The 57,671-nt window shown below is 59.3% G+C and carries 46 protein-coding genes (2 of these 46 cut by a window edge); 23 read left to right on the top strand and 23 right to left on the bottom strand.

What is annotated here, in order from left to right; all coding sequences use genetic code 11:
* Window positions 1-622, top strand: the end of a protein-coding gene (locus E4O98_RS10765; protein ID WP_223018492.1) for a TolC family protein. The gene continues 857 nt to the left of window position 1, outside the view; only the last 622 of its 1,479 coding nucleotides appear in the window; its start codon lies beyond the left edge, outside the window; its stop codon occupies window positions 620-622.
* On the top strand, window positions 612-1,865 hold the full coding sequence (locus tag E4O98_RS10760) for an HlyD family efflux transporter periplasmic adaptor subunit (protein WP_248134954.1): 1,254 nt from the start codon (window positions 612-614) through the stop codon (window positions 1,863-1,865). Before E4O98_RS10765 ends, E4O98_RS10760 begins: the two co-directional genes overlap by 11 nt.
* Window positions 1,866-2,033: 168 nt before the next feature.
* Here the strand turns inward: E4O98_RS10760 and E4O98_RS10755 are convergent, their stop codons facing one another.
* On the bottom strand, window positions 2,034-3,428 hold the full coding sequence (locus E4O98_RS10755; protein WP_032880601.1) for an FAD/NAD(P)-binding protein: 1,395 nt from the start codon (window positions 3,426-3,428) through the stop codon (window positions 2,034-2,036).
* 22 nt (window positions 3,429-3,450) lie between these two features.
* The gene (locus tag E4O98_RS10750; RefSeq protein WP_032880600.1) at window positions 3,451-4,014 is read right to left on the bottom strand and encodes an XRE family transcriptional regulator; all 564 of its coding nucleotides are present in this window, start codon (window positions 4,012-4,014) and stop codon (window positions 3,451-3,453) included.
* A 92-nt stretch (window positions 4,015-4,106) separates the two neighbouring features.
* Here E4O98_RS10750 and E4O98_RS10745 point away from each other — a divergent pair, with 92 nt between their 5' ends.
* The 8 genes from E4O98_RS10745 to E4O98_RS10710 all read left to right on the top strand — a co-directional run bounded on the left by E4O98_RS10745 (window position 4,107) and on the right by E4O98_RS10710 (window position 12,182).
* Complete coding sequence (locus E4O98_RS10745; RefSeq protein ID WP_103734484.1) at window positions 4,107-5,036, top strand: DMT family transporter; 930 nt, start codon at window positions 4,107-4,109, stop codon at window positions 5,034-5,036.
* Window positions 5,037-5,240: 204 nt separating this feature from the next.
* Window positions 5,241-8,162 carry a monovalent cation/H+ antiporter subunit A gene (locus tag E4O98_RS10740; protein ID WP_078821677.1) on the top strand — a complete coding sequence of 974 codons (2,922 nt, stop codon included), beginning with the start codon at window positions 5,241-5,243 and terminating at the stop codon, window positions 8,160-8,162.
* Window positions 8,162-8,506, top strand: a complete 345-nt coding sequence (locus tag E4O98_RS10735; protein ID WP_005789164.1) for a Na+/H+ antiporter subunit C — start codon at window positions 8,162-8,164, stop codon at window positions 8,504-8,506. The genes E4O98_RS10740 and E4O98_RS10735 overlap by 1 nt, the downstream gene beginning before the upstream one ends.
* Complete coding sequence (locus tag E4O98_RS10730) at window positions 8,503-10,185, top strand: monovalent cation/H+ antiporter subunit D (protein ID WP_032880595.1); 1,683 nt, start codon at window positions 8,503-8,505, stop codon at window positions 10,183-10,185. Before E4O98_RS10735 ends, E4O98_RS10730 begins: the two co-directional genes overlap by 4 nt.
* Window positions 10,182-10,670: a Na+/H+ antiporter subunit E gene (locus tag E4O98_RS10725; protein WP_032880593.1), complete on the top strand. Its 489-nt coding sequence runs from the start codon at window positions 10,182-10,184 to the stop codon at window positions 10,668-10,670. Before E4O98_RS10730 ends, E4O98_RS10725 begins: the two co-directional genes overlap by 4 nt.
* A complete protein-coding gene (locus E4O98_RS10720; RefSeq protein WP_032880591.1) occupies window positions 10,667-10,945 on the top strand; it encodes a K+/H+ antiporter subunit F in 279 nt (92 codons plus the stop codon). The genes E4O98_RS10725 and E4O98_RS10720 overlap by 4 nt, the downstream gene beginning before the upstream one ends.
* On the top strand, window positions 10,942-11,280 hold the full coding sequence (locus tag E4O98_RS10715) for a Na+/H+ antiporter subunit G (RefSeq protein ID WP_005789173.1): 339 nt from the start codon (window positions 10,942-10,944) through the stop codon (window positions 11,278-11,280). Before E4O98_RS10720 ends, E4O98_RS10715 begins: the two co-directional genes overlap by 4 nt.
* 575 nt (window positions 11,281-11,855) lie before the next feature.
* Entirely contained in the window at window positions 11,856-12,182 is a 327-nt protein-coding gene (locus E4O98_RS10710; protein WP_248134952.1) for a DUF6124 family protein, read from the top strand.
* Between the two features lie 134 nt (window positions 12,183-12,316).
* On the opposite strand, the gene E4O98_RS10705 is transcribed toward E4O98_RS10710, so the two are convergent.
* The 6 genes from E4O98_RS10705 to E4O98_RS10680 all read right to left on the bottom strand — a co-directional run bounded on the left by E4O98_RS10705 (window position 12,317) and on the right by E4O98_RS10680 (window position 19,515).
* Window positions 12,317-14,035 (bottom strand): ADP-ribosylglycohydrolase family protein, encoded by a 1,719-nt coding sequence (locus tag E4O98_RS10705; RefSeq protein ID WP_282445107.1) that lies wholly within the window; start codon window positions 14,033-14,035, stop codon window positions 12,317-12,319.
* The gene (locus tag E4O98_RS10700) at window positions 14,032-14,694 is read right to left on the bottom strand and encodes a DarT ssDNA thymidine ADP-ribosyltransferase family protein (protein WP_248134950.1); all 663 of its coding nucleotides are present in this window, start codon (window positions 14,692-14,694) and stop codon (window positions 14,032-14,034) included. Before E4O98_RS10700 ends, E4O98_RS10705 begins: the two co-directional genes overlap by 4 nt.
* Window positions 14,691-15,677 (bottom strand): 3'-5' exonuclease, encoded by a 987-nt coding sequence (locus E4O98_RS10695; protein WP_248134949.1) that lies wholly within the window; start codon window positions 15,675-15,677, stop codon window positions 14,691-14,693. Before E4O98_RS10695 ends, E4O98_RS10700 begins: the two co-directional genes overlap by 4 nt.
* A 53-nt stretch (window positions 15,678-15,730) precedes the next feature.
* Entirely contained in the window at window positions 15,731-16,093 is a 363-nt protein-coding gene (locus E4O98_RS10690; protein WP_248134947.1) for a hypothetical protein, read from the bottom strand.
* A 319-nt stretch (window positions 16,094-16,412) separates the two neighbouring features.
* On the bottom strand, window positions 16,413-17,795 hold the full coding sequence (cysS, locus tag E4O98_RS10685) for a cysteine--tRNA ligase (protein WP_148853521.1): 1,383 nt from the start codon (window positions 17,793-17,795) through the stop codon (window positions 16,413-16,415).
* Window positions 17,796-17,814: 19 nt separating this feature from the next.
* Complete coding sequence (locus E4O98_RS10680; protein WP_005789177.1) at window positions 17,815-19,515, bottom strand: glutamine--tRNA ligase/YqeY domain fusion protein; 1,701 nt, start codon at window positions 19,513-19,515, stop codon at window positions 17,815-17,817.
* Window positions 19,516-19,776: 261 nt separating this feature from the next.
* Here E4O98_RS10680 and E4O98_RS10675 point away from each other — a divergent pair, with 261 nt between their 5' ends.
* Window positions 19,777-20,280: a peptidylprolyl isomerase gene (locus E4O98_RS10675; RefSeq protein ID WP_005789179.1), complete on the top strand. Its 504-nt coding sequence runs from the start codon at window positions 19,777-19,779 to the stop codon at window positions 20,278-20,280.
* A complete protein-coding gene (lpxH, locus tag E4O98_RS10670) occupies window positions 20,277-21,026 on the top strand; it encodes a UDP-2,3-diacylglucosamine diphosphatase (protein WP_103734479.1) in 750 nt (249 codons plus the stop codon). Before E4O98_RS10675 ends, lpxH begins: the two co-directional genes overlap by 4 nt.
* A gap of 133 nt (window positions 21,027-21,159) precedes the next feature.
* Here lpxH and E4O98_RS10665 read toward each other — a convergent pair whose 3' ends face one another.
* From E4O98_RS10665 to E4O98_RS10635, 7 genes are all read right to left on the bottom strand, one after another.
* Entirely contained in the window at window positions 21,160-22,689 is a 1,530-nt protein-coding gene (locus E4O98_RS10665; protein ID WP_032880582.1) for a DHA2 family efflux MFS transporter permease subunit, read from the bottom strand.
* Window positions 22,689-23,888, bottom strand: coding sequence for an HlyD family efflux transporter periplasmic adaptor subunit (locus E4O98_RS10660; protein ID WP_032880580.1), 1,200 nt, complete (start codon window positions 23,886-23,888; stop codon window positions 22,689-22,691). The genes E4O98_RS10665 and E4O98_RS10660 overlap by 1 nt, the downstream gene beginning before the upstream one ends.
* 15 nt (window positions 23,889-23,903) lie before the next feature.
* A complete protein-coding gene (locus E4O98_RS10655; RefSeq protein ID WP_248130101.1) occupies window positions 23,904-25,355 on the bottom strand; it encodes an efflux transporter outer membrane subunit in 1,452 nt (483 codons plus the stop codon).
* Window positions 25,352-25,825, bottom strand: coding sequence for a MarR family transcriptional regulator (locus E4O98_RS10650; protein WP_248134945.1), 474 nt, complete (start codon window positions 25,823-25,825; stop codon window positions 25,352-25,354). Before E4O98_RS10650 ends, E4O98_RS10655 begins: the two co-directional genes overlap by 4 nt.
* Window positions 25,826-26,014: 189 nt before the next feature.
* Complete coding sequence (locus tag E4O98_RS10645; RefSeq protein WP_248134943.1) at window positions 26,015-29,701, bottom strand: translocation/assembly module TamB domain-containing protein; 3,687 nt, start codon at window positions 29,699-29,701, stop codon at window positions 26,015-26,017.
* Window positions 29,701-31,428, bottom strand: coding sequence for an autotransporter assembly complex family protein (locus E4O98_RS10640; RefSeq protein ID WP_103734475.1), 1,728 nt, complete (start codon window positions 31,426-31,428; stop codon window positions 29,701-29,703). The genes E4O98_RS10645 and E4O98_RS10640 overlap by 1 nt, the downstream gene beginning before the upstream one ends.
* A 64-nt stretch (window positions 31,429-31,492) precedes the next feature.
* Window positions 31,493-32,143, bottom strand: coding sequence for a GNAT family N-acetyltransferase (locus tag E4O98_RS10635; RefSeq protein ID WP_005789194.1), 651 nt, complete (start codon window positions 32,141-32,143; stop codon window positions 31,493-31,495).
* 168 nt (window positions 32,144-32,311) lie between these two features.
* Between E4O98_RS10635 and xthA the strand changes: the two genes are divergently transcribed.
* Window positions 32,312-33,124 carry an exodeoxyribonuclease III gene (xthA, locus tag E4O98_RS10630; RefSeq protein ID WP_032880573.1) on the top strand — a complete coding sequence of 271 codons (813 nt, stop codon included), beginning with the start codon at window positions 32,312-32,314 and terminating at the stop codon, window positions 33,122-33,124.
* Between the two features lie 153 nt (window positions 33,125-33,277).
* A complete protein-coding gene (locus E4O98_RS10625; RefSeq protein WP_248134941.1) occupies window positions 33,278-34,609 on the top strand; it encodes a phosphate ABC transporter substrate-binding/OmpA family protein in 1,332 nt (443 codons plus the stop codon).
* 119 nt (window positions 34,610-34,728) lie between these two features.
* Here the strand turns inward: E4O98_RS10625 and E4O98_RS10620 are convergent, their stop codons facing one another.
* The gene (locus tag E4O98_RS10620) at window positions 34,729-35,958 is read right to left on the bottom strand and encodes an acyl-CoA dehydrogenase (RefSeq protein ID WP_005789200.1); all 1,230 of its coding nucleotides are present in this window, start codon (window positions 35,956-35,958) and stop codon (window positions 34,729-34,731) included.
* Between the two features lie 150 nt (window positions 35,959-36,108).
* Between E4O98_RS10620 and E4O98_RS10615 the strand changes: the two genes are divergently transcribed.
* From E4O98_RS10615 to E4O98_RS10605, 3 genes are all read left to right on the top strand, one after another.
* The gene (locus E4O98_RS10615; protein ID WP_032880570.1) at window positions 36,109-37,044 is read left to right on the top strand and encodes a LysR family transcriptional regulator; all 936 of its coding nucleotides are present in this window, start codon (window positions 36,109-36,111) and stop codon (window positions 37,042-37,044) included.
* Window positions 37,045-37,159: 115 nt separating this feature from the next.
* Window positions 37,160-37,552 carry a MerR family DNA-binding transcriptional regulator gene (locus E4O98_RS10610; protein WP_005789203.1) on the top strand — a complete coding sequence of 131 codons (393 nt, stop codon included), beginning with the start codon at window positions 37,160-37,162 and terminating at the stop codon, window positions 37,550-37,552.
* Window positions 37,553-37,568: 16 nt separating this feature from the next.
* Window positions 37,569-38,468 carry a hydroxymethylglutaryl-CoA lyase gene (locus E4O98_RS10605; protein WP_148853527.1) on the top strand — a complete coding sequence of 300 codons (900 nt, stop codon included), beginning with the start codon at window positions 37,569-37,571 and terminating at the stop codon, window positions 38,466-38,468.
* Window positions 38,469-39,016: 548 nt separating this feature from the next.
* Here E4O98_RS10605 and E4O98_RS10600 read toward each other — a convergent pair.
* Entirely contained in the window at window positions 39,017-43,732 is a 4,716-nt protein-coding gene (locus E4O98_RS10600) for a DUF6543 domain-containing protein (protein ID WP_248134939.1), read from the bottom strand.
* Window positions 43,733-43,831: 99 nt separating this feature from the next.
* Window positions 43,832-45,469 (bottom strand): AMP-binding protein, encoded by a 1,638-nt coding sequence (locus E4O98_RS10595; protein ID WP_248134937.1) that lies wholly within the window; start codon window positions 45,467-45,469, stop codon window positions 43,832-43,834.
* A 151-nt stretch (window positions 45,470-45,620) separates the two neighbouring features.
* Here E4O98_RS10595 and E4O98_RS10590 point away from each other — a divergent pair, with 151 nt between their 5' ends.
* The 4 genes from E4O98_RS10590 to E4O98_RS10575 are packed head-to-tail and all read left to right on the top strand — an operon-like array spanning window position 45,621 to window position 51,147.
* Window positions 45,621-46,784, top strand: coding sequence for an isovaleryl-CoA dehydrogenase (locus E4O98_RS10590; protein ID WP_005789212.1), 1,164 nt, complete (start codon window positions 45,621-45,623; stop codon window positions 46,782-46,784).
* 11 nt (window positions 46,785-46,795) lie between these two features.
* A complete protein-coding gene (locus tag E4O98_RS10585) occupies window positions 46,796-48,403 on the top strand; it encodes a carboxyl transferase domain-containing protein (protein ID WP_216091728.1) in 1,608 nt (535 codons plus the stop codon).
* A 15-nt stretch (window positions 48,404-48,418) separates the two neighbouring features.
* Window positions 48,419-49,225: a gamma-carboxygeranoyl-CoA hydratase gene (locus E4O98_RS10580; RefSeq protein ID WP_032880565.1), complete on the top strand. Its 807-nt coding sequence runs from the start codon at window positions 48,419-48,421 to the stop codon at window positions 49,223-49,225.
* Window positions 49,222-51,147, top strand: coding sequence for an acetyl/propionyl/methylcrotonyl-CoA carboxylase subunit alpha (locus tag E4O98_RS10575; protein WP_248134935.1), 1,926 nt, complete (start codon window positions 49,222-49,224; stop codon window positions 51,145-51,147). Before E4O98_RS10580 ends, E4O98_RS10575 begins: the two co-directional genes overlap by 4 nt.
* Here the strand turns inward: E4O98_RS10575 and E4O98_RS10570 are convergent.
* A complete protein-coding gene (locus E4O98_RS10570) occupies window positions 51,144-51,779 on the bottom strand; it encodes a S24 family peptidase (RefSeq protein WP_032880563.1) in 636 nt (211 codons plus the stop codon). The two genes, E4O98_RS10575 and E4O98_RS10570, sit on opposite strands and share 4 nt — an antisense overlap.
* Before the next feature lie 130 nt (window positions 51,780-51,909).
* Here E4O98_RS10570 and E4O98_RS10565 point away from each other — a divergent pair, with 130 nt between their 5' ends.
* Window positions 51,910-52,260, top strand: a complete 351-nt coding sequence (locus tag E4O98_RS10565; RefSeq protein WP_248134933.1) for a DUF3077 domain-containing protein — start codon at window positions 51,910-51,912, stop codon at window positions 52,258-52,260.
* Window positions 52,261-52,723: 463 nt separating this feature from the next.
* Window positions 52,724-53,875 (top strand): M14-type cytosolic carboxypeptidase, encoded by a 1,152-nt coding sequence (locus E4O98_RS10560; RefSeq protein ID WP_248134931.1) that lies wholly within the window; start codon window positions 52,724-52,726, stop codon window positions 53,873-53,875.
* 51 nt (window positions 53,876-53,926) lie between these two features.
* Here E4O98_RS10560 and E4O98_RS10555 read toward each other — a convergent pair whose 3' ends face one another.
* The 4 genes from E4O98_RS10555 to E4O98_RS10540 all read right to left on the bottom strand — a co-directional run.
* Window positions 53,927-54,466 carry a cytochrome b gene (locus tag E4O98_RS10555; RefSeq protein ID WP_078821698.1) on the bottom strand — a complete coding sequence of 180 codons (540 nt, stop codon included), beginning with the start codon at window positions 54,464-54,466 and terminating at the stop codon, window positions 53,927-53,929.
* Entirely contained in the window at window positions 54,463-55,545 is a 1,083-nt protein-coding gene (locus tag E4O98_RS10550; protein ID WP_216091731.1) for a catalase family peroxidase, read from the bottom strand. The genes E4O98_RS10555 and E4O98_RS10550 overlap by 4 nt, the downstream gene beginning before the upstream one ends.
* 118 nt (window positions 55,546-55,663) lie before the next feature.
* Window positions 55,664-56,428: an enoyl-CoA hydratase-related protein gene (locus E4O98_RS10545; protein WP_223018482.1), complete on the bottom strand. Its 765-nt coding sequence runs from the start codon at window positions 56,426-56,428 to the stop codon at window positions 55,664-55,666.
* 42 nt (window positions 56,429-56,470) lie between these two features.
* Window positions 56,471-57,671, bottom strand: the 3' portion of a protein-coding gene (locus tag E4O98_RS10540; protein ID WP_228308598.1) for a hypothetical protein. Its footprint extends 86 nt past the window's final position; only the last 1,201 of its 1,287 coding nucleotides appear in the window; its start codon lies beyond the right edge, outside the window; it ends in the stop codon at window positions 56,471-56,473.

Below are 57,671 nucleotides of genomic sequence, written 5' to 3'. Positions count from 1 at the left end.
CATGGAAATTGACCAACGCCAAGCCTTCAACCTGGCGCAAAACCAGCAACCGGAATACCTCGCCGCCCTGCTCGGTAGCCAACAGGCCGACCTCAACCTGGTGATCGCCAAGGACTCCGGGCGCTGGCAAGTGGACCTGGTCGCCGGCGCCAACCAGGTGCGCGCCGCCACCGACAACAACAACGGCCATGACAATAACCGTACCTGGGACAGCTACGCCGGGGTGCAGGTGCAGATCCCCATTGGCGACATCAGCACGCGCCAGGCCGAAGTACGTGCGCGAGTGAACGTCGAGGACCAGGAAATCCGCATTACCGATGCGCGCCAGGAGCTGGAGCGCAACGTCAACAACGTGGTGCGTGACCTCGGCACCCGCTGGCGCCAATATGAAATTTCCAAGCGTGCCGTGGAGTTGTCACGGCGCAAGATCGAAATCGAACGGGAAAAACTCAGTGCCGGACGCTCCACCAACTTCCAGGTGTTGAGCTTCGAAACCGACCTTCGCAACGCCGAAAATGCCCAGCTCAACGCGCTGATCGCTTATTTGAACGCCCAGACTCAACTCGACCTGACCCTGGGCATGACGCTGGAAAGTTGGGAAATCGCCCTCAATGACTACTAATCAAAAACGCTTGCTCGCCGTTGCCCTAATCGTGTTGTTAGCCGGCGCGGCCATCGGTCTGCTCAGCCAGCGCAGCGGTGCCGAGCAGGCCAGCACCGCCGAGCAGTGGCTGGAGGTAAAACCCGACCCGCTGGTGCACCAGATCGGCCTGGTGGGCAAGATCGAGCCCGACACTACCGTCACCCTGACGGCGCCGTTCGACGGCAACGTGTTGGCCAACCTGGTCGAACAAGGCCAGCGCGTCGAGGCCGGCCAGGTGCTGTTGCGCATGGACCCGGCGACTCTTGAAGTGCAACTGCGCGATGCCCTCTCCGCCCAGCTCAAGGCCCGGCGCACTGTGCAGGAAATGCAGGACTGGGACAGCAGCCCCGCCGTCAGCCGCGCTCGTCGTAGTTTACGCACCGCCGAAATGACCGCCGGCAATACCCAGCGCAAACTTACCGAGAGTGAAAACCTGTTCAAACGCGGCATCATTCCGCGCAACGAACTGGACGATCTCAAGCAGCAAACCCAACAGCAGCAACTCGACCTGGCAGCGGCACGCAGCGAACTGCAACAGGCCCAGGACCAAGGCAGAGGCGAATACCGACAGATTGCCGAAATGGAGCTGACCAATGCCACGGTGAAATACGAAGCCTTGCAAAAACTCCTTGAAGGCAAGGAGGTCAAGGCACCGTTCTCCGGCATCGTAGTGCCCGCGCCCGGCAGCAGCAACACCGCCCAAGGGGGTGGCAACAACAACGCGCCGGTGCAGGCCGGCAGCAAGGTCAGCCAGGGCCAAGTGCTGTTTGGCCTGGCCAATATCGAGCGGCTGAAAATCGTCGCCAAGGTCTCCGAGCTGGACATCAACCAGTTGCACCAGGGCCAGGCGGTGGAAGTAATGGGCGATGGCTTCGACGGCGAACGGCTGACCGGCTCGGTCAGCGTGGTCAGTGGCTTGGCCATCGCCAGCGACAACCAGGGCAGCGCACAATTTCCGGTGACCCTGTCGATCCCCGCGCTGACGCCGCAGCAGTTGCAACGGGTGCGTCTGGGCATGAGTGCGCGGTTGACGATTGTCACTTATAACAATGACCAGGCGATCGTGATTCCCAGCCAGGCGATCCAGGCGGACATGACGGTGGAGTATCGGGCGGCGATGGATAAACCGGTGCAGCGGGTGAAAGTGACCACTGGGCAATCGACGCCCCAGGGCGTTGAGGTATTCGGACTCAAGCCAGGCTTTGTGAAAACCTCAAGATAAGCGCAGATCAACCTGTGGGAGGGGGCTTGCTCCCGATAGCAGTGCATCAGCCACAAATGTATTTACTGACACGCCCTCATCGGGAGCAAGCCCCCTCCCACATTTGATTTTCGTTGCTTTGAGCATTGACGTTCACTTCGCGGATCAGGGCTTGCTCACCTCCCCCATTTAGATCTGTGTGAGCTTGGTTGCCAGTGCCTTGGCCTGGAGCGCCACATCCGTCACCGCCGTACTCTCCCACCACATGCCCCGCAACGGCGGCCCCATGGCAAACAGTCGCTGGCTGGCATGGCCCTGGGCATCCAGCACCGCGCCGGCTGCATCCGCCGCAATCCCCAACGCCAAAGGCCCAGGCCGGATCAACCCACGCTTGAGCAGTTGTTGCGGCAATGGCCGGGCGACACGACGCCAGTCGTACTCGATGCCGCTGGAGTTGATCAGCGCCGCTCCCGAAACCTGTGTGACCTCCTGCCCGCCACGATAGCGCACCGCAATGGCAACGCCCTCATCCGACGGCACCAAACCCTTGAACGACGCTGCGCGAATCCGCAGCCGCTCTTCTGCCTGCAAGCGCGTCACCAACTGCGCACTCAACGGTGGCGAGCGGTGGTGATGGCTTTCCCACCACGGCCGCACATGTCGCACGAACTGGCGCTTCTGAGGCTCACTGGCCTGACTCCACAAGCGTGCGATGTGCCCGCGCACGGTGTCCAACGGCGCCTGCCAGTCGATGCCTTGCGCCAGCGCGAACTGACATTGGCGTCGCACCTCACGCAGCAATTGCCGAGGGCTGCGCAGGTTGTAATCGGCGGCCAGGAAGTCATCCCAACTTGGCGGCTGTCTGCGCACATGGGGCAACAGGCCGTGGCGCGAAAAGATCTCGATGGGACCGCGATGCCCGGCCTGTTCCAGCGACACCACAGCATCGACCATGGTCAACCCGGAGCCGATGATCAGTACCGTTGATTGCGGGTCGAGTTGGGTCATCGCTTGCACGTCCCATGGGTCCATGGCTGCGGCGTTCAAACCGCTGGACTCGGTTAGGGGCGTGCGCGCTGCCGGGAACATGCCGGTGGCCAATACCGCAAAAGTGCCACGCAGTTGCTCCCCATTATCGAGGGTCAACAGCGTGGAGGCTGCGTCGACTTGCAGGTCCACCCCTTCGGCGCGGATATGCTCGACGGTCGACGTAGACAACGCCTTGGCCTCGGCCAAGCGCTGTTGCGCGTACAGTCCAAAAATCCCGCGTGGCGGGAACAGTTCGCTGATGGGCACATGCTGCTGATCCGACTCCGGCCAACCACCGCCAGCGATGTAGTCGGTGAGCCATTGGGTCAGGTCGTCGGGGTTGTCCGGATCGACGCTCATGCGCGCCGCGTTGCCGTTCAAGGTATGACCCAGCTCGACCGCGCTATAGGCCTCGCCCCGCCCCAGCTCAGCACGCGGCTCAATCACCAGGATGCGCCGCGTGCCCGGCAGGCGCAGCAGTTGCACGGCCAGCATCGTACCGCTCAGGCCGCCGCCGATGATCAGTACATCGGCAACGCGGGTGGATTCACTCATGCCAGTTCGCCCTTATTGTTGCTCAAATCACCACATTTCGAACAAACCGTACCGCCGCGTTCCCATCATTGCGATAAGCATGGGGCTGGTGGCTGGCGAACATAAAGAACTCTCCAGCCTCGATGACATTTTCCTGATCACCTATCACCAGCGTCAGGCTGCCCTCGAACACGAACAGTTGTTCGCTCCACCCTTCCAAATCAGGGTCCGGGCAATAACGATCACCGGGTTCAAGCCGCCACTCCCACAATTCGACTTCACGCCGTGCCGTGGCCTTGGCCAGCAGCACCGCCTTACTGCCGACAATCTCGCCCGCCCAGGCCAGCTCGTTGATACGGCTGTGGTCCCGCACATCCGGCGCCTGAATCAGATCACTGAACGCCACGTCCAACGCTTCAGCCACACGATCCAAAGTGGACAAGCTGACGTTCTTCTCCCCCGCTTCAATCGCCACCAGCATGCGCCGGCTGACCCCGGACTTTTCCGAGAGCGCGGTCTGGCTCAGGTCGGCGGCATGGCGCAGGCGACGGACGTTCTGGCTGACGTGCTGCAGGACCGAGGCCCGTTGCGGATTTTCTTTGTGCACTATATTGCTCAATAGGTGGGTGTGCGCAGTATACTGCCCAGCGTGCGGCGCATTGTGCGGTCCGTGCCTTTCCCTTGCAAGACCGAGCCGCCATGACAGCCCCGACCTCCCCTTCGCGATTCAACCGCTTCAGCAAAGCCGAATGCATCCTGGTGGTGATCACCATGATCTGGGGCGGCACCTTCTTGCTGGTGCAACATGCCATGACCGTCAGCGGGCCGATGTTTTTTGTGGGGCTGCGCTTCGCGGCGGCGACAATTGTGGTGGGGTTCTTTTCCTTGCGCACCCTGCGCGACCTGACCCTGTTCGAATTGAAGGCCGGGGTGTTTATCGGGGTGGCGATCATGTTTGGCTACGGTTTGCAGACGATTGGCTTGCAGACCATCCTGAGCAGCCAGTCGGCGTTTATCACCGCGTTGTATGTACCGTTCGTGCCGCTGTTGCAGTGGCTGGTGCTGGGCCGTCGCCCCGGGTTGATGCCCAGCATCGGCATCATGCTGGCGTTTGCCGGGTTGATGCTGTTGACTGGCCCGGCGGGGGCTTCACTGAACTTCAGCCCAGGTGAAATCGCTACGCTGATCGGTGCCGTGGCAATAGCGGCCGAGATCATCTTGATCAGCGCATTTGCCGGCCAGGTGGATATTCGCCGGGTAACCGTGGTGCAACTGGCCACCGCTTCGGTGCTGTCGTTCATGATGGTGGTGCCCATGGGCGAGGCGTTGCCGGGCTTTTCTTGGCTGTTGCTGTTCAGCGCCGTGGGCCTGGGCTTGACCAGTGCGGTGATCCAGGTCGCGATGAATTGGGCGCAGCAGAGTGTGTCACCAACACGGGCGACCTTGATCTATGCCGGCGAGCCGGTGTGGGCAGGCGTGGTCGGACGAATTGCCGGGGAGCGCTTCCCGCCGATTGCAATGGTTGGGGCCGTGTTGATTGTGGTGGCGGTGATTGTGAGTGAGATGAAAACGAAGGGGCAGAAGGCAGTTGAACTCGCAGATGCCTTGGAACAGGAGCGTCAGGGATAACCTGCAAACCCTGTGGTGCCCGCTCTATCGTCCTCGCGGGCAAGCCCGGCTCCCACAGGGGTCGGCGTTTCAATTCAAGGGTTTTGAACCAGTGCTGAATGAGAGGTTTCGGCCTACCTTGTAGGATCCTGCCACATCTTGCCGTTTGGTGATCGTGAAAGCGGCACGTATGATGCATCCCAAACTCCCGCAGATTAGAAGCCTATGTCCCTGATAGTTCTACTGCTTCTGCCATTCATTGGCAGCTGTCTGGCGGCCTTGCTGCCGCACAACGCACGTAATACCGAATCCCTGCTGGCCGGCCTGGTGGCATTGGTCGGCACTATTCAAGTCGCACTGCTCTACCCCCAGATCGCCCATGGTGGCGTCATACGCGAAGAATTCCTGTGGTTGCCCAGTCTTGGGCTGAACTTCGTGTTGCGCATGGACGGGTTTGCCTGGCTGTTCTCGATGCTGGTGCTCGGCATCGGCACGCTGGTGTCGTTGTATGCGCGTTATTACATGTCGCCGGACGATCCGGTGCCGCGCTTCTTTGCGTTCTTCCTCGCGTTCATGGGCGCCATGCTTGGCCTGGTGATTTCCGGCAACCTGATTCAGATCGTGTTCTTCTGGGAACTGACCAGCCTGTTCTCGTTCCTGCTGATCGGCTATTGGCACCACCGCGCCGATGCGCGGCGTGGTGCGTACATGGCGCTGATGGTCACTGGCGCCGGCGGCTTGTGCCTACTGGCCGGGGTGATGCTGCTGGGGCATATCGTCGGCAGCTATGACCTGGACCAGGTGCTGGCGGCGGGCGACCAGATTCGCGCGCACTCGCTGTACCCGGTCATGCTGGCCCTGGTGCTGATCGGCGCCTTGAGCAAAAGCGCGCAGTTCCCCTTCCACTTCTGGCTGCCCCATGCCATGGCGGCACCGACGCCTGTTTCGGCGTATCTGCATTCGGCGACGATGGTGAAGGCCGGCGTGTTCCTGCTGGCCCGCCTGTGGCCGTCGCTGTCCGGTAGCGAAGAATGGTTCTGGATCGTCGGCGGTGCCGGCGCCCTCACCCTCCTCCTCGGCGCTTACTGCGCCATGTTCCAAAACGATCTCAAGGGCCTGCTGGCCTACTCCACCATCAGCCACCTCGGGCTGATCACCCTGCTGCTGGGCCTCAACAGCCCGCTGGCCGCGGTCGCCGCAGTGTTCCATATCCTCAACCACGCCACTTTCAAGGCCTCGCTGTTCATGGCGGCGGGCATCATCGACCACGAAAGCGGCACGCGGGATATCCGCAAGCTCAGTGGCCTGGTGCGGTTGATCCCGTTTACCGCGACCCTGGCCATGGTAGCCAGCGCCTCCATGGCCGGTGTGCCGTTGCTCAATGGCTTCCTGTCCAAAGAGATGTTCTTTGCCGAAACCGTATTCATCTCGTCGACCCAATGGGTGGAAATCGCCCTGCCGGTGATTGCGACCATCGCCGGTACGTTCAGCGTGGCCTACGCCCTGCGCTTTACCGTGGATGTGTTCTTCGGCCCACCGGCTACCGACTTGCCGCACACGCCTCACGAGCCACCGCGCTGGATGCGTGCGCCGGTGGAATTGCTGGTGTTCACCTGCCTGCTGGTGGGGATTTTCCCGGCCCAGGTGGTCGGCTCGATCCTTGCCGCTGCGGCGTTGCCCGTGGTCGGTGGTGTGCTGCCCGAGTACAGCCTGGCGATCTGGCACGGCTGGAACGCGCCAATGATCATGAGCCTGGTGGCAATGACCGGCGGCGTGGTGCTGTACCTGATGCTGCGCAAGCAACTCAAGCGTGGCCGCTTCGAATACCCGCCGCTGATCGGCTATTTCAACGGCAAGCGTGGCTTCGAGCGCTGCCTGGTGGTGATGATGCGCGGTGTGCGCAGGATCGAAAAACGCATCAGCACCAAGCGCCTGCAAACCCAATTGTTCCTGCTGGTGATCGTCGCGGTGATCGGGGCCATGATCCCCATGATCAACAGTGGCCTCACCTGGGGCGACCGGCCGAAGATTGCGGGCTCCATCGTGTTCGTCACCCTGTGGTTGCTGGCGATTGCCTGCGCGCTGGGCGCCGCCTGGCAAGCCAAGTATCACCGGTTGGCGGCCCTGACCATGGTCAGCGTGTGCGGCCTGATGACGTGCGTGACCTTCGTGTGGTTCTCGGCGCCGGACCTGGCCCTGACCCAATTGGTGGTGGAAGTGGTGACCACCGTGCTGATCCTGCTCGGCCTGCGCTGGCTGCCACGGCGTATCGAGGAGGTTTGGCCATTACCCAACACCTTGCGCAAGGCGCGCATTCGCCGGGTGCGCGACTTGTTGCTGTCCACTGTAGTGGGCGGCGGCATGGCGCTGTTGTCCTACGCGATGCTGACCCGCCAGACACCCAACGATATCTCCTCGTTCTACTTGAGCCGCGCCCTGCCCGAAGGCGGCGGCAGCAATGTGGTGAACGTGATGCTCGTGGACTTCCGGGGCTTCGATACGCTGGGCGAAATCACCGTGCTGGGTGCCGTGGCCTTGACCGTATATGCCTTGCTGCGACGCTTCCGCCCGTCCAAGGAAAGCATGGAGTTGCCGGCGCAACAGCGCCAATTGGCACCGGACGTGGCCACCGACCTGGTCAACCCGCGCCAGGCCAGTGACACCGCGCTGGGCTTTATGATGGTGCCGGCGGTGCTGGTGCGCCTGCTGTTGCCGATTGCGCTGGTGGTGTCGTTCTACCTGTTCCTGCGCGGTCACAACCAACCAGGCGGCGGGTTTGTCGCCGGGCTGGTGATGTCGGTAGCGTTTATCCTGCAATACATGGTGGCGGGCACCCAATGGGTCGAAGCGCAGATGAGCCTGCGGCCCATGCGCTGGATGGGCTTCGGCCTGCTGTCGGCGACCTTGACCGGCCTTGGCGCGCTGTTCGCCGGATACCCGTTCCTGACCACCCATACCTGGCATTTCCACGTGCCACTGCTCGGCGATATCCATATCGCCAGTGCGTTGTTCTTCGACATTGGCGTGTACGCCATGGTCGTGGGCTCGACGCTGCTGATGCTGACCGCCCTCGGCCACCAATCTGTGCGAGCACATAAACCGAGCAACCAGCCCAAAGTCGTTGCTGCAACCGAAGGAGCCGCCTGATGGAAGAAGTCATCGCAATTGCCATTGGGGTCCTGGCGGCCTCCGGCGTCTGGCTGGTGCTGCGGCCACGGACATTCCAGGTGGTGATGGGCCTGTGCCTGTTGTCGTACGGGGTCAATCTGTTCATTTTCAGCATGGGCAGCCTGTTTATCGGCAAGGAACCGATCATCAAGGACGGCGTGCCCCAAGACCTGCTCAACTACACCGACCCCCTGCCCCAGGCCCTGGTACTTACAGCCATCGTGATCAGCTTCGCCATGACCGCGTTGTTCCTGGTGGTGCTGCTGGCATCCCGGGGCCTGACCGGCACTGACCATGTGGATGGCCGGGAGCCGAAGGAATGAATTGGGTCAATCAACTGATCGTTGCGCCGATTCTGCTGCCGTTGTTCACGGCGGCGCTGATGCTGATGCTCGGCGAGAAACGCCGGCCGCTGAAGGCCAAAATCAATCTGGTCTCCAGCTTGATCGGCCTGGGCGTGGCCGTCCTGTTGCTGTACTGGACACAAAAAGGCGGGCCCGGCTCGATCGGCGTGTACCTGCCGGGTAACTGGCAAGTACCGTTCGGCATCGTGTTGGTGGTGGACCAGCTCTCGGCGCTGATGCTGGTGCTCACCGGGGTTATCGGCGTAAGCGCATTGCTCTTCGCCATGGCCCGCTGGGACCGTGCGGGCACTAGCTTCCATGCGCTGTTCCAGATCCAGCTGATGGGTCTGTACGGCGCATTTCTCACCGCGGACTTGTTCAACTTGTTCGTGTTCTTCGAGGTGCTGCTGGCGGCGTCCTACGGCCTGATGCTGCATGGTTCGGGTCGTGCTCGGGTGTCGTCCGGCCTGCATTACATTGCGATCAACCTGCTGGCGTCGTCGCTGTTCCTGATTGGTGCGGCGATGATCTACGGCGTCACCGGCACGCTGAATTTCGCTGACCTGGCACTGAAAATCCCACTGGTGCCGGAGGCTGATCGCGGCCTGCTGCACGCTGGCGCAGCGATCCTGGCGACCGCGTTTCTGGCCAAGGCCGGCATGTGGCCGCTGAACTTCTGGCTGGCGCCCGCCTACTCCTCGGCCAGTGCGCCGGTGGCGGCGATGTTTGCGATCATGACCAAGGTTGGCGTGTACACCGTGCTGCGCCTGTGGACCCTGCTGTTTTCCGGCCAGGCCGGCGCTTCGGCGCTGTTTGGCGGCGACTGGCTGGTGTATGGCGGCATGGCGACCATCGTCTGCGCGGCGCTGGCGATGGTGGCGGCGCAACGCCTGGAGCGCATGGCGAGCCTGAGCATTCTGGTCTCGGCCGGGATCCTGCTGTCGGCGGTAGGGTTTGCCCAGCCAAGCCTGACCGCTGGGGCATTGTTCTATCTGGTCAGCTCCACCCTGGCATTGAGTGCGCTGTTCCTGCTGGCTGAATTGATCGAGCGTTCGCGCTCGGCCAACGACCTGCCGCTTGATGAAGAGATTGATGCGCTGCCCAAGGCCATGGAGTCGCTGCATCCGCGTCCGGGTGTGAACCTGGACGATGAGCAGAAAGCCGTGGTCGGCCAGGTCATCCCCTGGACCATGGCCTTTCTCGGCTTGAGCTTTATCGCCTGCGCGCTGCTGATTATCGGCATGCCGCCATTGTCGGGGTTCATCGGCAAGCTCAGCCTGTTGAGTGCGCTGATCAACCCACTGGGCCTGGGCAACGCCGTGGACGAATCGATCCGTCCTGCAGCCTGGGGCCTGGTGGCGCTGCTGATTCTGTCCGGCCTGGCGTCGCTGATCGCCTTCGCCCGCCTTGGCATCCAGCGCTTCTGGACCCCGGAAGAGCGCCCATCACCGCTGTTGCGACGCTACGAGTGCGTGCCGATCTTCGTGCTGCTGGGCTTGAGCATCGCCTTGACGTTCAAGGCCGAACCCTTGATGCGCTACACCCTGGCCACCGCCAAGAGCCTGAACAACCCGGAAAGCTATGTGATGGCGGTAATGGCCACACGTCCGGTGCCGAGCCCTGAAGCCAAGGCCGCCGCGCTGGAGGTGCAACCATGAAGCGCCTGTTTCCTGCACCCTGGTTGTCGCTGGCCCTGTGGGTGTTGTGGCTGCTGCTGAACCTGTCGATCAGCCCCGGCAACCTGCTGCTGGGCGCGCTGCTGGGCTTTCTCGCGCCTTTGCTGATGGCGCCGCTGCGCCCGCAGCCGATCAGCCTGCGTCGCCCTGGCGTGATCCTGCGCCTGTTCCTGTTGGTGGGCCGCGACGTGATCGTCTCCAACCTGCAAGTGGCGTGGGGTGTACTGACCTGCGGCACACGCCCGCCGCGCTCGCGCTTCATCAAGATCCCCCTGGACCTGCACAGCCCCAACGGCCTTGCCGCGCTGTCGATGATCACCACGGTGATCCCCGGCACCATTTGGTCGGAACTGGCGCTGGACCGTAGCATCTTGCTGCTGCACGTATTCGACCTTGACGATGAAGCCCAGTTTATCCAGCACTTCAAAGCCACCTACGAGCGGCCCCTGATGGAGATCTTCGAATGAGCGCCCTGCTCTCCAATGCGATCCTGGCCAGCCTGTTCCTGTTCTCGCTGGCGATGGTGCTGACCCTGATCCGCCTGTTCAAAGGCCCGTCCGCCCAGGACCGAGTCCTGGCGCTGGACTACCTGTACATCCTGGCCATGCTGATGATGCTGGTGCTCGGTATTCGCTATGCCAGTGATACCTACTTTGAAGCGGCGCTGTTGATTGCGCTGTTCGGCTTCGTCGGCTCGTTTGCCCTGGCGAAATTCCTGCTGCGTGGGGAGGTGATTGAATGATGCCGTTATGGGTTGAAGTGATAGTGGGGGTGCTGCTGGTGCTCAGCAGTGTGTTTGCGTTGATTGGCGCGATTGGCTTGCTGCGGATGAAGGAGTTTTTCCAACGCATGCACCCGCCGGCACTCGCCTCGACATTGGGCGCATGGTGCGTGGCATTGGCGTCGATTATCTATTTTTCGGTGCTCAAGTCCGGGCCGGTGTTGCACGGGTGGCTGATCCCGATTCTGCTGTCGATCACCGTGCCGGTGACTACCCTGCTGCTGGCGCGCACGGCGTTGTTCCGCAAGCGCATGGCCGGTGACGATGTGCCGGCTGAAGTCAGCAGCCGCCGCTGATTCATCAGGCGAACGCATTAAAAATGTGGGAGCTGGCTTGCCTGCGATAGCGGTTTATCAGTTACAGCGTCATTGACTGAAACTCCGCTATCGCAGGCAAGCCAGCTCCCACATTTGGTTTGGCGCCAGGCAATCGAGCGGATACCCGCCGCCCATTGCGCCAGCTCAGCATCATCCCGCTACGCACCACACAGGGAAGCGACCGGTCGATCAGCAAAGCGGTTCTTGGTGGTAACCATTACCTCAGCTGGTACCTGATCCATCTAGGCATTGACGTCCAGCCGGAAATTTCCGACAGCGTTTTAGGGTTGCCCCTAGGAAGATGCCCGCCTAATCTTCGGCGGTCGCTGCAAATTCAGCGACCGGGTTTCGCAGCTCGGTTAAACTCTAGACGCACAGCGTCCACCTCAAGATAGCGGGCGCTTTTTTATGCCTGATGTTATGGCGGCTGTGCGCGGGATACCTTCGGGTATGCCGGGTGCCTAGAGTCCCGGTCTGCGAACCTGCGTACAGCTGCCACCCCAATATCGTTTCGCAGCGATGGGTGGTGACTCCAATACTCTAGGAGCTTCGCCATGATTAAAGACAGTCCTAATCCACCTTCAGATTCAATCACGCTTCACACTGCTGCTCATCGAGCAATCAACCACTATCTGAACCCGTCTGAGAAACCAGAGCCGTCTGCTGAGGGCCATGGCTTGTTCACCGTGCGCGAAGGACTAGACGTCGAGACGCTGCTGGTCAACGCATCGGAGGATCTTGCATCGGTTCAAGCGCTGGCAAGTCATCTGGCTTTTGAGATTGATGGCGCCCCTCGTAGCGAGGCATTGGCAATTTGTAGATTGCTGGAGGGAATCGTACTGCTAGTGGATACCGCTCACCAGCAGTACGAAACAAATTAGTGGAGTAAAGTAAGAATGAAAGGGGGGTATCAATACTTTAAAAGTAGGTACGCCCCAACCTAGATGGACCAGTAAAAACTCTCTGCCGCCCATCCTCATCCATATGCAAAATCCACACTTACCTCCATCACAACTTATCTACGTCTACGTTGTCTTGTTAACTTGGCTTTTGCGACTATTGATGCAAATGCAACAGCAGACTCAACGGACTGCGTGGAATCTATATACTCATTCAGCAATCGGCCAAAAATTCGATCATCAAAACCTGAATAAATTACCTCATCAGTGAGTATGTCGAGTCGATCGCGGCTATCAAGGGGTGCCTCCTTAGATTGGGCAAAATCCTGAACTGTCTTGTCTGACACATCCGAAACCTCAAATGGTAGCTCCACTTGAGGTTTTGAAGGAAAATCATTCCCTTGCGCCGGAGCTGACTCATTCAACCTTGGCGCGCGTCGAATTTCTGGCAATTGCGCTTTCATCATCTCGGCTTTCAATTCCGCTCTGCGTTTTGCAAGAATTGTTTGACCAAACGGTAACCTGCACCATTGCCAGATAGAATCACCAACTTGATATTCAACCCCTTCAACCGCAAGCTCCCCTAACCCAGCGATAGCTATTCCTCCTCCGATGATACCAATGGAAGCAGCTTGACTACTTGGGGGATTCCATCGTCCGAGGTCTGGATATACAAAGCTGCTTTCTTGGCGCCCTAAAGAAATGGCGGCTAATCTCCTAGCCTCTGTAGTAATGTAATCAATATCCTGTATTGGCCATCTAGGCGGCTCTAACGCAGCTGCTCCCAGAATCGCACCAGCCATCGTCGCTATAGTATCAGTATCGCTATCCAACTCATTTGCAGAGTTCACTAAGGCCGTTTCAATAGAGCTCTTACGGTACAAATAAGCAAGAACAGAAGCAGCCAATGCAGTTTTAATCCCTGACCCTCGATACTCTGGGGTCAGACAACCCAGTTTAGAAAGAATCTGGTGATATCCCTTTGCGCCCTCAATTAAAATCAACTCAGATATTAATTCGACATCCCGAAGAGCTTCATCTTTTACACGCACTAGGGCATCTTCCAAAGACCCCCCCGTTTTACTCTCCCACGCTGAGCGCCAAAACGCTGCTAACTGAGAGTCACGACTAATTAAGGTAGGCAGCTCGATAAACTTATCAATATAACGCTGCCAGACCCCAGGCCCTGGAACCTCACCATTTTTCAGCACATCATTAAGGGTTAATGCATGAAAAACCGAACCACAAAATCCATGGGGATGCCCATGAGTAACAAGGGAATCTCGAAGCACATTAAGTAAAAGGTCATCGATACTCCCTTTCGATGCCCATACGTGGGGTTGAATACGCATTGCGGCACCATTCCCTCCACCGGTTACATACTTCTGAGTGCCGCGTTCGTAAAAGTTTGAGAACCAATTAACGCCCCGACGAGAGAGATTTATCGCAGCTGCTTTTGTCCCAAGTCCGCCACCAAGCGCATAGGTTGGCCAGACAGTAACCTCAATTTTTGCGAACGCCTCAACATCGAAAGACCCATTTCCTCGAATGGAACGTGACACAGCCAAGCGCAATTGCGTATCGTCAGAATACGTCCCAGCGGGAAGGTCAACTCTTGGGCCGTTGCGCCCGCCTATCATACGCCTCCATTTGACGGGCTCACTGACCTTGGTCTTGCCCACCCGCTGCTTAACGCCCGCCTCACCCCTTGCAAGCTCTGTCATCCAGCCAAGAGCGTCCCCCGCTGCAGCCCATAGGGCAGAGTTTACGACGGCCCTTTCCCTCTGCTCTATAGAGACGGTCCCGGGGTAGCTTACAGATTGCTCAGTATTCAATTTGGCTGTCCTTCAAACTTCTGGGGTGATATCAACACGTCTACACCACGGAGGCCGAACTCACGCAGCCATCCTTTGGCGATATCATGACAATTTTCGTCTTGGACGTATATGCGACGCAGGTACTCCGTGGAAATTTGCCCAAGATATAGCACCTCCGCCTGCTCACATGTAGGTAAAAACGATAGCCGCTGTAGGCGGTGAGCCTTCCAGCTCGGAGCTTTCCGCGGGATAGAAGGTTCAAAAAGGTCATTGAATCCTAGCAAGCCCGACTTTCGAACACAAAGATCGTACGAGTTATTTGTAGTGGCAAACACAACATCATCATGACTCATTATAATTGGATCGAACGCTAAGATACCCCACCATATATCCGCGTCTATATGCCACCTTTGCGAAACGAGAAAATAACGTCGATTTATTTCAGAGATTGATAGATTTACATAGTCAAGCCAATTATGACTTTTATCAAAAAACGCCCTCGCTTCCGGCCTATCCGCAGCATTCACATGCAGGGTATGCTGCAGATAATCAGCCAGAGGAAGCCGGTGACGAGACAGCAACGCTCCTGTGGCAAGAGTTCCAACTATTCCCCGATTAGTTGTGAAGTGCAATACCTCGACAATACCACGACTCCTCACCTCATCAGAAATAGTCATAAGACCTCCTGACTGAAAGTACCGGGCGAAAAAAACCTAACTAAGTGCGACGCTTCTTCCGGCTTATATCCTATGACAACAGTCTTTCGAGCCCTAGCAACCGCCACAGCAAAAAGTCGGCGCAACACAAGCACCTGATCATCAAACTCCTCTTCAGCAAAATGAGTATTTTCTTCGTTAAATCCAATTATAAACACGTAGTCAAACTCAAGACCTTTTGCAGAATGAAATGTTGACAGCGCCACGTTTTCCGGACCGTCAGGCCATTCTCTTTCACGGGTAATATCTACATAGCCAATATCATATTGATCTAGCGTAGCTTTAATTTGATCAAACCATTTTCCCGCCTGAGGCTTGAGAAAAGCCACCGACTCCTCATTCAGATTGACATATTTTTTTATATATTTAGCCGCCCACTCTGCCTGACTCGAATACTTTCCAAGAATCACCTTCGGCAATTCCCCATGCACAGACGCAGCATTCAAATTGGGTAGAGCCCCATCTCCATCAATGCCGACACCATTCAAAATACCAGCCGCAAATGCAGCTATCTCAACAGTATTCCTGTGGTTAGTATAAAGAGAATGTATCCTCTCTGGCCGAACATCAAAGCCCGCCTCTGACCAAGTAAATCCCCGCGCATATATTCTCTGTACGGTATCAATGACAAATGTAATTGTATGATCACGAGCAAGATGATGCCTTATCGCACGTAACTGGTTCGCGGAGAAGTCCTGACTTTCATCTACCACAACAACATCATAACCTATTGACTCAATATCTCGAGCCATAGAAACTGACAGCCCATTCCAATCCGTCAAACCCTGCTCATCTAACCAACCAAGATATGGATAAACAACCTCATCCAAAATTCGACGCCTGAGGTTTCTGTCAACACGAGGCAGAACACCACGCCCCGTCCGCTCGGAGGTAATATAACTCTCGAGTTTTTCAGGCTCAAAACGCCCTAAGAGGTAATCCACTTCCTTCAGGATATATTCTGGAGCTAGAGCGTCTAGACTCGCCGCAAAATGGACTAATGCATCTTGAGCTTTTTTTGCTGAACCACTTTGGCACCTAGACTAGAAATAGCCCAGCGGCTAAAAGTATCAATTTCCAAGCATATATTAAGTCCCTTTTCTACTTGGTACTCCGCTAGAGTGCTGATATATCCTGCAAGGGTTCGATTGAACGTCAGCACAAGGACTTTCACCGGCTCAGGTATATCCTTCCGCTCATGCCGTTCAGCAAACATATAACAAAGTGACCTGAGCCTTAATAAGGCTGTGGAAGTTTTCCCACTACCTGCAGCACCACAGATAACCTCGACGCCGAACCTATTTTGGCTGATCAGAGGAAGCTGTTCAGGAGTAGCCTTCACCAGTGGAAGCGTCTTCATTTTTGTACAAAGTCCATTTTAAATTGAGCTCAGATACCGGCAGACTATGATTCAGTCGGCGAGAGATACCAATTGGCCACTACTTTTAGCTATTTTTAATCCTAGTCGTCAACCTGTATCGCTCCGCGCATAGGAGATTCGCCTCCTTGCGAGTAATTCCTCGCAAGGTAATCACGAAAAAACGTCCTCTCTCAGCCACTCATAACTTCATGATTCTTAAAAATTCACCGGTTAATGTGTTTAGACTCCTGACTAATAAAAACGCCCCGAACCAGTCGGGGCGTTTTTTATTCAGCATGCAGCATGCAGCTTTCAACGGTCAATCAGCCAACCGCCACGTCGTCCCACCCTTCCCGTCTTCCAACACCACACCCATCGCGGTCAGTTGGTCACGGATACGGTCGGATTCCGCCCAGTCCTTGTTAGCCCGAGCAGCCAGACGCGCCTGAATCAACGCATCCACCTGCGCCGCATCCACACGCCCTTCAGCGCCGGCCTGCAGGAAGTCATCGGCTTCCATCTGCAACACACCCAGTACGCTGGCCAGTTCTTTGAGGCGCGCCGCCAGGCCCGCTGCCGCGTCGAGATCAGTCTCACGCAAGCGGTTGATCTCACGCACCATCTCGAACAGCACCGCGCAGGCTTCCGGCGTGCCGAAGTCGTCGTTCATGACTTCGGTAAAGCGTGCCACGAACGTTTCGCCACCAGCAGGTGCCACCGCTGGCAAGCCTTTCAACGCGTGGTAGAAACGCTCCAGGGCGCCCTTGGCGTCCTTGAGGTTGTCTTCCGAGTAGTTGATGGCGCTGCGGTAGTGGCTGGACACCAGCAGGTAACGCACCACTTCCGGGTGGTACTTTTCCAGCACGTCGCGGATGGTGAAGAAGTTGTTCAAGGACTTGGACATCTTCTCGCCATTGATGCGGATCATGCCGCAGTGCATCCAGGCGTTGGCGTAGGTCTTGCCAGTGGCGGCTTCGCTCTGGGCGATTTCGTTTTCGTGGTGCGGGAACTCCAGGTCGCTGCCGCCGCCATGAATATCGAAGGTCTCGCCCAGGCAGCAGGTGGACATTACCGAGCATTCGATGTGCCAGCCCGGACGCCCAGGGCCCCACGGCGATTCCCAGCTTGGCTCGCCGGGCTTGGTCCCTTTCCACAGTACGAAGTCGAGCGGGTCCTGCTTGGCTTCGTCGACTTCGATGCGCGCGCCGATGCGCAGGTCTTCGATCTTCTTGCGCGAGAGCTTGCCGTAGCCCATGAACTTGGCGACGCGGTAGTACACGTCACCATTGCCTGGGGCGTAGGCGTAACCCTTGTCGATCAGGGTCTGGATCATCGTGTGCATGCCAGGGATGTGGTCCGTGGCACGCGGTTCCATGTCCGGCTTGAGGATGTTGAGGCGCGCCTCGTCCTCGTGCATGGCAGCGATCATGCGCTCGGTCAGCGCGTCGAACGACTCGCCGTTTTCGTTGGCGCGGTTGATGATCTTGTCGTCGATGTCAGTGATGTTGCGCACATAGGTCAAGTCATAGCCGCTGAAACGCAACCAGCGGGTCACCAGGTCGAAGGCAACCATGCTGCGGCCGTGGCCGATGTGGCAGTAGTCGTACACGGTCATGCCGCACACGTACATGCGCACCTTGTTGCCATCCAGGGGCTTGAAGACTTCTTTGGTCTTGCTGAGTGTGTTGTAGATCGTTAGCACGACAGTTCCTTAAACAGAATCACTGGCCCCACGAATCTCGCAAGGTCACGGTACGGTTGAATACCGGAGCACCAGGTTTGGAGTCCTTGATATCTGCGCAGAAGTAACCTTCGCGCTCGAACTGGAAACGGTCTTCCGGCTGTGCGTCGCCAAGCGATGGCTCGGCACGACAACCAGTGAGCACTTGCAGGGAGTCAGGGTTGATGTTGTCGAGGAAACTCGCGCTGTCTTCGGCCTTCTCGGGGTTCGGCGAGCGGAACAGACGATCGTACAGGCGCACTTCGCATTCGATGCTGGCAGCGGCTGGCACCCAGTGGACCACACCCTTGACCTTGCGGCCTTCAGGGTTCTTGCCCAGGGTGTCCGGATCGTACGAGCAGCGCAGTTCGACGATGTTGCCATCGGCGTCCTTGATCGCTTCGTCCGCACGGATCACGTAGCTGCCGCGCAGGCGCACTTCGCCGTTCGGCTCCAGGCGCTTGTAGCCCTTGGGCGGCTCTTCCATGAAGTCGTCGCGGTCGATGTAGATTTCGCGGGCGAATGGCAATTTGCGCACGCCCAGCTCTTCCTTCTGCGGATGACGCGGCAGTTCGAGGTTCTCGACCTGGCCTTCCGGGTAGTTGGTGATCACTACCTTCAACGGCCGCAGCACGCACATGGCGCGGGGGGCGTTGGCGTCGAGGTCCTGGCGGATGCTGAATTCCAGCATCCCGAAGTCGACCACACCGTCGGAACGGTTGGTGCCGACCATGTCGCAGAAGTTGCGGATCGACGCCGGGGTGTAGCCACGGCGACGGAAGCCCGACAGCGTGGACATGCGCGGGTCATCCCAGCCATGTACGTGCTTTTCATCCACCAGTTGCTTGAGCTTGCGCTTGCTGGTGATGGTGTAGTTCAGGTTCAGGCGGCTGAATTCGTACTGACGCGGGTGCGCCGGTACCGGCAGGCTGTCCAGGAACCACTCGTACAGTGGGCGATGGCTTTCGAACTCCAGGGTGCAGATGGAGTGGGTGATGCCTTCGATGGCGTCCGACTGACCGTGGGTGAAGTCGTAGTTGGGGTAGATGCACCACTTGTCACCGGTCTGGTGGTGGTGCGCATGGCGGATGCGGTACATGATCGGGTCGCGCAGGTTCATGTTCGGCGAGGCCATGTCGATCTTGGCACGCAGCACGCGGGCGCCGTCCGGGAACTCGCCGGCGCGCATACGGTTGAACCAGTCCAGGTTCTCTTCCACCGAACGGTCGCGGAACGGGCTGTTCTTGCCCGGCTCGGTCAGCGTGCCACGGTACTCCTTGGCCTGCTCCGGGGTCAGGTCGTCCACATAGGCCTTGCCGGCCTTGATCAGCTCGACAGCCCAGTCGAACAACTGGTCGAAATACTTGGAGGCATAGCGCACTTCACCGGACCATTCGAAGCCCAGCCATTTGATGTCGCTTTCAATGGCGTCGATGTATTCCTGGTCTTCCTTGGCCGGGTTGGTGTCGTCGAAACGCAGGTGCGTGACGCCACCGAACTCCTGGGCCAGGCCGAAGTTCACACAGATCGACTTGGCGTGACCGATGTGCAGGTAGCCGTTGGGCTCTGGCGGGAAGCGGGTGACGATCTGCGTATGCTTGCCCGAATCCAGGTCCGCCTGGATGATCGGGCGCAGGAAATTGACCGGGACGGCAGGTCCGGCCTTGGCATTCGAGGTAGGGTCGACAGTGGGCTTGCTCATAGGATCCTTGAACAGACAGGTTCGTGGCCGGGTCAGGCCAGATAAAACAAAGGGCTTATCATAGCCGAAGCTGTCAACCACCTGACAGAGCGCGGTCGAAAACTGCTGCTTTAATTGCTGCTTTAATGACAGGCGCGGTAAAAAACCACCTCGAAATTCCTGCAAGGCACGCTAAACTGCGCGTCTTGGCCCAAGCTTCGCCAAACCGGTCGTGGCGCCCAGGCGCCCAAACCCACGAATTCCCTGAAAAGAGTAGTGAACATGACTCAAGTCAAACTGACCACCAACCACGGTGACATCGTCATCGAGCTGAACGCCGACAAGGCGCCGATCACCGTCGCCAACTTCATCGAATACGTGAAAGCCGGCCACTACGAAAACACCGTTTTCCACCGTGTCATCGGCAACTTCATGATCCAGGGCGGCGGTTTCGAGCCTGGCATGAAAGAGAAGAAAGACAAGCGCCCAAGCATCCAGAACGAAGCGGACAACGGCCTTTCCAACGACAAGTACACCGTCGCCATGGCCCGTACCATGGAGCCGCATTCGGCCTCCGCGCAGTTCTTCATCAACGTCGCCGACAACGCCTTCCTCAACCACAGCGGCAAGAACGTGCAGGGTTGGGGCTACGCGGTGTTCGGTAAAGTCACCGAAGGCCAGGACGTTGTCGACAAGATCAAAGGCGTGTCCACCACCTCCAAGGCCGGTCACCAGGACGTTCCAGCCGAAGACGTGATCGTCGAGAAAGCCGAGATCGTTGGGTGATATTACTGATTTCAGATTTGCATCTGGAAGAGGAGCGCCCGGACATTACCCGGGCGTTTCTGGATCTGCTCCACGGCCGCGCCCGTGGCGCCCAGGCGTTGTACATTCTGGGGGACTTCTTCGAAGCCTGGATTGGCGACGATGGCATGACTGCCTTCCAGCGTTCCATCTGTACGGCGTTGCGTGAACTGAGCGACAGCGGCACCCCGATTTTCATCATGCATGGCAACCGCGATTTCCTGATCGGCAAGGCGTTCTGCAAAGCGGCAGGCGCCACCTTGCTCAAGGACCCGAGTGTTGTGCAATTGTATGGCGAGCCTGTGCTGCTGATGCACGGCGACAGCCTCTGCACCCGCGACCTTGGCTATATGAAGCTGCGGCGCATCCTGCGTAACCCGATTGTGTTGTTTATCCTGCGCCATCTGCCCCTGGGCACGCGCCACAAACTGGCACGCAAACTACGTAGCGAAAGCTCTGCCCAAGTGCGCATGAAGGCCAACGATATTGTCGATGTCACGCCCGAAGAAGTGCCGCGGGTGATGCAGCAGTTCGGCGTGCACACCCTGGTCCACGGCCATACGCACCGCCCTGCGATCCATAAGTTGCAGATCGGCGACCAGGCGGCCAAGCGCATTGTGCTGGGGGACTGGGACAAGCAAGGGTGGGCATTGCAGGTGGATGAGCAAGGCTTTCAACTGACGGCGTTTGATTTCGTCAACCCGCAGTTGGCACTGCCTGGCGCCTAAACCTCTGACACAACACCGATCAACCTGTGGGAGCTGGCTTGCCTGCGATAGCATCACCTCGGTGCATCTGATACACCGAGGTGTCGGCATCGCAGGCAAGCCAGCTCCCACAGGGACCGCGCTGACCTTATGATCAGTGCCCCGCAGCCGCCGGCCCTGCCTTTGCGGTAAATGGCGGCTTGGCCAGCCACACCAGCAACATCAACCCCATGAACATCCACCCCAGCAACGTGAAGTAATCCACGGTGGACATCATGTACGCCTGGCTGGTGAGAATCTGGTCCAGCTGCGTGTACGCCTTCTGCCCTGCCCCGCCCAGCGCCTGCAAGGCATCACGGGTGGCCGAGTCGTAGGTGGTCATGTTCTCGCTCATGTAGGCATGGTGCTGGTCCGCCCGGCGAATCCAGATCCAGGTGGTCAGCGACGCCGCAAAACTGCCGCCCAGGGTGCGCAGAAAGGTCGCTAGCCCTGCGCCGTCGGCGATCTGGTGCGGCGGCAGGTCGGACATCAGGATGCTCAAGGTCGGCATGAAGAACAGCGCCACGCCGATACCCATGAACAACTGCACCATGGCGATGTGGGTGAAGTCCACTTCGTTGGTGAAACCGGCGCGCATAAAGCAGCTCAAGCCAATCGCCAGGAACGCCAGTCCAGCCAGCAAGCGCAGGTCGAACTTGTGCGCGTACTTGCCCACGAATGGCGACATCAGCACCGGCAAAATGCCGATGGGCGCCACCGCCAGCCCGGCCCAAGTGGCGGTATAGCCCATCTGGGTTTGCAGCCACTGCGGCAGGATCAGGTTGATGCCGAAAAAGCCCGCATACCCCAGGATCAACACGATGGTGCCGATACGGAAATTACGGTGTGCGAACAGCCGCAGGTTGACCACCGGGTGCTTGTCGGTCATTTCCCAGATGACGAACACCGCCAGGGCGATCACCGAAATGGCCGCACCAATGATGATGAAATTGGATTCGAACCAGTCCAGGTCATTGCCCTTGTCGAGAATGATCTGCAAGGCGCCGACCCCGACGATCAGGCTCAACAAACCAACGTAATCCATCGGCTGATAACTGGTAACCACCGGACGCTTCTTCAACTGCGAGCGCACCACCATCACCGCGAAGATACCGATGGGCACGTTGATGAAAAAGATCCACGGCCAGCTGTAGCTGTCAGTGATCCAGCCGCCGAGGATAGGGCCTGCAATCGGTGCCACCACCGTGACCATTGCCAGTAACGCCAGGGCCATCCCGCGCCTGGCGGGTGGGTAGACCGCGATCAACAGCGTCTGCGTCATCGGGTACAACGGCCCGGCGACCAAACCTTGCAGCACGCGAAAGCCGATCAGCTCGGGCATCGAGGTGGAGATACCGCACAGGAACGAGGCCAGCACAAACAGGATGGTCGCCCACAGAAACAGCTTCACCTCGCCAAAGCGCCGGCTCAACCAGCCGGTGAGCGGCAACGCGATGGCGTTGCTCACCGCAAACGAGGTGATCACCCAGGTGCCCTGCTCCGAACTCACGCCCAGGTTGCCGGAAATGGTCGGCAACGCCACGTTGGCGATGGTGGTGTCGAGCACCTGCATAAAGGTCGCCAGCGACAGGCCAATAGTGGCCATCAACAGGCTGGGTGGCGTGAACGAGGCGTTATTGCTCATCAGCGTTGCGCAGCCTTGGGAGCGGCGACGCTGTTGTCATGAATCAACTGATTGATCATGGCATCCGCTTCGGCCAATTGACGGTCATACACGCTGGTGGTGAACGAGGCCTTTTGCGGCGCCTGTTGCGCCAGCACCGGGCCGCTCTGGTCGTGCAGGTCTACGTTGACCACGGTACTCAAACCCACCCGCAGCGGATGCTTGGCCAACTCTTCAGCGTTGATATGGATGCGCACCGGTACCCGCTGCACGATCTTGATCCAGTTGCCGGTGGCGTTCTGTGCGGGCAGCAAGGCGAACGCGCTGCCGGTGCCGGCGCCGAGGCTGTCGACGGTGCCGCTGTACTTCACGTCGCTGCCGTAGATGTCCGACTCGATATCCACCGGCTGGCCGATGCGCATATCCCGCAGTTGGGTTTCCTTGAAGTTGGCGTCAATCCACAGCTGGTCCAGCGGAATCACGGCCATCAGCGCGGTGCCCGGTTGAACACGCTGGCCCAGTTGTACGGTGCGCTTGGCTACATAGCCGGTGACCGGCGCAATCAGGGTGCTGCGCGCATTGGTCAGGTAGGCCTGACGCAGTTGTGCAGCGGCGGCTTGCACGTCGGGGTGGGACGAAATCACCGTGTCATCCACCAGGGCATTGGTGGTTTTGAGTTGTTGCTCAAGGTTGGTCAAGGCGTTCTTGGCCGCGGTCAGGCTGTCGCGAGCGTGGGACAGTTCTTCCTGGGAGATCGCGCCGCCCTGGGCCAGGGTCTTACGCCGGTTGTAGTTGTCCTGGGCCGTTTGCACATCGGCCTTCTGCGCATTGACCTGGGCTTTCATGCCGTCGACATTGCTGTACAAGCCGCGCACCTGGCGCACAGTGCGGGCCAGGTTGGCCTGGGCACTTTGTAGGCCGACGGCAGCATCGTTGGGGTCGAAATTGATCAGCACCTGGCCTTCATGCACCAGGTCGCCATCGTCGGCGCCGATGCTGACCACGGTGCCGGTGACCAGTGGGGTGATTTCCACCACGTTGCCGTTCACGTAGGCATCATCGGTGCTCTCGTTGAAGCGCCCGTAGAACTCATACCAGGCCCACACGCCTACCACACCGAGGATGACGATCAGCGCCAGGCCGATGAGCATGACTTTGCGTTTGCGTGGGTTGTTGTCTTTGGGTTGTTCAGTTGCGTTGTTACTGTCGGCAGTGGCCATGACAAATACCTCAAATTATTCCGTGCGTGTGGCGGGGGGGGTCGCGGCCACGTTGCTGGCGTTGTATCCGCCGCCCAGGGCCTGCATCAGTTGAATCGACAGATCGATCTGCGCCGCCTTCAGGGTCGCCAGCTGACGCTGGGCCTGCAGCAGTTGCTGCTCGATGCTGAGCACATCCAGGTAGTTACCGATGCCCGAGCTGTAGCGTTGCACCCCGGTGTCGTAGGACTGCTGGGCGATGTCGGCGGCATGTTGCTGGGCCTGGATCTGGCGGCCGGTGTCGCGCAGCTGCGAAAGGCTGTTGCCGATATCACCCAGGGCTTGCACCAGGGTTTTGTTGTACTGGGCCACGGCTAGGTCGTAGTCGGCGTCGCGGGCGTCAAGGTCGGCGCGCAGGCGGCCGCCATCAAAAATCGGCAGCGAAATCGTCGGCGCAATATTGAAGAAACGGCTGGCCGAACCGAACATCGCATCGCCCAGCAACGACTCGGCGCCTGCGCTCGCGCTCAGGTTGAGGTTGGGGTAGAAGCGGGTTTTGCTCGCGTCGATGTTCTTGCTCGCCGCCTCCACTCGCCAGCGTGCGGCGACCAGGTCCGGGCGACGACCGAGCAGCTCGGCAGGCAACACCGCGGGCACCGCGACGGCGCTGGGTTTGAGCACCGCCGGGCGGGCCAATTCGCCACCCCGGTCCGGGCCTTTGCCGAGCAATACGGCGAGGGCGATCTTGGCGCTTTGCAGTTGTTTTTCCGCGTCGATCAGTTGCGACTGGGAGCTGGCTTCCAGGCTCTCGGTCTGCTGGTATTGGTATTCACTGTCGATGCCGGAACTCAGGCGGCGCTTGCTCAGGTCGAGCATCTGGCGGGTGCGCTTGAGGTCATCGACAGCCAGGTCACGCACGATATGCGCCTGGCCCAGGTCGCTGTAGGCTTTGGCCACGTTGGCCGCCAGGGTCAGGCGCGCGGCTTGCTGGTCGACTTCGGCGGCGCGGGCCTGGCCCAACGCGGCTTCCCAGGCTGCGCGCTGGCCGCCCCAGAGGTCGAAGTTGTAGTTGAAGCTGGCGCCGATGTTGCGCACCGTCGAATAGGCATCGCCCTGACCACGCGGGTCCTGGTCCTTGGCCAAGCGAGAGCGGCTTACACCGGCGCTGGCATCCACGGTCGGCATACGGGCGGCGTTGGCGGCATAGGCCGCAGCTTCGGCCTGGTGGGCACGGGCGTCGGCGACTTGCATGTCGGGGCTGCTTTGCAGGGCCTCCTGGATCAGGCCGTCAAGCTGTGGGTCGCCGAGGCTTTTCCACCAGTCGGCGGCCGGCCAGGCAGCGCTCGACAGCGTCACGCCGCTGAGGGATTTGCCGGTTTGCAGGGTGTTGGCGTCGAGGCGCTGACCCTGGGTGTCGAGGCCGCTGTAATTGGCGCAACCGGCCAACGTCATCGCCGCCAGCACCAGGCTGAGTGCGCGTGTGTTCATGATTTACCTACCCGCTGGATCGTGATGGGGTCACCCGCAGCGATCAGTATCTTCTTCAGGATCCGCTCCAGGGTCTCCAACTCGCCCGGTTCAAGCGCGCCGGCCAGTTGGTTGAGGGCCTGGGCGCCGATGTGCGGGAGCATGTCCGCCAGGCGCTGGCCCTCGGCAGTCAGCACCAACTGCACCTGGCGTCGGTCCAGCTCGGAGCGCTTGCGGCTGAGCAGGTCTTTTTGCTCCAGCCGGTCGAGCATCCGCGTCATCGAACCGCTGTCCAGGGACAGGTTGCGGCAAAGCTCGGCCGGGGTGTCGACGCCGAACTGGGCCATGATGATCAACACCTTGAACTGCGCGGCAGTGATGCCGTGGGGTTCCATATGGGTGTCGATGATGCGGTCCTTGAGAATCGCGGCGCGGCCCAGCAACAGGCCGAGGTGGCAGTTGTGGAAGTTATCGGGGGTGAAGTGAGGCATCGAAAGTCACCTTATTACTGCCTAGGCAGTGAATGTGTGACGAGATGTTACTGCTTAGGCAGCGAATGTCAAATGGAATAATTAGGTTGCTTGGTAGTTGACCGAAGGCTGGAGTGAAATGAAAACCAATGTGGGAGGAGCAAGTCGAATCGTCGCACCGCCCCTCCCACATTTTTTACCGCGTACCGATCAGAAATCGCGTTTGTAAAAGATATCCAGGGAACTGGCTACGCCCGTAGCGACTTCCAGGTACACCTTCTTGCTCAGCAGGTAGCGCAACGCAATGGTGTTAGCCGGTTCAAACACCCCGACCCCATAACGCAGGCTGAGCTTCTCGTTGATCTTGCCGCTGGCCACCACCGCGGTGCTGTTACCGGTGCCCTGGGTGTCGAGGTCGAAATCCTGGATACCCAGCTTATTGGCGATATCCGAGGTCACACCGGCGCTGCCCATCAAGCCCAGGCCCAGGGCGGCTTCGGCGAGCATGTTGTTGTCTTCGCCGGTGTTGGTGCGCGAACGACCCAACACCAGGTACGACAGCGCATCTTCCTGAGCCATGGCCGGCTCGGAGAAAATCTGCGTGGCCGGCTGTTCGGCGCTGCCGCTCAGGCGAATACCGGCAGTCACGGTGCGGGACGATTCGACCACTACGCGCACCGCTTCGATATCCAGGAACGGCTGGTCCAGCGGCCCGGCGAACAACAGCCGCGCGCGGCGCACGTTGAGGCGCTGGCCGTAGGCACGGTAGCGGCCGTCGTTGAGCCACAGCTCGCCACGGGTGTCCATGTTGTCGCCGATATGCACATGGCCCTGGACCTTGGCGGTGAGGCCAAAACCGGCGAAGTTGAGCTGGTCTTCACCCACTTCCACGTCGATATCCATGGCCATCGCCATCGGCGCTTTGCCCTCTTCGGTCTGGCTGCCGATGATTACCGTGTCGTCAGAGACCTTGACCGTCGAAGGCGGCAGCTCGCGCACGGTGATATCGCCACGGGGGATATGCACTTTGCCGGCAATCGCCAGTTTGGCGTCCTTGAGGCTGATCTTCAGGTCGGGTGCCACTTCCAGCTTGGCATAGGGTTCTACGGTGACCGGCAGTTGCGAGCCCTTGAGGCTGAGGTCGACCACCAGGGCGCGGCCCCAGTCGATCTGGCCCGTGAGGCTACCCTGCCCGGCCTTGCCGCTACGCCAGCCACCGTTGAGCTGCACGCTTTCGCCGGCGATCTGCGCCTGCAGATTCAAGCCCTCAAGGCTGATGGGCAACTCGGGCCCGGAGACTTCACCGTCCACCAGGTTCAGGTTGCCGTTGACCAGCGGCGCGAGTAAACCGCCCGAGATGCGGCCACTGCCGTTGAGCTTGCCGGTGAGCTTTTCCACCATCGGCACAAAGGGCCGCGCCACGGCGAGGTCCAGGCCCGTGAGGCTGAAATTGCCGGTGATCGGCTTATTGTTCGGCAGCGGATTTATCTGCGCCTGCAACAACAACTCGCCAAGCTTGCCGCCACGAAAATTCAGCTGGGTGTCGATACGCTTGGGGTTGAGGGTGGTTTCCAGCTTCAGGGTGTCGTAGGGGAAATCCAGCCACTGGCCCTTGTCACGCACGCGCAAGGTGCCGCCGCTGGCATCTACCGCCACTACGCCCTTGGGTCCGCTTTCGGGCAAATCGAGCTGTACGTCAGCATTGAGCTTGCCCTGCCAGGCGAAGTCTTTGGGCAAAAATGCCGCAAGGCTGTCGATGGGGAATTGCTTGAGGTGGTAACGCAGCTTCGGTTCGGGCATCAGGCGCTGGTCTTCGCCACACAGGCTGGCGGGCCCGGAGACCCAGCAGTGCGCACCGAAGGTCAGCTTGCCATCGGCCAGGCGCTCGATTTTCGCCGGGGCTTGCAGCCGCCAGTCCTGGCCGCCGGCTTGTACATCACCGCTGGCCAGGCGCCCGCGCCAGTTGTTTTTATCGAGGTTGCCATCCAATGCCAGGGCCAGCTTGACCAGGGGGCCGGCCAGGTCCAGTTGGACCTTTTGGTTCTTGATATCGCCCTGGGCGCTGGCGGTCAGGTTGCCGACCTGGGTTTCGCCGGCGTAGATGCCGCTGGCCTTGAGGTCGAGCTTGGCGCGTTGGGCGCTATCGAGGCTGGCGTCGAGGTTGAGGGCTTGCAGGCGATTGTCGGCAAATGCGAGTTGCTGGCCCTTGAGGTCGAGTTTGCCTTGCGGCGCCTTCAAGGTGCCGGCCACATCGACACGCCCATTGATTTGCCCGCGCAGTTGCGGCCAGAGCTGGGCCAGGCGCGTCAGCTTGATGTCGATCTGCCCGGCCAGGCGTTGTTGCAGGCTGCCACTGCCGTTGATGCGGTTGTCACCCAAGCGGATGTCCAGGTTGGCGAGGGTCCATTGTTCGCCTGCACCTTCGGCCTTGGCCGCCAGCACAGCGGTTTGCCCGCGCAGGCGGCCCTTGAGATCGAGGTCGGCGTTGAGCTTGAGTTGTTCATTTTTGAACTCGCCTTTGCTGCGCAGCGGTCCGGCCAGGGTGCCGGGTAACTCGGCCACCCAGTACGCCGGGTTCAGTGCCGACAGGTCCAGCGCGGTGTCCCAGGCAATACCGTCGGCAAATTGCAGGTTCAGGTGGCCTTCGGCCTTGCCCTGACCGGCCGTCAGTTTCAACTCGGGCAGGAAGACTTGCTTGAGGTCGCCACTGAAGGGGGTGACCACATTGAACTTACCCGCCGGGCCGTCGAGGTCGGCCTTGAGGTTGCCCAGGTAATTGCCGTCCTTATAGGAGATTTCACCATTGAAGGTACGCAATGCCACTTGCGGCTCGTCGATGACGGGATAGAGGCGATGCCAGGGGAAGTCCTGCCAGTCGATTTTGGCGTCAGCACTGAAGCCTTGTTGCCAGTCCAGGTTGGCACTGAGCTTGAGGCTTTGCTGGTCACCGGCATTCAGGTCCAGCCCGGCGATCTGCGCGCCCTTGGCGTCGACCTTGCCTTGCAGGAGTAGATCCACCGGGCCTTGTTCCGCTGGCAGCACGGCCTTGCCCAGCAACTGGTAGCCATCTTTCAGGTTGCCCTTGGCGCTCAAGTCCAACTGGTTGAGTTGCAAGGTGTCAGGCAGGTCGGCGCTGGGTTTGAACGCCTCGGAGGTGATGTGCAACTGCGCCGGCAGGTTTTCGGCCAGGGGTTGCAGCTCGCCTTTGAGCTTGGCCGGCAGGTAGCCGCTGCTGTCGGCGTCGAGCTTGAGGGTCTTGAGCAGGTCGCCGTCGAGCTTGAGCGCGACGCTCCAGGGTGCACCGCCTGGGGCGTAGGGCAGGCTCAGGTTGCCGGTGGCATTCAGCGGCCAATCGCCGGTAGGTTGCAGCAGGCCGGCAAGGTCGAGCACCAGGTCATCGCGCTGCAAATGTACCGAGTCAATCTGCATACCAGCGGTGGTCCAGTGCGCCGCCAGTTGCAGGCCCTTGAGTTCTTCGCTGCCGTTGAACAGCAGGCTACCGATGCGAACGTCGCCCAGTTGGATGGCAACCGGCAGTTTCAGGTCGGGGAGTTGAATCGGCCCGCTGCTGCTCTCTTCGGCACTGGGGGCAAATTCCAGGCTGACCTGTTCCACGTCCAGTCGGTTGATACACAGGGTCATGCGCAACAGACAGCCGGGCGACCAGTCAAACGTCGGCGCATTCAGCTCGACGCGGCTGCCGTCCTGCTGCCACAGCAGATGATCGGCACTCCACTGCCCGCCCAGGCGGCCCTGGTAATTCTCCACGCTCAAACCTGGCACCTGGCCCAAGGCCCAGCGACTGCCCGCCTGGGTGCCAAGCACTGACCACAGCGCCAACAACAGCAACACGAGGATGGCGACCAGCACCAGCCCCGCTATCTTCAAACCACGCATCACAGCTCAGGCCCCATGGAAAAGTGCAAGCGAACGCCGCCCGGATCTTCGAGGGCATGGGCCAGGTCGAGGCGGATCGGCCCCACCGGCGACACCCAGCGCACGCCGACGCCGACGCCGGTTTTCAGGCTCGGCAAGTCGAGGTTGTTGAACGAGTTGCCTTGGTCGATGAAGGTCGCGATCCGCCATTTATCGGTGATGGAGTATTGATACTCGGCACTCAAGGCCACCATGTAGCGGCCACCGATGCGGTCGCCGCGGTCGTTCTCCGGCGACAGGGTCTGGTACTCGTAGCCGCGCACGCTCTGGTCGCCACCGGCAAAGAAGCGCAACGACGGCGGCACGGATTTGTAGCCGTTGGTGGCACTGCCGCCAAATTGTGCGCGCCCCAGAAAACGGTGGTTGTCCCACAAGGTGGTCAGGCCCTTGATCGTGGCCGTGCCGTAAAGCAGGTTGGTGTCAGACCCCAGGCCCTCTTTGGCGACCTTGGTGTCGAACATCAGGCGATAGCCATGGTGCGGGTCGATACGGTTGTCGCTGCGCAGGTAGGAATAACTCACCCCCGGCATCAACAGGTTGCTCAGCCCCGAGTCATTGCCCAGGCGGTATTCCTCACGCTGGTACTTGAGGGAGATCACCCGCGTCCAGCCGCTGGGCAACTTGCTGTGCCATTCGGGGCCAATGGTGAGCAGCTTGCTCAAGGTGTCGGTGTTGGCGATCTCTTCATTCTGATAGCCGCCGGCAAAACGCAATTTGTCGGTGAGCGGCGGGTCCAGCGGGATGTCATACCACAGGCCGACGTTCTGCCGCGGTGCCGACAATTCGGCTTCCCAACCGTAGCTGTGGCCCTGGGGGTTGACCCAATGCCGCGTCCAGTTGGCTTTGCCCCGTGGGCCGACGTCGGTGGAGTAACCCAGGCCGAGGCCCATGGTGCGGGGCTTGCGGGTTTCCAATTGTACAGCGACCGGGATCACGTCATCAGTCGCGGCGGTGGGGCTGGCGTCCACGCGCACGCCTTCGAAGAAGCCGCTGGCTTGCAGGTTCTGGTTGAGTTCGGCGACCAGCTCGGAGTCGTACGGCGTGCCACTGTCAAAGGGCACCATGCGTTGCAACAGTTCTTCATCAAACGGCGTGTCGCCGCTGAAGCTGACCTTGCCCATGCTGTAGCGCGGGCCGCTGTCGTAAATGAGTTCGATGTCGGCCACGCCCGCTTGAGGATCAACCGCGAGCTTCTGGCTGGTGAAGCGCCCGCTGAAAAAGCCGTAGCGTGACGCCTGGTTCTGGATCAGGCGCTTGGCGTCTTCGTAATGACCGTGATTGAGCACGGCACCGGGCTTGAGGTCGTCGCTGGCGGGTACGCGAAAGGCCTTGAGGCTCGCGGCCTGGCCATCGACCCGAATGGTCACGTCGCGCAAATGCACCGGTTCGCCGGGGTCGATGGTGAGGGTCAGGCGCGGATTCTTGCCGCCCTTCACCTCGCTGGCGATCTGTGGCTGATAGAAGCCCAGTGCCTGCGCGGCTTTGCGCGCCTGCTCCTCGGCGCCACGGCTGAACCGCAGTAAGGCTTCTTCGTCACGATCGCCAACCCCGCCGATATAGCCTTCGATGTTGGCTTTCAGCGCGTCGTTTGAGGGTTTGATCCGCACGTCCAGTTCACTTTGCGCCAATGCGCCGCAGCTTGTGAACAGCAGAATCAAGCCGCTGGTAAATCTTCCTGGATACTTCATAGGCGCGGATGCTACACGAGCTAGGGAGGGACTTTGAACTCGGATTTGTCTGAATAATTCTGTCCTAAGACGTTGCAGGATGTAACGCCTGGGGATTGGGATGGAAAAACACATGCTCCAGCACCGGCCCTACGGCGACTTCACCGATCTCCTCATAGCCTTGGCGCTTGTAGAAATCCAGGTAACGGGAGTTGCCGGTGTCGAGCACCACGCCTGAGGAGTGCGGATCGTCGGCGCACCAGTTGTGCACGGCTTCAAGCAGTTGCTCACCATGATGCTGGCCCTGGAACTGCGGGTGAATGCCCAGCAACGGCAGCACATGCACGGCCTCGCTGGGCAGGCACGCCAGGACTGCCTGATGGTATTCCAGGTAACGCCGGGTACCGCGCACGCCGGTACTCAGCCACATGCGGATCTGCCAGGCCCAGCTCTCGGTGATGCCCAGGCGTCGTTGCGGCGGCGCAATCAGGGCGATACCGATCAGCCGGTCGTTGACGAACAGGCCGATGGCGGGAAGCTTCTGAAAAAAGTGCTGTTTGACCAATTCGCGCACGGTGGCGCGCACCCGTTGTTCATAACCCGGCCGTTCGGCTTCGAAGATATAGGCGAAGGTCGGTTCATGGCGATACGCCTGGTAAAGCAAGGATCGCGCTTCACGGGAATAACCGCTATTGAGCAGGCGGATTTCGGCAGTGGCCGTCGAAGTGTCTGGCATAACAGTCAATCTCCCTGGGCGCCACTCAAACATGGCGTTCTTATGGGTACGAACCTGTGCAGCTCCAGTCGTTCCCAGACATTAGCAGCGCATTCACCCTGCCGCCACGCTGGCCCCCGTCCGACTTGTCGGCTAGCATCGCCCTTTTGCCAGACTGGACTGCCGACCATGAAAATCGTCTCCTTCAATATCAACGGGCTGCGTGCTCGCCCTCATCAGCTGGCGGCGCTGATTGAAAAGCATCAACCTGACGTGATCGGCCTGCAGGAAACCAAGGTTCACGATGATCAGTTCCCGCTGGCCGAAGTGCAGGCTTTGGGTTATCACGTGTACTACCACGGGCAGAAAGGCCACTACGGCGTGGCCCTGCTCTCGCGCCAGCCGGCCTTGAGCCTGCACAAAGGTTTTGCCAGCGATGAAGAAGACGCCCAGCGTCGTTTCATCTGGGGCACCTTCGCCGATGAAAACGGCCACCCGGTGACCATCATGAACGGCTACTTCCCCCAGGGCGAAAGCCGCGATCACCCCACCAAGTTCCCGGCCAAGCAGCGCTTCTATGAAGACTTGCAGCACCTGCTGGAAAGCCAGTTCAGCAATGACCAGGCGCTGGTGGTGATGGGCGACGTGAACATTTCCCCGCAAGACTGCGACATCGGTATCGGCGCCGATAACGCCAAGCGCTGGCTGAAAACCGGCAAGTGCAGCTTCCTGCCGGAGGAGCGCGAGTGGATGGAGCGCCTGAAGAACTGGGGCCTGGTGGACAGCTTCCGCCACCTCAACCCGGACGTGACCGACCGTTTCAGCTGGTTCGACTATCGCAGCCGTGGGTTTGAGGATGAGCCCAAGCGCGGGCTGCGCATTGACGTGATCATGGCGTCCACCGGGCTGGTGCCACGGGTCAAGGATGCCGGGGTGGATTACGATTTGCGTGGCTTGGAGAAGCCGTCGGACCATGCACCGATCTGGTTGGAACTGAGCTGATAGCAAGCCTGGTGAAGATCTAAATGTGGGAGGGGCGGTGCGACGATTCGACTTGCCCCCTCCCACATTTAGCCTTGCGATGCATCAGTCACATTGCTGCAACCCAACTGACTTAATCTCGCGGCACTTCCTTTGGCTTGAGAAGGTGCCGGCATGATGCTGCGCGTTCTGTTCCTGTGTATTGCGATCGCCCTCCCCGCCGTGGCAGCCCCTCTTCCCGTCCCCGGCCAAGGTCCCGCCCTGCGCATCCAGGGCTCCAACACCATTGGCGCGGCACTCGGCCCAGCGTTGGTCATGGGTTTGATGGAGCATCAAGGCTTACGGGATGCGCGCAGCGAACCGGGCGCCGGGGCAAATGAACAGAGCGTGGTCGGCACGACGCACCAAGGCAAGACGGTGACCATCGAAGTCGCGGCCCACGGTTCCAGCACCGGCTTTGCCGCGCTGAAAAATACCCGCGCGGACCTCGCCGCCGCGTCCCGCCCGATCAAGGACGGCGAACTGGTGGACCTTGAACCTCTGGGCGACCTGAAAAGCCCCGATGCCGAACAGGTCATCGCCATTGATGGCCTGGCGATCATTGTTAACCCACGCAACCCACTCAATACTCTTGACACCGAGCAGTTGGCCCAGATCTTCAACGGCGAAGTCAGCACCTGGGAGGCGTTGGGCGGGAGTGGCGGTGCCATTCATTTATATGCCCGTGATGATCAGTCCGGCACCTACGACACCTTCAGGGAACTGGTGTTGAGCCGACGTCAGCAGCCGCTCGCGCCGTCAGCCAAGCGTTTCGAATCCAGCGAACAACTGTCCGACGCAGTCAGCCAGGACCCCCAGGGTATCGGCTTTATCGGCCTGCCCTATGTGCGTCAGGCTAAAGCAGTGGCGATTGCCGATGGCGCCTCGCAACCGATGTTGCCGCTGACCAGCCTCATCGCCACCGAAGATTACCCGCTGTCGCGACGGCTGTTCTTTTATCTGCCGCCCTCCTCCCGCAATCCGTGGGCCAAGGCGTTGGTGGACTTTACCCAATCCAGTAAAGGCCAAGCGATTGTGGCGGCCAATGGGTTTATCGCCCAGCAGGTGCAGGCGATCGGCGTGACACCTCGCCCGTCAATGCCTGACGACTACCAGGCCATCGCCCGCGACGCTCAGCGCCTGACGGTAAATTTTCGCTTCGAAGAGGGTAGCGCCAGCCTCGACAACAAGGCACGCCAGGATTTGCAGCGGGTGGTGGCCTATATCAAAAGCCACGGCAAGCTGAACAAGCAGGTCACGCTGGTGGGCTTTGGCGATACCAAGAACGATCCGCAACGTGCGGCGTTGCTGTCGAAGTTACGGGCGATGGCGGTGCGCCGCGAGCTGGCAAAGAGCGGCGTGGTGCTCAAGGATATTCGCGGGTTTGGCGCCCAGATGCCGGTGGCGGCGAATACCGCGGACGAAGGTAGGATCAAGAATCGGCGGGTGGAGGTTTGGGTGTACTGAGCCTTGGAGTTTGAGGTGCTTGGACTGGCCTCATCGGGGGCAAGCCCCCTCCCACACTTGGATTTGTGAATATAGTCAAAATGTGGGAGGGGCTTGCTCTCGATAGAGGTGACGCGGTGTTACTGCCCGCCGCGCATCATCTCCCGCGGTACATACTTGCCAATCTCGAACTTGCCGATCGCCGCGCGGTGCACTTCGTCCGGGCCATCCGCCAGGCGCAGGGTACGTTGCATGGCGTACATATAGGCCAGCGGGAAATCATTGGAAACCCCGGCGCCGCCATGGATCTGGATCGCACGGTCGATCACCTTCAAGGCCACATTCGGCGCCACCACCTTGATCTGGGCGATTTCGCTTTTCGCCACTTTATTGCCCACGGTGTCCATCATGTACGCCGCTTTCAGGGTCAGCAGGCGCGCCATGTCGATTTCCATGCGTGAGTCGGCAATCTTGTCGATATTGCCGCCCAGACGGGCCAGCGGCTTGCCGAACGCGGTGCGGCTCACCGAGCGTTTGCACATCAATTCCAGGGCACGCTCAGCCATGCCGATGGAGCGCATGCAGTGGTGGATACGGCCCGGGCCAAGGCGGCCCTGGGCGATTTCGAAGCCACGACCTTCCCCCAGCAAGACGTTCTCATACGGCACGCGCACGTTGTCGAACAGCACCTCGGCGTGGCCATGGGGGGCATCGTCGTATCCGAACACCGGCAACGGGCGCACGATTTTCACGCCGGGGGTGTCTACCGGCACCAGAATCATCGAGTGCTGCTGATGGCGCGGCGCATCCGGGTTGCTCAAGCCCATGAAGATCAGGATTTTGCAACGCGGGTCACAGGCGCCGGAGGTCCACCATTTCTTGCCGTTGATCACCCACTCATCGCCCTGGCGTTCGGCGCGGGCGGCCATGTTGGTGGCATCCGAAGAAGCGACATCGGGCTCGGTCATGGCGAAGGCGGAGCGAATCTCTCCCCGCAACAGTGGTTCAAGCCAGCGTTGTTTCTGCTCTTCGTTGGCGTAGCGCACCAGCACTTCCATATTGCCGGTGTCGGGAGCGGAGCAGTTGAACGGCTCCGGGCCCAATAACGAACGCCCCATGATTTCCGCGAGCGGCGCGTACTCAAGGTTAGTCAAGCCAGCGCCCAGCTCGGATTCCGGCAGGAACAGGTTCCACAAGCCCTCCGCTTTTGCCTTGGCCTTGAGTTCTTCCATGATGGCCGTGGGCTGCCAGCGATCACCTTCGCTGACCTGGCGCTCAAACACCGGCTCGGCCGGATAGACGTATGCGTCCATGAACGCAGTGACGCGCTCACGCAGTTCCTGAACCTTGGGCGAATAGGCGAAATCCATGAGCAGCTCCCTTCTTTGAGAGGTTGTTTAGGTCATGTATTCGATGCTAGAACAGCGCTGATAATTTACCTAACCTATTCTCGGCGTGTATTAACATTCATCACCGATATATGATCGGCGCATGGACACTCACAATAAGAGCGCAACGAAATGAATTTGAGCAAGGTCGACCTCAACCTCTTCATCGTCTTTGATGCGATCTATACCGAAGCCAACCTGACCCGCGCCGGGCAGATCGTCGGCATCACCCAGCCGGCAGTGTCCAACGCCCTGGCACGTCTGCGCGAAACCTTCAACGACCCGCTGTTTGTGCGCACCGCCCAAGGCATGGTGCCCACACCGATGGCGCAGAACATCATCGGCCCGGTGCGCAATGCGCTGTCGTTGCTGCGCGTGTCGGTGCAGGAAAGCCGGATTTTCAATCCCCAGCAGGCCGCCAAGACCTACCGCATCAGCATGACCGACCTCACTGAAGCGGTGATTCTGCCGTTATTGTTCCAGCGCCTGCGCCGCCTGGCGCCGACCGTGGTGATCGAGAGTTTCCTGTCCAAGCGCCGTGAGACCACCAAGGAACTGGCCGCCGGGCGCCTGGATTTTGCCGTGGATGCGCCGCTCAACACCGACCCGCAGGTGCGCCATGTCAAATTGATGGAAGACCGCTACGTGTGCGCCATGCGCAAGGGTCACCCCATGGCAGGCAAGGACAAATTCAGCCTGGATGACTACCTGTCATTAACCCACATCCATATCTCCAGCCGTCGCAATGGCTTGGGCCATGTGGACCTGGCGCTGGGCAAAATGGGCATCCAGCGCAAGATCGCCCTGCGCTCGCAGCACTACCTGATGGCTTCGCAAGTGTTGCAGCAGACCGACATGGTCATGACCGTGCCCGAACGCTTCGCTCGTCGCCATGAACTGCACTGGTTCAACCTGCCGGTCAACGACGTGCCCCCGGTGGAAACCCACCTGTACTGGCATGAAAGCACCGACCAGGACCCGGCAAACCGCTGGATGCGCGAGCAGATGATCGAGTTGTGCCAGCAAGTCACCGCCCACGAAAAGAAGCTCGACAAACAGCAATCCTAAGGTTCAAGAATACCCATTGTGGTAGGGGGCTTGCCCCCGATGGCACGCGCAGCGCCCCTTGACGTTCACGTCAACCTGCAATTAGCTTAGCGCCAAGCCTTTCTTGAGCACCGCCATGAGCACCACCTACAGCATCTCCGACCTCGCCCGCGAGCTCGACATCACCACCCGCGCCATTCGCTTCTATGAAGAACAAGGCCTGCTGGCCCCGGAACGCCGGGGCCAGGAGCGTATCTACTCGGCGCGGGACAAAGTCAGCCTCAAGCTGATCCTGCGGGGCAAGCGCATCGGCTTTTCCCTGGCCGAATGCCGCGAACTGATCGAACTCTACGACCCCAGCGGCGGCAACCAGATCCAGCTCAACAGCATGTTGGCGAAGATCGCCGAACGCCGCGAACAGTTGGAACAGCAACTGCTGGATATCGAACAAATGAAGCTGGAACTGGACACCGCCGAAGAGCGTTGCACCCAGGCCCTTGCGCACACCATGAGCCAAGCCGGCCATTAACCAGAAGGTAACTGCCATGTCCCTCCCCTCTTACGTGCGCCTGGTGGAAGTCGGCCCACGCGACGGTTTGCAGAACGAAGCCCAGCCCATCAGCGTGGCGGACAAAGTCCAGTTGGTAGACGCGTTGAGCGAAGCCGGCTTGAGCTATATCGAAGTCGGCAGTTTTGTCTCGCCAAAATGGGTGCCGCAGATGGCCGGTTCGGCTGAGGTATTCGCGCAGATCCAGCGCAAGCCCGGCGTGACCTACGGTGCACTGGCGCCGAACCTGCGCGGGTTTGAGGATGCGCTGGCGGCCGGGGTCAAGGAAGTTGCGGTGTTTGCCGCGGCGTCCGAGGCTTTTTCCCAGCGCAATATCAACTGCTCCATCAGCGAAAGCCTGGAGCGATTCGCGCCGATCATGGCCGCGGCCAAACAGCACGGCATCAGCGTGCGCGGGTATGTGTCGTGCGTGTTGGGCTGCCCTTACGAAGGCGATATCGCCCCGGAGCAAGTGGCCGCGGTCGCCAGTGAGCTGTACGCCATGGGCTGCTATGAAGTGTCCCTGGGTGACACCATCGGCACGGGCACCGCGGGCGCAACTCGGCGCCTGTTCGAAGTGGTCGGGGCGCAAGTGCCAAGGGACAAGCTGGCCGGGCATTTCCATGACACCTACGGCCAGGCAATCGCCAATATCTATGCCAGCCTGCTGGAAGGCATAAATGTATTCGACAGCTCTATCGCGGGCCTCGGCGGCTGCCCTTACGCCAAGGGCGCCAGCGGTAACGTGGCCACCGAAGACGTGTTGTACCTGCTCAACGGTTTGGGGATCGAAACGGGGATCGACCTGGAACGCTTGATTGGCGCAGGCCGGCAGATCAGCCACGTCCTTGGTCGACCTAGCGGGTCCCGTGTTGCGAAGGTGCGTAACGCCAGTTGAGTAGCACAGCTGTGACAATGTGTTACCGCACACCTGCACAACGGGTAACGCGGGAACAGAATTCGTCATGCCTAGGCAAAACTATTTGCCAGAAAAATACTAAATACATGATTTTAAACGAATTTAAAAAGTTGGCACGACTCCTGCTATCTCTATGGCATAACAAGAATAAAAAGCGCCAAACCTAATAAAAACAAGACGAAACGACTCTGACATAACAAAAACAACACGGCAGAGACGCAGCTAACAGATTTTTTTGGAGAAGATGTGCTTCGCAGGGTACGGCATGCCGCAACCCGCAACCGGATAGAGAAAAATAAAACTACCTCAGGTAGCTACCACTGGTTGGATCGTTTACGAAGAAGCAGGTCAGCGCTCAAAAAAATACGTTTGCTCTTGACCCCGGATGGGGGTCGCCAAAAATAGCGGTACGGGCCACGGCTACCAAAAACAACAACAGGCCGCCCCTCAATAATAAGAAAAGAGCACGCAACGACAAATTAAAGGGGACCTTCGGGTCCCCTTTGTGCTGCTTGCACTTATGTGACTTAGGCGGACGCCACCTTCTTCGTCGAAAATTGGTTAAGCACAGTAACCGTCAAAGCCCGCAGCGCAGCTGTTTCCTTGACTTGTCGCTGCGCCCTCAGTTGTTTCATTTCCTGGTTATAGAAACCACTGGTCATTGCCCCATCGGCCAGAATTTGATCCCGGCTCTTACCCAGCAGGCTGGCAACTCTGTTAACCGCTGTCTCGTACTCTAGCTGCCAAGCCTTCTTTGCATCCTGCTCTACAAGGTCATCCTGTGTGTTCTGCAGATCTACCACCTTTTCCAACGCCTCTTGCTTCTCGGTTATTACCTCAAAATCGGCCATCGTCAGGGTGCTGAGGTCCTGTGGGTATTGGGCGCGAAGTTGGTTTCTCCAAAATTCCATGTCCACAAAAAAATGACTTTTTTCACTGATGTTTTTTTCGCCCTCAAGCACTTGTACATAGGCAGCATCAAGAGTCTCCGGGGCCACACCCGCGATAGGGCGATGGAGCATTTCAAGGGATTTGATCGGCAAATCCAGTCGCTGCGCCAAGCCGGAGCGATAAGCAAAGATGACTTCGGCCTGCTCGGTGAAGGCCGGCCCGCGCGACTCGACGTCACGCTCAGCGATGATATCTACCAACTTCAGGCGAAATAGTCGCTCTGCGGTGCCAATCAAGGTCGCCTCAACTTCATGCTCTCCAACCCTCTCAAGCGATTTTTCCACCAGCAGATCAGTTTCCATGTTCATGAACTCCAGCACACTCCCGTCACCACAGGTAACGCGATCATCAGCTGATTTAAACAATACATCGCGAGTGTGTTGGTTCTCATGGACGGCCCCAATCATGTCCCAAACGCGCTCCGCCAGTTGCGGCCGGGTAACCCCGGATTTGTACTCTGCACAACGGGTTGTGTCCGCCACCACGGTAAAAAATGCCGCCGCCTCAGGGCTGGAACTGAGCTGGTCCCACATTTCGCCGCGACCGGCCTGCATGGCTGGGGGGGAATCGTGCAGCCACAACCTGCGCGCCTCAGCCAGGGTGACGTGATCATCGGCAAGGACTACTTGCGACACAGGATTTTCATGCACGTTGATTCGGTCCGGATTCTCAACGGCGTACTCGGGCAGCTGAGTAATCGCGTTTGTGTGCAGATCGATCCGGTTCAGGTTATGCAGGCGTTCGGCGCCTCTGGGGAACGTTGTCGTTCCGGTATTCGCCAGATTCAGCCTGTTCAAGTCACGCATGTTGCTCAGATCGGCGGCCCATCCCAACTGACGGTTATGGGAGAGGTTAAGTACGGTCAAACGCTGCATGCCTTCGAGATGCGCCTGGCTATGCCTCGTCAACCGAATGTCGTTACTGCTCATATCGAGCCAGGTCAAACCGGCTCCACCGTTGGCAAACTCCGGCAGCTGCGTGAAGTTGCTAGAGCTGATATCCAACCAGCGCAAACCGCCGAATGCGCGCAAGAAGGGCAAGGACGCATCCGAAAGGTACATTCTGGATAAATCCAAACAGTCCACATGGTCCATGTTCGCCGTAATCGCCGGTAACTCACCGGGTTGCTCATCAGCCAAGCGCAGGATGTACGCCATGTGCTCTTGCTCGGCGGCCATGGCCTGTTGCGGCGACCGACGCTGCCATGCATCTTTGATGGCAACGACGACCCGGCCACGGGTCCTGCGTTGCTGGCTATCACCGTCGGCCCGCCAGGCGTCCAAGTCTGTATTGAGTTGCTTGAACTCGTCTTTGAGCAAATCCATTTTTGCCATAAATTCAATATCGTTGACGCCCTCTAGCCCCAGTATCTGATCCACCTGCGCGATGGACATTGACGGATAAAGGTCTAACGCTGCCCTTTCACATGCATAAGGTCGACGACCCGCACCGCCTACCGGGCTCAATGGATAACCAAAGCGTCCATCGGCAAGGCGCATTGGCGGTTTGTAGCGTGGTTTGGCAGGCTGCATGCGCAGCAACGCACGCAGTTCATCGCGAGGCATCAGCGGCATTTGCTCCAGTGCCTGTTTCAGACTCGCGCCGCGATCAGAGGCCGTCAGGTTCATCGCCCTCCAATCCTCAGGCGAAACTGCTGACTGTACAGCCCCATAGATGTCCGCCTGATGGTTCAATACCGCGATTTTTTCGTCCTGTACCTCATAAAGGTTCTTGGGACCGAACTTGATGAAACGACGCTTGACCGCCGCATTCTCTGGCCCCACCGAATCCAGTAGGCGCTCTCCACCCGGCAGCCGTTCGACAACATCAATGCGCAGGTCTGATGGCCAACCAGGAAGTTTATCCAGACTGTGCAGCACCATGCGTTGCGTGTCGTCATTGGCCAGGGTTTTTCGGTATAACCCTTCATACGTTCGCGCCAAACGCACCTGCTGCTGATAATGACGGGCCTCTTCAGCCAAGTTCTGCGGCATGCGTTGGCGCTCGGTGAGCGCTTGCATTTCGGAGGAGTTGGCACCGTTCAACAGTTCCTCGACAACCGCCGTGGGTAGAGAAGGTAATAAGCGTTTGATAAACCTTACTGTCGCGCTTTCTCCACCCTCGGCGGCGGCGTAGCGCTGGCTGAAAAGGTCAGATTGATACGCCGCTCTCTGTGAAGCCCTGACAGTGGAAACTTCCTCTGCCACGACATTATCCATTTCAAGTCGCTTCAAGGTATCGGTCAGTAGCGCGGGCAGTGCTGCCTGGTCTGTATGTATCTTACGTAGAGTGTCCACTTCCGTTGCAGTCATTTGCACTATGCGTTCGAGCTTAAGAGGCTCATTGGCAAAACGCTCTGCAATCGGGCCCAACCGCTGCATCAACTGCGGCCCGGTCAATGTCATCGGGTTCTCGTGCTCATGTGCCCACGCCCCGGCGCCCGTACGGCTTACCTTTGGGGTATAAGCCGCCGGGTTGTCCGGATGCAGGATTTTAAAGTCATTGCTGGCACCCATCCGCTCCACCAAGTAATGCGTGTTATTTTTTTCCCGCAGGTATAACCCCCCTTCATGTTCAAACAATCCGTCTTCATTGGCCGTGAGACCATCAGGCATTGTGACCTGGCGCTGATAAGGCCTCAGGTCAGGAGAATACAGACGGATATTGCCATCGGGGCAACGAACGTGGGCCAGGCTTTCAACAAATGCCGTCTTGACCAGCGGAAACAACTTGGCCCCCACCGCCGCCGTAGTTACATTAAAGGCAATGGCCGAAACGTGGGCCCATGCCGCTTTTGTATCCCCTTCGTCCCACGCCGCTATTCCCGATGCGACTTCCCATAACATTTGCGCTGCCCCAATTGCGAGCATCACGGGAGCCAGCTCGGGGAAAATAAAAACTGCAACATTCAATACATTCAAAGCCATGCTGCCCATTTTCACCAACCAGGCGTTACGTGCACGCTGATCCGCCGCATCATTGGAAACGGCCATCGCTTGCGCATTCCTCAGTATTAGATTGGCTTTTTGCCAAGCGTGTTCGCGCCACAACACCGAAAAACGCCCCCCATAAGAAGCGGTGACGCCCCTGAGATCCTTTTTGTCAGAATCATAATCTTCACGTTCAGAAAATTTACCGGAGGGATCAAGATGCCGCTTGAGCTTTGTAAAAAATACACCTTGTTGCTCGTAGGGTATGAACTGACTAAAAAACCTTCGATAACTTACCAGGCACAATCGCTCAACCAAATCAAGTTTGAAGCTTGTCAAACTCGAGTATTCCTTCAACATACAAACAGGATCTCCTGGAATGAACACCACACAAGGCTCATTCATGAACACCAGGCTGCGATGAGCAACTTGCACATTGACATTACCTATAACAACAATTTGCGCCAGCGGCTGCCCAAGCAACTTAAGTCCCGAATAAGTGAGTGTTTTCTCTCGCCACTTTAATTCCTGATGGTTATCCGCTGTTTTCCGCATCACCTGGTAGGTGTCTTCTTGAATATCCCCGCACCCAAGCGCTACCTCGGCGGCGAACAGGAACTGATACCTGGCCGAATTCAACATGCGATTACGCATGGTCTTGGTGGCGGTGCCCGCTGCAAAGTTGGGTGTGTCTTCGGGACAGATAAACGACTCGACATGCCTCAAGTATTGCGTACCCAAATCCAATTCTCGGCACAGGCTGGCAAACAAATGAGGTTGTATCGAGACTCTACCGCCGAGCGTTTGTGTATGATTGAACGTATAAGAGGGCGATTGTCGATGAAAATCATACTGAGTGATAAGCCTGGCGTTCTGATCGGCCACCTCAAGGGTATCTTCTATCGCAAAGTTCTTTAATGCCGCCTCAAGCAGACTAACACCTTCGTAATAGCAATAACATGATGCCTCTCGCCCAAAGACTTTAGAGCGATCAGCCGGCATCAACTTTTCAGTGGCAAAAAATAGCTGCCTTACATTGTGACGCCCACCGAATTTTTCTTTCATGGCCGCCACTAAAAGTGGTTCGGCAAAATCCACAACCCCTTTAAGCCCATTAAAACTGTGATCCAGTCTATTCAGCGAATTAAAGCTGCGGATGTAAGCATCACTCAGCTTCAACTTTTTCCCCGACGACAAGTTTTTATACCATTCGGGCATCGCGAACTGCGTTTCAGAAAACTCCTTTTTGCGCTTAAGGTCGGCGGCGCCGTACCAGGACGGCAACCGGTCCTGTATCACCCGTGCATGAACGCTCTGCACCGCCGTTGATTGACTGCTGCCAGGTTGATCAAGCTCACTCATTTACCAAACTCCATTTGAAGGAACAAACGATCAATGTGCGATCGTTCGCGCTTCAAACGGTGGTATTCAGCTAGCCCGCGCTACAAAGCGCCCCACGGCTCATTCTCGGGCAGACGCCAACTCCTCAATGCTGATCTCGCGCATGCGAAATTTCTGGATCTTGCCCGTCACCGTCATCGGAAACTCGTCCACAAACTTGAAGTACCTGGGCGTCTTGAAGTGGGCGATGCGGTCCTTGCACCAGCTCGACAGTTCCAGCTCGTTGGCCACATGGCCGGGATGAAACTTGATCCAGGCGACGATTTCTTCACCGTAACGCTCATCCGGAATACCGATGATCTGCACATCGGCCACTGCCGGGTGGGTGAAGAAAAACTCTTCCAGCTCACGCGGGTACACGTTCTCGCCCCCGCGAATAATCATGTCCTTGTTACGCCCGGCAATGCAGACGTAGCCGTGCTCGTCCATGGTTGCCAGGTCGCCGGTGTGCATCCAGCCGGCCTCATCGATTGCCTCGCGGGTGCCGTCGGGGTTGTTCCAGTAACCGAGCATCACGCTGTAGCCGCGCGTACATAGTTCACCGATCACGCCGCGCACCACGGTGTTGTCGGCATCATCGACAATCTTGGTCTCCAGTTGCGGTTGGGTGCGGCCCACCGTGGTGACGCGCCGTTCTATATCGTCATCCGCCCCGGTTTGCAGCGACACGGGGCTGGTTTCGGTCATGCCGTAGGCAATTTGCACTTCGCGCATGTGCAGTTCGTTGATGACCCGGCGCATGACTTCGATCGGGCATGTCGCCCCGGCCATGATACCGGTGCGCAGGCTGGCCAAGTCGAACCCGGCCCGGCCTGGGTGATCAAGCATGGCGATAAACATGGTCGGCACGCCATACAGGCCGGTAGCTCGTTCTTCGGCGACGGCAGTCAATGTCAGCAGCGGGTCGAAACCGTCATTGGGATAGATCATGGTGGTGCCGTGGGTGATGCAACCGAGGTTACCCATCACCATGCCGAAGCAGTGATACAGCGGCACCGGGATGACCAGGCGGTCCTGCGCGGTCAAGCCCAGGCTTTCGCCGACCATGTAACCGTTATTGAGGATATTGTGGTGACTGAGGGTGGCACCCTTGGGGAAACCGGTGGTGCCGGAGGTGTATTGGATATTCACGGGTTGGTCGAAGTGCAGGCTGGTCTGCCGGCTTTGCAGTTGCTCGGGGCTAACTCCGGCGCCCAGGGCCGACAGTTGCGACCAAGGCATGAATTCAGGCGGCGGGCTGGGATCGAGACTGATGAGGCCGCGCAGCTCAGGCTTCAATGCCTGGAGCATGGCGTGGTAATCGGAGCTCTTGAACGAACCGGCGCACACCAGCCATTGGCAGCCGGATTGCTTGAGCACGTAATCCAGCTCACTGCTGCGATAGGCCGGGTTGATATTGACGAGGATCACACCGAGCTTAGCGCTTGCCACTTGGCAGATCAGCCATTCGGCGCAATTGGGCGCCCAGATACCCAGGCGGTCACCGATCTGCATACCCAAGGCGAGGAACGCCCGTGCATGCAGGTCAACCGTCTCGGCCAGTTGCCGCCAGGTGTAGCGCCGCTGCTGATGGCGAACCACCAAGGCTTCGCCATCGGGATACTGCGCGACGGTTTGATCGAATGCCTGGCCTATGGTCATGGCCAGCAAGCGCTTGTCCTGAGAGCCACGGCTGTAGCTCTGATTCGGTTGATCCATAACGACCCCTTGTTGTCTTTTTTGTAGGTTGACGTAAACGTAAACTACGATTGACAGCACCGCAACGCAAGTTTACGTTAACGTAAAGGTGAGCGCCCTCCTCCTGCGCCCAACCCACACAACAACAAAGCTGACATTAAGGTGCCTGCCCATGAGTTACCCGTCCCTGAACTTCGCCCTCGGCGAAACCATCGACATGCTGCGCGACCAGGTGCAGTCCTTTGTGGCCAAGGAAGTCGCACCGCGTGCGGCGCAGATCGACATCGATAACCTGTTCCCCGCCGACCTGTGGCGCAAGTTCGGGGACATGGGCCTGCTGGGCATCACCGTGCCGGAAGAATACGGCGGCGCCGGCCTGGGTTACCTGGCCCATGTAGTGAGCATGGAAGAAATCAGCCGCGGCTCGGCCTCGGTGGCGCTGTCATACGGTGCGCACTCCAACCTGTGCGTCAACCAGATCAATCGCAACGGCAACCACGAACAGAAACTCAAGTACCTGCCCAAGCTGATCAGCGGCGAGCACATCGGCGCCCTGGCCATGAGCGAGCCGAATGCCGGCTCCGATGTGGTCTCGATGAAACTGCGCGCCGACAAACGCGGCGACCACTACGTACTCAACGGCAGCAAGACCTGGATCACCAACGGCCCCGACGCCAATACCTATGTGATCTACGCCAAGACCGACCTGGAAAAAGGCCCCCACGGCATCACAGCCTTCATCGTCGAGCGCGACTGGAAAGGCTTCAGTCGCAGCAACAAGTTCGACAAGCTGGGCATGCGCGGCTCCAATACCTGCGAGCTGTTTTTTGATGACGTGCAAGTACCGGAAGAAAACATCCTCGGCGTGCTCAATGGCGGCGTGAAAGTACTGATGAGCGGCCTGGATTACGAGCGCGTGGTGCTCTCCGGCGGCCCTACCGGGATCATGCAGGCGTGCATGGATTTGATCGTGCCCTACATCCACGACCGCAAGCAGTTCGGCCAGAGCATTGGCGAATTCCAGCTGATCCAGGGCAAGGTTGCCGACATGTACACCCAGCTCAACGCCAGCCGCGCCTACCTCTACGCCGTGGCCCAAGCCTGCGAGCGCGGCGAGACTACGCGCAAGGATGCCGCCGGTGTGATCCTGTACAGCGCCGAGCGCGCCACGCAGATGGCTCTGGATGCGATCCAGATCCTGGGCGGCAACGGCTATATCAACGAATTCCCCGCCGGGCGCCTGTTGCGTGACGCCAAGCTGTATGAAATCGGCGCTGGCACTAGTGAGATTCGGCGGATGTTGATCGGTCGCGAACTGTTCAACGAAACCCGCTGAAGGAGCGCGTCATGGCCACCCTGCATACCCAACTCAACCCGCGCTCGGCGGAATTTGCCGCCAATAGCGCGGCGATGCTTGCACAGGTCGACGCCCTGCATACCCTGCTCGCCCACGTGCAACAGGGTGGCGGTGCCAAGGCCCAGGAACGCCACACCTCGCGCGGCAAGCTGCTGCCCCGGGAGCGCATCAATCGCTTGCTCGACCCGGGTTCGCCGTTTCTTGAACTCAGCCAACTGGCGGCTCATCAGGTGTATGGCGAAGACGTACCGGCGGCTGGCGTGATTGCCGGAATCGGCCGTGTGGAAGGTGTGGAGTGCATGATCGTCGCCAACGATGCCACGGTCAAAGGCGGTTCCTACTACCCACTGACAGTGAAAAAGCACCTGCGCGCCCAGACCATCGCCGAGCAGAATCGTCTGCCGTGCATCTACCTGGTGGATTCCGGCGGCGCCAACCTGCCGCGCCAGGACGAAGTATTCCCCGACCGCGAACACTTCGGGCGGATCTTCTTCAACCAGGCCAACATGAGCGCCCAGGGCATCCCGCAGATCGCCGTGGTGATGGGCTCATGTACCGCCGGCGGCGCCTATGTGCCGGCGATGGCCGATGAAGCAATCATGGTGCGCCAGCAAGCCACCATTTTCCTTGCGGGCCCGCCGCTGGTGAAGGCGGCCACCGGTGAGGTGGTCAGCGCCGAAGACCTCGGCGGCGCCGATGTGCACTGCAAGATCTCCGGCGTGGCCGACCACTACGCCGACAGCGACGAACACGCCCTGGCGCTGGCCCGGCGCAGCGTGGCCAACCTCAATTGGCGCAAACAAGGTGAGTTGCTGCAGCGTACGCCTGTGGCACCGCTGTACAGCAGCGAAGAGCTGTACGGCGTGATTCCGGCGGATGCCAAGCAGCCGTTCGATGTGCGCGAAGTCATCGCGCGGTTGGTGGACGCTTCGGTGTTCGACGAGTTCAAGGCGTTGTTCGGGACAACGTTGGTCTGCGGCTTTGCGCACTTGCATGGCTACCCGATTGCGATCCTGGCCAACAACGGCATCCTGTTCGCCGAGGCCGCGCAGAAAGGCGCGCACTTTATCGAACTGGCTTGCCAGCGTGGGATCCCCCTGCTGTTCCTGCAAAACATCACAGGCTTTATGGTCGGCCAGAAATACGAAGCCGGCGGCATCGCCAAGCATGGTGCCAAGCTGGTTACGGCGGTGGCGTGCGCCAGGGTGCCGAAGTTCACCGTGATCATCGGTGGCAGTTTTGGCGCCGGTAACTATGGGATGTGCGGCCGCGCCTATGACCCGCGCTTCTTGTGGATGTGGCCCAACGCACGCATTGGCGTGATGGGCGCCGAACAGGCCGCCGGGGTGCTGGTACAAGTCAAGCGCGAGCAGGCTGAGCGCGCAGGCAGCGGTTTCAGTGCGCAGGAGGAAGCCGCCATCAAGCAGCCGATCCTCGACCAGTATGAAACCCAGGGCCACCCCTATTACTCCAGCGCGCGCTTGTGGGATGACGGTGTCATCGACCCGCTGCAGACCCGCGACGTACTGGCCCTGGCCTTGTCCGCCGCACTGAACGCCCGCATCGAGCCGAGCCGCTTCGGCGTGTTCCGCATGTAAATGGAGCTGCACCCCATGAACGATTTCAACACCCTCGAACTGATCACCGACAGCCGTGGCTTTGCCACGCTGTGGCTCAGTCGTGAAGCCAAGAACAACGCGTTCAATGCCGAAATGATCCGCGAACTGATCATCGCCCTGGACCGGGTGCAAGCCGACCCGTCCCTGCGATTTCTGATACTGCGCGGGCGCGGCAAGCATTTCAGTGCCGGCGCCGACCTGGCCTGGATGCAGCAGTCGGCCGAGCTGGACTACCACACCAACCTGGACGACGCTCGCGAACTGGCGGAGCTGATGTACAACCTGTCCAAGCTGAAAATCCCCACGCTGGCCGTGGTGCAAGGTGCGGCCTATGGTGGCGCGCTGGGGTTGATCAGTTGCTGCGACATGGCCATCGGCGCCGATGACGCGCAATTCTGCCTGTCGGAAGTGCGCATCGGCCTGGCGCCCGCAGTGATCAGCCCATTCGTGGTGCAGGCCATCGGCCAACGCGCGGCCCGCCGCTATGCTCTGACGGCTGAGCGATTTGGCGGCCAGCGGGCGCAGGAGATCGGCTTGCTGGCAGAGAGCTATCCGGCCGAGAGCCTGGATCACCAGGTGGACCAGTGGGTGGCCAACCTGCTGCAAAACAGTCCGGCGGCGATGCGCGCCAGTAAGGATTTACTGCGTGAAGTGGGCAACGGTGCCCTCACCCCGGCGCTGCGACGTTATTGCGAAAACGCCATTGCGCGCATTCGCGTAAGCGCCGAGGGCCAGGAAGGGTTGCGGGCCTTCCTGCAAAAACGTGCGCCGAGCTGGCAAGCCCAGGAGCCGCGCTCATGAGCACACTGACCACCGTACTGGTAGCCAACCGTGGCGAGATTGCCTGCCGTGTCATGCGCACCGCCAAGGCCATGGGGCTGACGACCGTGGCCGTGCACAGCGCCATCGACCGTGATGCGCGCCATAGCCGCGAGGCGGATATTCGTGTCGATCTGGGAGGCAGCAAAGCCACCGACAGTTACTTGCAAATCGACAAACTGATTGCCGCCGCCCACGCCACTGGCGCCCAGGCGATTCACCCCGGCTACGGCTTCCTCTCGGAAAACGCTGGCTTTGCCCGGGCCATCGAGGCGGCAGGCTTGATTTTCCTCGGCCCGCCCGCTGCCGCCATCGACGCCATGGGCAGCAAATCGGCGGCCAAGGCATTGATGGAAACCGCCGGTGTGCCCCTCGTGCCGGGCTATCACGGCGAGGCCCAGGACCTGGAGACCTTCCGCGCCGCCTGTGAGCGTATTGGCTACCCGGTATTGCTTAAGGCTACGGCCGGTGGCGGCGGCAAGGGCATGAAGGTGGTCGAGGATGTCAGCCAATTGGCCGATGCCCTGGCCTCCGCCCAGCGCGAGGCGCTGTCGTCCTTCGGCAATGGGCAGATGCTGGTGGAGAAGTACCTGCTCAAGCCGCGCCATGTCGAGATTCAAGTGTTTGCCGACCAGCATGGCCATTGCCTGTACCTCAATGAGCGCGACTGCTCGATCCAGCGGCGCCATCAAAAGGTTGTCGAAGAAGCGCCGGCGCCAGGGCTCAGCGTTGAGCAACGCAAGGCCATGGGCGAAGCGGCCGTGCGGGCGGCCCAGGCCATCGGCTACGTTGGTGCCGGTACGGTGGAGTTTCTGCTGGATGCCCGTGGCGAGTTTTTCTTTATGGAGATGAACACGCGACTGCAGGTGGAGCATCCGGTCACCGAAGCGATTACCGGTCTGGACCTGGTGGCGTGGCAGATCCGGGTCGCCCAGGGCGAGGCGCTGCCGATCACACAGGAGCAGGTACCCTTGATCGGTCATGCGATTGAAGTGCGGCTGTATGCCGAAGATCCGGCCAACGAGTTCCTGCCGGCCACCGGTCACCTGGCGCTGTACCGCGAATCCAGCCCAGGCCCGGGCCGTCGGGTAGACAGCGGTGTCGAGCAAGGGGACAGCGTGTCGCCCTTCTACGACCCGATGCTCGGCAAACTGATTGCCTGGGGTGAAGACCGCGAACAGGCACGCCTGCGACTTTTAAGTATGCTCGATGAGTTCGCGGTGGGTGGGCTCAAGACCAACCTGGGTTTTCTGCGGCGCATCATCGGCCATCCCGCGTTCGCGGCGGCCGAATTGGACACCGGGTTTATCCCGCGTTATCACGATGAACTGTTACCGGCGCCCGGTGAGTTGAGCGATGCATTCTGGCAGGCAGCAGGTTCGGCGTTTATGCAGAGCCTGCCGGTAGGTGATGGGCCTTGGGCCAATAACCAGGGCTTTCGTGCGGGCCTGCCCGCCGAAGTGTCGCTGCATCTGAGCTGCAACGGGCAGGATCGGCTGGTGACATTGGCCGGGCACACGTCGCAGTTGTGCGGCGAGCAGCTGCTGATCGAACACCAGGGTGTACGCCGTGCCCATCTGGCGGTCCGCAACGAAGGCAGCCTGTACCTGCGCTGGAATGGCGAGATGCATGCCATCAGGCTGTTCGACCCGATTGCGGCGGTCGAGGCCGGCCAATCTCATCAGGGCGGTCTCAGCGCACCGATGAACGGCAGCATCGTTCGCGTGCTGGTAGAGGTAGGTCAAACCGTTGAGGCTGGCACACAGCTGGTGGTACTCGAAGCCATGAAGATGGAACACAGCATCCGTGCGCCCCATGCCGGGGTGGTCAAGGCGCTGTTCTGCCAGGAAGGTGAAATGGTTGCCGAAGGCAGCGCGCTGGTGGAGCTTGAAACCGCCGCCTAGAACTTCGCGGTGGCTTGCACCACGACGCCAAGGATGTGGCAGTCGTCGGTGAGCAGCGCCTTGGGGTACGTCGGATTGAGCGGCACCAGATAGCGCTGGCCGCTCTCTTCCTGCAATTGGCGAAAAGTGGCCTGGGAACTGCCAGACCATTGGGCGACCACCAGTTTGCCGGGTACAGGATCGATGGCCGGGTCCACCAGGATCATCGTCCCGGCACCGATGCTCATGCCCGTGGGCGCGGTCATGGCGTCGCCCATTACAGGCAGCCAGAACGCCTCGCCACGCGCGTGGTAATCGGTCAATTCGTAGCGGCCAGGCCCATAGAGTGCACGTTCTTCGCGCAGCTCGCACGCCTGCTGCCAGTCGCTGACCGGATAGCGAAAATACGGGTTGTAGTGCTGTTGCAACGCAGGCTCTTGCGCGGCCCGTTCGCGAATCTCCAGCGCCACCTCCAGGTAGCCCAGCCCGAGCTCGGCCAGCACCCGGTTCATGTCCGCAAGGCTCGGCACTCGGCGCTTGTTGAGCCAATGGCCGACGCCGCCCTGGGACATACCCAGGCGCTCTGCCAGTTGCTCCTGCGTGACCTTGCGGTCTTTCATGTTGGCTTTGACCAACGCTATCCAGTTATCCATGGCGCCTGACAATACGGTGCGTATTTTTCGGGGCAATAAACAGTTTGTAGTAATCCATAAAACGACATAAATACGATACGTACTATCATCAAGCCTAAGGATTTCGACACCCACCGGAGTACTGCCGCTTATGACGAATAGCCCGCTTTCATTGCCCGAAATACCCGAACAGGTTGAATTACAGAACATGTGCCACAGCGGCGCGGCCCAGCGCGCGCTGGACTATTACTTGAAAGAAGATATGTCGGCACCAGCCGTGGAGGGTGCCCTGTTCGCGATCAAGCCGGGCGTCAGCCAAGAGGAAGCCCTGGTTCACGCGTCTGACCTGCTGCGCAGTGCTGCGGCAACCGCCTACGAATCAGCGTGCAGCCATCAAGGCAATCAGCGCGACCTGGCGTTTTCCGTGGTGTATTTGATCGATATGGCGAAGGCGATGGTGGAGCGCTCGTTGCAAGCGCCGGTGGCCCAGGCAAACGCGTAACAGACACGAAAGAAAAATATTTCTATCCAAGGGATAAAAACATTTGACTTGCAAATGATAATGATTATTATTGGACCAAGCTGATCGCGAGATCAGTCGATAGACCAAGGGACCTTAGGTCGGACTCTTGGAATATCTCCTCATCAGGCTAATCACGGTTTTTGACCCGGCTCTTTGGCCGGGTCTTTTTTTTGCCAGTTTCCCTGGCATGGCTTCAGGCTAATGAAGACTGTGTGTTGCTCGATGGCGCGCATGGTAGCAAAAGACCATCGTCGAAAGAAAGCCACACGACAGCTCTAGCCCGGATCTTTGCGAAATAGCGCTTGAGAATCAATCTCATAGCCCCTAAGCTGCCGCAGCGTCAGGGATGACGCCCCCCCCCGTGCAACAATTTTGCATCCAGGTTTTACCTGACCTCTGTGTAATATAGCCGCCACATCACTCATATTCAGGCAACCAGACTATGACCGTGGCCTTGACCTCAATCAAGATCAGCACCGACTTCGACAGCGGCAATATCCAGGTCCTGGATGCCAGCGATGCCTATCAGTTGTTACTGGCAATCAAACCCGACACCCGCAGCAAACATTTTCAATGGTTCCACTTCAAGGCCGAAGGCATGCATGTGGGGCACACCCACACTTTTCGATTGAGCAACGCCGGTGGCTCATCCTATAAACACGCCTGGAGCGGCTACAATGCCGTGGCATCCTATGACCATATCAACTGGTTCCGGGTGCCAACGCGCTTTGATGGCGAGATCCTGCATATCACGCTCCAGACCCGCGAAAAGCACGTATGGTTCGCCTACTTCGAACCCTACAGCCGTGAACGTCACGACTGGCTGATCGAACAAGCCCTGAAGTACGCCGGCGTCAAGCTGCTGGCCACCGGCAAGAGTGTCGAGGGCCGCGATATACAACTGTTGCGCCGTGGCAAAGGGGCTGAAGGTCGCCGTAAGGTGTGGATCATTGCCCAACAGCACCCCGGCGAACACATGGCCGAATGGTTTATGGAGGGCGTGATTGAACGCCTGCAAAAGGACGGTGACGCGGAGTTGAAAAAACTCTTGAAAGTGGCCGACCTGTACCTGGTGCCCAACATGAACCCCGATGGCGCTTTTCACGGTCACCTGCGTACCAACGCCATGGGCCAGGATCTGAACCGCGCCTGGCAGAGCGCCAATCAGGAAACCAGCCCGGAAGTACTGTTTGTGCAGCAGCAAATGGAAAAGTACGGCGTGGACCTGTTCCTCGATATCCATGGCGACGAAGAAATCCCCTACATCTTCACCGCCGGCTGCGAAGGCAATCCAGGCTACACCCCACGCATCGAAGCCCTGGAAAAACACTTTCGCAACCACCTGAGCCATCTGATCCGGGACTTCCAAACCACCTACGGCTACACCCGCGACCTGCCGGGCGAAGCTAACATGACCCTGGCCTGCAACGCAGTCGGTGAGAAGTACGACTGCCTGTCCCTGACCCTGGAGATGCCCTTCAAGGACAACGACGATGCGCCCAACCCGCGTACCGGCTGGTCGGGCGATCGATCGAAACAGCTGGGCAAGGACGTATTGAGCAGCGTCGCCGATATCGTCGGGCTTTTGCGTTAACCCTTGTGGCAAGCTTTTTGTGGCGAGCGAGCTTGCTCGCCACAGAAGCGATCAATCCCGGGTGCCGGTCATGCTCTGCAATACCCCATCGCGGCGGATCAACCCGTGGAACAGCGCCGCCGCCAAGTGCACAAGCACTGTCAGGAACAACAGATAGGCAAGGTAGCCGTGAGCCTTACGCAACAGCGCAAACAACGGCGCATTCGCCCCTACCAGCGCTGGCAGTTGCACAGAACTGCTGAGCATCACCGGGTCACCGGCGGCCGAAATCATCGCCCAGCCCAGCAGCGGCAACACCAGCATCAACGCATACAGCAGCACATGGGAAGCCTTGGCCGCCAGCACTTGCCACATCGGCAAATCGGCTGGCAGCGGCGGTTGCCGGGTGGTAAAGCGCACGGCCAAACGCACGAGCACCAGGGCCAGGATCGCAATACCCAGCGGTTTGTGCAGGTGGATCAGCCATTCATGGCGTTCCGACACCGACGCCGCCAATCCCGCACCGATAAACAGCATGGCAATGATCATCAGCGCCATCAGCCAGTGCAACAGACGCGCCAGCGGTGCAAAAAAACGCGGTTGAGCATTCATGGCTTCGACTCCTGAGGGGTGCTGTGCAACGGGCTGACTTCACCCGCACGGCGCAGATACGAACTGGCATACGCGGCGGAGCGTGCGGCCAGCAACGGGTCGTTGGAGGCCTCGATACCGCTGGGCAAAATCAGCGGGTCAAAGTTGATATCACGGCAATCACCGTCTGCCTGCGGCTGGCTGCTTTGCAGTACCAGAGTGCCGGCGTTGAGCTGCGTATGCGGGCCGGTCCAGGTCTTGCTCGCGTCATCCAAGGGGTCGCCGGGGTTGGCCAGGGTCATGTTCAACTGCCAACGCAAAGGCCCGGCGGCCAGGCGCTGCACCAAATCCTGTTCCAGGAAGTCACTGCCCGACGGCGCAGCATCACCCGCCGCGTCCTGGCTTTGCGGCACCACGCTCCACCGCACGGCCTGACGCTTGCCACCTTCGCCCACCAGGTAAAACGCATTGATGCCGTTGTAGGTTTGCGTCGCATAACTGGCCGATGGCTTGGCAGTCTTGACCCAGGCCAGGAACGGCGCCGTCTCCGGGTGTGCGGCAAAAAACGCCGGCATGTTCGCAGGGTTCGGCTTGCCGGTGGCCGGGTCTGGCGCACCCGCCTTGAGCAGCTGGTAGAACGCCTCGGGCGTGCCCACCGGAAACACCGGCATACTGTTCATTCCCGTTCGCCACTGTTGGCCGTTTGCCTGGCTGAATTGCACGGCAAAACTGCGAATCGGCACACTGCTGTCCGGTGCATAGGGATTGCCGCTGGGCAAGGCAAACCGGCCAATCACCGGGGTCTTGGCCTCGCTGAACACCTGGGCGCTGGAGTAAGCACGCGCCTCTGTGCTCGCCTCGAAGTAACCCGCCACACACACACCTTTGGCATGATTGCGGCGAAAGCCCGGGTGTACGCCGTTATTGGTTTCCAGGGCATTGACCAAGGTCTTTGGCCGCAGACGCTGTGGGTCGAGGGTGCCGTTGACGTAGGCAAATGCAACCACCAACACTGCCACCACGCCCCCTATACACGCCAGCCTTACGAGCAGACTTGTAGTACCAAGAGGCGGACGCGGCGGTAAAGAGTGATCAACCATAGAAGCTCCAGGGCCCGAGGCCGCAGGGGGAAAGTGTTATGAGACGAATCCCACGTAGGCTTATTCCCCCTTCACTGTAGTTTCTTTGTAGTCAACACGTGGCCAGATCGAGTGCCGGCTAGGGCTGATTAAACAAGGCCTGCCGCTTGTGAAGAAATGCCTGCATTCCTTCTTGCTGATCAGGCGTGGCAAACAGTCCATGAAACAACCTTCGCTCTTGACGCACACCTTCGTGCAACCCGACCTCCAGAGAATGCTCCACCGCCTGCCGCGCTGCACGGATGGCCGTTCGCGAGAAGGAGGCAATTTGTGCCGCCACCGCCATCACCTCGTCCAGCAAGTTCGCAGCCGGGTAAACCCGCGACACCAACCCCGCCTGCTCTGCTTCCGTGGCGGTCATTGACCGGCCAGTCAACACCAGGTCCATGGTCTTGGCCTTGCCGATCAGCCCGGTCAACCGCTGGGTCGCGCCCATGCCCGGGATGACGCCTAGCTTAATTTCCGGCTGTGCAAAGGTGGCGGTATCAGCAGCGAAAATCATGTCGCACATCATCGCCAGCTCACAGCCTCCGCCAAACGCATAGCCCGCCACTGCGGCAATCGTCGGGGTGCGCAAACGGGTGAAGCCCTCCCAACCGACGAAGTAGTCTTCGTTGAGCACGTCCAGATAGGACTTGCCGCTCATCTCTTTGATATCGGCCCCTGCCGCGAAGAACTCTGCGGTGCCGGTAATGACAAAACACCCAATCCGAGGGTCTCGATCCATTGCTTCCAGATGACTGATCAACTCAGTCATCAGCGCCGAACTCAGCGCATTCTTGACTTCAGGACGGTTGAGCTTGACCAGGACCACTCGATCATGACGTTCCACAAACACGTTCATAGGCATCTCCACTGATTGATGTTGTTCACACTTGGGGCTGTCTCAGGAATCCCAGATCGCGCCATGGGCGGGTATTCCCCGAGCTTCCAACTCTTGCACCAGACGCTGGGTCACCGTTTGGTTGGCAATACAGATCACGGCTTCTGCACCAAAGGCTTGCACTGCGCCGTAAGCCAACTTCACCAGGTCTGGCTTGCCGCGCTCATCGGTGTCCCAGATCAATGCGCAAGGCTGGGCGCGCAGAATTTCCTCCACCAGTTCATCGCCATAGGTCGTCCTCGGGCTACGGGCAGACCAGATCAACTGAATCGGTACCTGAGCCGCCAGCAGATGCGGCATGACAGGCCCTATGCCGCTGCCAGTGGCGATGTACACCACCGACTTGAACAGGGTTTCTACATTGGCAACACCCGCTGTGGTGATGCCCTTAACCCACACATGTCGCGGCAAGTCCTCGATAAATCGCCCGGTCCAATCCCCTGCGCGGGAAATTATCAGGCGGAAACCCGCCTCGTGTGGCGTGGGAATATTGGCAAAGGAATGCCACTCCAGCAGTGGGTTGCGGCTGATCGCGGTGGATGAACCGGCGAACGGTGTGGTGTGGCTCAAACGCGTAATCACCGCATGCCCGGAAGGCCGTGCGTGTTCAACAGCCACCTTGCGCAGCCGCAGCCAGGGCAGCAGGACGCTCAGGGTCAGCACTGCCAGCATCCAAAACGTAACGCTGTGCAGCAGGCTCGACGTGGTCAGTAACGTTTGCCACCAGAACAACAGCAACGCACTCCAACCGCCAAACCGATGAACGCGTTCGAACCCATTGTGGAACCGGCCTCGAATACGTGGTTGAGCCATGACCACCATGAGCAGCAATAAGCTGAGCAGCATAACGCTGACCCCTAACTCGGCCACCGAAACACTGTCAGGTTGTTGCAGGTAACGCGTAACCTGCACGACAACCAGGGCGGCAAACCACCCAGTGGCCGCAAAGGCTGCGCCGCTGTGCAGCCCACCGAAGTGGTACACCTTGGCCGCGCTACGCCGCACCTGTAAGGGCCATGTAGGCGGTACTCGCGTTGCCAGCCAGAACAGCCCATTGATCACGTATTGCTGGCGAACGAGAATGGCAACCGACAGGTTGATCAGCACCATGTCCGACAGCGTCTGAACCGTGATGGCGTGCAGGTCCACAGCCAACAGCAAAAACACCAGGTTGCCCATCAGCGCGGCGGCTGCCAGGCGGTTG

Source organism: Pseudomonas sp. W2Jun17 (genome assembly GCF_023127795.1).
Lineage (GTDB): Bacteria > Pseudomonadota > Gammaproteobacteria > Pseudomonadales > Pseudomonadaceae > Aquipseudomonas > Aquipseudomonas synxantha_A.
This window is presented reverse-complemented; position numbering and strand designations above follow the sequence as displayed.

What these genes read in the sequence shown, in the direction of transcription:
- E4O98_RS10675 (WP_005789179.1), top strand. Translation starts at nt 19,777, where the DNA reads ATGACTCAAGTCAAACTGACCACCAACCACGGTGACATCGTCATCGAG.
- E4O98_RS10620 (WP_005789200.1), bottom strand. Translation starts at nt 35,958, where the DNA reads ATGGATTTCGCCTATTCGCCCAAGGTTCAGGAACTGCGTGAGCGCGTC.
- E4O98_RS10655 (WP_248130101.1), bottom strand. Translation starts at nt 25,355, where the DNA reads ATGAACACACGCGCACTCAGCCTGGTGCTGGCGGCGATGACGTTGGCC.
- xthA (WP_032880573.1), top strand. Translation starts at nt 32,312, where the DNA reads ATGAAAATCGTCTCCTTCAATATCAACGGGCTGCGTGCTCGCCCTCAT.
- E4O98_RS10710 (WP_248134952.1), top strand. Translation starts at nt 11,856, where the DNA reads ATGATTAAAGACAGTCCTAATCCACCTTCAGATTCAATCACGCTTCAC.
- E4O98_RS10680 (WP_005789177.1), bottom strand. Translation starts at nt 19,515, where the DNA reads ATGAGCAAGCCCACTGTCGACCCTACCTCGAATGCCAAGGCCGGACCT.
- E4O98_RS10580 (WP_032880565.1), top strand. Translation starts at nt 48,419, where the DNA reads ATGAACGATTTCAACACCCTCGAACTGATCACCGACAGCCGTGGCTTT.
- E4O98_RS10640 (WP_103734475.1), bottom strand. Translation starts at nt 31,428, where the DNA reads ATGAAGTATCCAGGAAGATTTACCAGCGGCTTGATTCTGCTGTTCACA.
- E4O98_RS10725 (WP_032880593.1), top strand. Translation starts at nt 10,182, where the DNA reads ATGAAGCGCCTGTTTCCTGCACCCTGGTTGTCGCTGGCCCTGTGGGTG.
- E4O98_RS10555 (WP_078821698.1), bottom strand. Translation starts at nt 54,466, where the DNA reads ATGAATGCTCAACCGCGTTTTTTTGCACCGCTGGCGCGTCTGTTGCAC.
- E4O98_RS10690 (WP_248134947.1), bottom strand. Translation starts at nt 16,093, where the DNA reads ATGAAGACGCTTCCACTGGTGAAGGCTACTCCTGAACAGCTTCCTCTG.
- E4O98_RS10570 (WP_032880563.1), bottom strand. Translation starts at nt 51,779, where the DNA reads ATGGATAACTGGATAGCGTTGGTCAAAGCCAACATGAAAGACCGCAAG.
- E4O98_RS10585 (WP_216091728.1), top strand. Translation starts at nt 46,796, where the DNA reads ATGGCCACCCTGCATACCCAACTCAACCCGCGCTCGGCGGAATTTGCC.
- E4O98_RS10635 (WP_005789194.1), bottom strand. Translation starts at nt 32,143, where the DNA reads ATGCCAGACACTTCGACGGCCACTGCCGAAATCCGCCTGCTCAATAGC.
- E4O98_RS10755 (WP_032880601.1), bottom strand. Translation starts at nt 3,428, where the DNA reads ATGAGTGAATCCACCCGCGTTGCCGATGTACTGATCATCGGCGGCGGC.
- E4O98_RS10610 (WP_005789203.1), top strand. Translation starts at nt 37,160, where the DNA reads ATGAGCACCACCTACAGCATCTCCGACCTCGCCCGCGAGCTCGACATC.
- E4O98_RS10575 (WP_248134935.1), top strand. Translation starts at nt 49,222, where the DNA reads ATGAGCACACTGACCACCGTACTGGTAGCCAACCGTGGCGAGATTGCC.
- E4O98_RS10605 (WP_148853527.1), top strand. Translation starts at nt 37,569, where the DNA reads ATGTCCCTCCCCTCTTACGTGCGCCTGGTGGAAGTCGGCCCACGCGAC.
- E4O98_RS10715 (WP_005789173.1), top strand. Translation starts at nt 10,942, where the DNA reads ATGATGCCGTTATGGGTTGAAGTGATAGTGGGGGTGCTGCTGGTGCTC.
- E4O98_RS10565 (WP_248134933.1), top strand. Translation starts at nt 51,910, where the DNA reads ATGACGAATAGCCCGCTTTCATTGCCCGAAATACCCGAACAGGTTGAA.
- E4O98_RS10660 (WP_032880580.1), bottom strand. Translation starts at nt 23,888, where the DNA reads ATGGCCACTGCCGACAGTAACAACGCAACTGAACAACCCAAAGACAAC.
- E4O98_RS10700 (WP_248134950.1), bottom strand. Translation starts at nt 14,694, where the DNA reads ATGACTATTTCTGATGAGGTGAGGAGTCGTGGTATTGTCGAGGTATTG.
- E4O98_RS10545 (WP_223018482.1), bottom strand. Translation starts at nt 56,428, where the DNA reads ATGAACGTGTTTGTGGAACGTCATGATCGAGTGGTCCTGGTCAAGCTC.
- E4O98_RS10550 (WP_216091731.1), bottom strand. Translation starts at nt 55,545, where the DNA reads ATGGTTGATCACTCTTTACCGCCGCGTCCGCCTCTTGGTACTACAAGT.
- E4O98_RS10650 (WP_248134945.1), bottom strand. Translation starts at nt 25,825, where the DNA reads ATGCCTCACTTCACCCCCGATAACTTCCACAACTGCCACCTCGGCCTG.
- E4O98_RS10735 (WP_005789164.1), top strand. Translation starts at nt 8,162, where the DNA reads ATGGAAGAAGTCATCGCAATTGCCATTGGGGTCCTGGCGGCCTCCGGC.
- E4O98_RS10590 (WP_005789212.1), top strand. Translation starts at nt 45,621, where the DNA reads ATGAGTTACCCGTCCCTGAACTTCGCCCTCGGCGAAACCATCGACATG.
- E4O98_RS10740 (WP_078821677.1), top strand. Translation starts at nt 5,241, where the DNA reads ATGTCCCTGATAGTTCTACTGCTTCTGCCATTCATTGGCAGCTGTCTG.
- E4O98_RS10645 (WP_248134943.1), bottom strand. Translation starts at nt 29,701, where the DNA reads ATGCGTGGTTTGAAGATAGCGGGGCTGGTGCTGGTCGCCATCCTCGTG.
- E4O98_RS10730 (WP_032880595.1), top strand. Translation starts at nt 8,503, where the DNA reads ATGAATTGGGTCAATCAACTGATCGTTGCGCCGATTCTGCTGCCGTTG.
- E4O98_RS10595 (WP_248134937.1), bottom strand. Translation starts at nt 45,469, where the DNA reads ATGGATCAACCGAATCAGAGCTACAGCCGTGGCTCTCAGGACAAGCGC.
- E4O98_RS10625 (WP_248134941.1), top strand. Translation starts at nt 33,278, where the DNA reads ATGATGCTGCGCGTTCTGTTCCTGTGTATTGCGATCGCCCTCCCCGCC.
- E4O98_RS10745 (WP_103734484.1), top strand. Translation starts at nt 4,107, where the DNA reads ATGACAGCCCCGACCTCCCCTTCGCGATTCAACCGCTTCAGCAAAGCC.
- E4O98_RS10665 (WP_032880582.1), bottom strand. Translation starts at nt 22,689, where the DNA reads ATGAGCAATAACGCCTCGTTCACGCCACCCAGCCTGTTGATGGCCACT.
- E4O98_RS10600 (WP_248134939.1), bottom strand. Translation starts at nt 43,732, where the DNA reads ATGAGTGAGCTTGATCAACCTGGCAGCAGTCAATCAACGGCGGTGCAG.
- E4O98_RS10615 (WP_032880570.1), top strand. Translation starts at nt 36,109, where the DNA reads ATGAATTTGAGCAAGGTCGACCTCAACCTCTTCATCGTCTTTGATGCG.
- E4O98_RS10560 (WP_248134931.1), top strand. Translation starts at nt 52,724, where the DNA reads ATGACCGTGGCCTTGACCTCAATCAAGATCAGCACCGACTTCGACAGC.
- E4O98_RS10760 (WP_248134954.1), top strand. Translation starts at nt 612, where the DNA reads ATGACTACTAATCAAAAACGCTTGCTCGCCGTTGCCCTAATCGTGTTG.
- E4O98_RS10720 (WP_032880591.1), top strand. Translation starts at nt 10,667, where the DNA reads ATGAGCGCCCTGCTCTCCAATGCGATCCTGGCCAGCCTGTTCCTGTTC.